This window comes from SAR324 cluster bacterium, from assembly GCA_015232315.1.
GTDB lineage: Bacteria > SAR324 > SAR324 > SAR324 > NAC60-12 > JADFZZ01.
Genome location: JADFZZ010000026.1, coordinates 1 through 57,671 on the forward strand (window position 1 = coordinate 1; position 57,671 = coordinate 57,671).

Consider the following 57,671-nt stretch of genomic DNA (forward strand, 5'->3'; position numbering starts at 1 on the left):
TCGAAAATGTTCCTCTGAATTGGTCAATTTAGAACCAGTTGATGAGCTCTCTTTGGAAAAAGCCGCCTAGCGCATAAACCGTGCCAGTGCTTTAAATTGTCAAAGAAATTTTTTTAGAAAACCCGAGTACTTGCTACAGATAAATTTATGTCATCCGGTTTGCTTCAAACCATCACTGAGGAACACCATGCATTTCATCAATCCCAAAACAGACTTTGCCTTCAAACGCATCTTTGGCGGAGAACACAGCAAGGACATCCTGATTTCCTTTCTCAATGCCCTGTTGCATCAGGATCAGCCGGTCATTGCCGATCTGGAAATCCTCAATCCCTGGCAGGCGCCCCCAATTCGCGGCGTCAAGGACACCTACCTCGACATCAAGGCCCGCACCGCCAGTGGCGACACCGTCATCATCGAAATGCAGGTGCTCAATGTCGAAGGCTTTGAAAAACGCATCCTGTACAATGCCGCCAAAGCCTATTCCCTCCAGTTGGCAACCGGTGAGGATTACAGCCTCCTCAATCCTGTCATTGCCTTCGGGAATCAACGGGCCAGCCAACGACCCTCCGTGAGTACAAATCAAGCACAACAGCCAGATAAACCCACCCTTCAGAAGTCCAAAGGTAGGTGCTATCGCTAGCTCATACCTGATTGGGTTTTTCAGGCTTGAATTGGCGATCCAGCAAATTTTCCGCCACAGGCCAGGGATGGCGGCTGTCTGTGGTCTGAATAAACCGTTTGTTCTGTGTTACCGTGACCTCAGCTTCTTTCATCAGGCTTCGCGCTTGAGTGCGTCCGCCCTTGTGACCGTCCTTCCTCAACTGGGCAGACATTCTTCGGCTCCCGTAACTTTCACGGGTTTCCTGATGAATCTCTTTAACTCTGCCATTAGCAGAGGATCGGGAACATGCATACTCCAAAGTTATTAGACCACAACAACGCTATATTTTTGGACGATCCCCTAGAAATCAGACAGCGGAAAGCTCAGGGTGACAAGTGTGAATTGATCAGGGATGCTTTCAATCTGAAACTTTCCCCGGTAGAGATCCATAAATTTTTTGACCAGGGCCAGTCCTAAGCCAAGTCCCTGTTGTTCATACTTTTTCCTACCAAACTGCATGTAGGCGCCAATGCTGGTGATCTGCTCGGATGTCATCCCTCTACCAGCGTTTCGAATTTCAATAGAAATGCCTTGTTGTGAGATGCCTGACGTAATCTGAACCTGTGTTTCAGCGATGGAAAACTTGAAGGCATTGTCGAGGATTTCATGCATCATAGCCTCCAGATCTTCATCCAGAATTTTAATAGAGATATCTTTCAGGTCCATTTGTAAATCATTGGATCGTTTGTAGTGCCGGGCGCGCTCCATGGCACAAGTCATAATGGTGGGAACAGGATTGAGCAGAGGAACATGTTGTCGGGATTGGGATGATTCCGGTCTGGCGGATTCAAGTTCCAGCGAGGCATACATCAAAAATTTTTCAACCACTTTCTGGAGTTTTTTACCTGAGTCATAAATAATTCCAGTAAGCTGTCGAATATCTTCAGGTGGCATCTGATCCTGGTTTCTCAGGAGGATTTCTGCTGATCCGTTAATGCCAAACAGTGCTGTGCGCAGTTCATGTGGCAGGGCGTATGTGATATTTTCACGCAGTTGCTCCAGTTTTTTCTCATATTTATGAACAACTTGCTCACGTTTCTCCAGGCGTATGGCGATGGCTTGCCTGAGTTCTGCCGCAGAGAAGGGTTTTTGTAAATAATCTTCAGCACCCAATTCCATGGCTTTGCGGAAATCTCGTTTTTCACCGCGACCAGTCATGAAAATGAAAGGAATCATACAAGTTTCCGGATTTTTTTTAATGGTTGTAAAAACATCATAACCGTGAATTTCCGGCATCAGTATGTCACATAAAATCAAATCAACCCGATGGTTTTTGGTAAATTGAAGTGCTTCATGGCCATCCTGAAAGCCAAGTGCCTGGTATCCTGATTTTTTTAAAAGAAGCGAAGTGGAATTCAACAGATCAAGATCATCATCGATGACCAGGATTGTGGTGCTGTCAGAAATAAGAGCGGTCTGGGAAAAAAATTTTTGAGACACCGATGCGTGGTTAGAGTCGCTGACGGTGGTTTGGGTGAAGACCTGCTGTGAGACAATGCTTTTGGGGAGATAAATCTTAAAAGTGGTTCCATTTCCTTCCGAGCTTTTAAATTCAATACGTCCCTGATGGAGATCAATTCCTTTTTTGGCGATGGAAAGCCCAAGTCCTGTGCCATGAATGGTTTTTACGTTGGTTCCACGATGGAATGGTTGAAACAGGTACAGTTGATCATTTTCTGGAATTCCAATGCCATGATCCTGAATTGTTAATAAAACATTGGAGTTTTCTTCGGAAATTTCAAAGATAATGTTCTGTCCATCCGGAGAATACTTAATGGCGTTTGAGAGCAGGTTGGACAAAATATAGTGGAGCCATTTGCGGTCCAATGAAACACTCAGAGCGGGGATTGCCGCATGAAATTTAATTTTAGGAGTGTTTTGGGGCATGAGTTCAAAAGAAGTCACCAGTTCTTTACAAAAGGAAATGATATCAAACTGGCTGGTGTTGAGTATGAGATTCTGTTCGTCAGATTGACCTAAAATTAAAATATCATCCACCAGTTGACTCATGTTTTGGGCTGAAGTCTGGATTCGCTTGAAACATTTATTCATATCCTCTTCGGACAGTTCTTTTTGGAAAGATTCCAAATACTCCCCGGTGTTGAGCATGACCATCAGCGGATTGCGGAATTCATGGGTGACCATTGAGACAAACCGGGATTTCATTTCATTGATATAACGCAGATGCTGATTCACACGGCGTAAATGAACCAAATGATTTCTGGTCGCGAGCACAGCGCCGATACGGGCTTTCAATACGAGTTCATTCAAGGGTTTTGTGATGTAGTCAGCGGCACCATTTTCAAAGCAGGTAGCCAGTACTTTGTCAGTGGTATCGGCTGTCAGCATGATGACGGGAATTTCACGAAATGTCGCATGATTCCGGAGTTCCTTCAGCAGTGTGATGCCATCCTTTCGGGGCATATTGATGTCCAGTAGAATCAAACTGAATGATTCATCCTGCAACGTCGGGATCACATAATCCGGATCGGTGACATAACCCGTCTGGTAATGGAGTTTTTGCAATATTGTTTCAACATGTCTGCATACCAGTTGCTCATCATCAACAATAAGAATATTTTCCATTTTTCCTCATCAGTTTTTAGTTTGCAGATTTAAGATGATATTATCGAGAATTTGACCAAAAAGCGTTTCGTTTCGCTCATGAGTTGCTTGATGAAGTTGAGCCAGGCTTCCACGATAAATGCTCTGATACGATTCGATCAATTGCTGAATTTGTGTGATTTTTTTGAAGAGTTTGTCTTGTCTGAAAAAATGAATTTGTTTCAATTCCTCAAAATGGTTCAATAATGATGCTTCCATTTCATAGGGAAGAGATGGCAATGATTCTTGCCGGGCGACTGTGGGCCCGGAGCGATCCGAACGAAGATATTTCACCAGAGCAGGGATCAGTTTGTGATATTCCAGGGGTTTCGTCAAATATTCAGAAACACCGGCCTGGAGTGCTTCCTGCTGTTGCTCGACAAAGGCATGCGCTGAAAGAATCACAATGGCCGTTTTCTCATGTTCCGGATTTTTCCGGATTCTTCTAATGGCTTCCAGTCCATCCATAACGGGCATGTTCAAATCCATGATGACCAGATCCGGTTTGAGTTCAAATGTTTTTTCAACTCCGAGCAATCCATTGGCCGCAATATGAATCTGAAGATGAAACGTGTCAAAAATCGCCTGAACCACAGCCTGGTTCATGGGGTTGTCTTCCACAAGGAGCACAAGGTTGTCAGGTGAAAAATGATAATAAGCAGGATCCATTGAAACCAGGTTGCTCCCTTCGGTCGAAATTTCAAGGGGCAAACTGACGGTGAATCGTGAGCCTTTGTCAGGAGTACTGTCCAATTGTATCGTCCCTTTCATCAACTGGACCAACTGGAGGGTAATGGTGAGTCCGAGTCCGGTTCCGGTCACTTCCTGCGGTTGATTATGAGCTTGAGTAAATGACTCAAAAACCTGTTGCTGTTCTTCAGGCGCAATACCGACCCCTTCATCCTCAACTTCCAGAAGCAACTGGTTTTCCCGTATGATTCCCCGGAGATAAACTGTTTTTCCGGGTGGGGTGAATTTGATCGCGTTGCTCAACAGATTCATCATGATTTGATTGATTTTGGTACGGTCGCCAACAATCAATCGAGGCAACGCAGGGTCAAGATCATAGATGAATTTGAGACTTTTCTGCCCTGCTGAAACCTTATAAATATGATACATACTCTGGATCATCAGTTTAATATCAAGGGATTCCCGGTTCAGTGTCATGCGCCCGGCCTCAATTTTTGAAAGATCCAGAATATTGTTGATCAACTCAACCAGGGTGTTGCCACTGACATGGATGTTTTGCAGATAATCCTGGAACTGTAGGGGAAGCACACTTTTCTGGTGCATCAATACCTGGGTAAAACCGATAATCGCATTCAGTGGTGTGCGGATTTCATGGCTCATGTTGGCCAGAAACCTGGTTTTTGCACGGTTGGCAGAATCAGCCTCCATTTTAGCGTCTTCCAATTCCATCTCGATCTTTTTTTGTTGTGACAGATCCCGGATAATGGATTGAATGACAGGTTTTTTATCCAGCGAGAACGTACTTGCCGAAACGGCGGCGGGAAACTCGAGTCCATTTTTTTTCCTGCAGAAGGTTTCGAACTGGAAAAATCCCTGCTTCTGCAAAATCTCATGGGCCATTTGTGAAATGAGATTGCCTGCCTCGGTAAACAGTTTATCAGAGGGCAAGTGGAGTAATTCTTCCCGGGAATATTCAAACAGGTCTAAAAACCGGTGGTTGACATCCAGTACGGTTCCTTCGATGTTGTGCAAAATGACACCATCATTGGAATTATAAAACAGGTTTTTATATTTTTCCTGATTCTCACCAATCTTTTCACGATGATAGCGCTGAAGTTCTTCCTCCACCATTTTTCGAATGTTGATTTCCTGCTGAAGTTTGGTGATTTTCTGATTGATGGAGCGTTGCAATGTTTCAAAACTCTGAGCCAGAATTCCTATTTCATCAGCACGATGATAGTCAAAGTCCTGATTATAATGTCCTTCCGCAATTCGAAGTGCTTTTTCAGTGAGCGTTCGGATGGGGGAACTGATAAACTTTGCCGAGAGAATTGCCAGAATAACTCCCAGGGTGATGGCTCCGAGTGCCATTGACAGAATTCTGATCCGGATGGTGGACATTTCATGATAGGCCTTGTCCAGCGTGAACCGGACAAGCAGAAGCGCGAACATTTGCTGATCAATGTTGATTGGACGTGAAATCACAAAGAGATTTCCGGAATAGTTATGGATCTGATTGAGAGACTCAGGAAAATGTTCTTGCTGGTCAAACACTTGACCGTCATGCTGATGATCGTTGTGGGTCATGATGTGCCAATCCTGGGTGTCAATGATCATCACTTCTGTGACATTGATTTCTTTGGCAAGGGTATCTACAAAATTATCCAGAATATCCTTGTTATAGATGACAAACGGATTCGACATGGAGAGTGCCGCGATTTCAGTGAGATTCAGGAGTGTATTTTCTGTTTGTGTCTTGATGGATTCTTCCAGCGAGGCAAGTAAATAGGTCATGATCAGCAGTGCCATACTCACAATCGGAACTGAAGAAATGATGACCAGTTTGTAGCCCAGCGGCCATTTGTTAAAATATCGCAGAATCATGTCAACGCTCTGTCTTCAGATACACCTGACGGAGATCGGGGAAACCGGAGGGGGCAGGAATGAAGTTGTGAACGAAATGGTTGCGGTATGCGTAAAACTCCTGGGCCGCATAGCCAAAAATCATGGGCGCATCCTCGAAAACAATACGCTGAATTTCCTGATAGAGACGTTTTCGAACCTCAGAATCCAGTGCGGCCTCCGCTTCAATAAACAACTGATCCACTTTGGGACTTGAATAGCCGGAATAATTGCCGCGTCCTCCTGTCTGTAGTTTTGGAATCATGATGTCCACAGGATCCAGCGTGGTATTCCCCCATGAGGTTACAAACAGATTCCATGTTGCTTCAGCACCAAGTTGTGGCGGTTTTCTTTCCTCAATTTCTTCAATCTGTGAAACCAACCCTGCCCGGGTCAGAAAAGAAGCGAGGGTAAAAGCAAATCTGGAATTCTCTCGTGGGGTCATGATTTTTATCGGAGTGCCCCTGGTGATGCCAGCCTTTCTCAGTATGGATGCCGCTTGTAGTGGATCATAGGGGTAGGGTTTCAGGTCAGGATCAAAGGAAAAAGTATCAGCCTGAAGAATGGTTGGAAGTGTCTGACCATGTCCATATAGAATTGTCTGAACCACCACATTTTTATCAATCAGATAATTCAGTGCCTGCCGGACGTTGATCTGGTCAAAAGGTGGTTTGGTCACATTGATATCAGCAAAAAAACTTCGGGTTGCTTTAATAAAGGCAACACCAATATCTGTAGAACTTCCAAGAATTGACAACGAATCGACCGGAACCTGATGAATGATGTCACATTCGCCTTTCTTCAGTTGCGCAATTTGTGAGGTGAAACCATTGACTTTTTTGAAAATCAGAAAGCGGGGCAGTAATTCAGGTGGAATGGCTGTGTCAGGAGTCTGATGATATCCAGAGTAGCGTTCCATCACCAGTTCTTGATCAGTTTGCATTTCTACAAAACGAAAAGGACCAGTGCCGATAGTTTTTTTTACCATTGGCCTCTGTGTGTCATGAGCTGGAATAATTTCCTGAAGTGACAGCATCAGCGGTAAGATTGGCCAGGGTTGTTTTGTTTTGAACCGGACAGTGTAGGGATCAACCGCCGTAACCGAAGTGATATGCTCAAACAGGCCTTTGCGGGCAGACTGTTCAGAACTTGTTTCCTCAAGGATTCGTTGAAAGGTAAAAACAACATCTTTGGCGGTAAATCGAGAGCCATCATGAAAGGTGACATCATGTTTAAGCTGGAACTCCCAGGTTGTCTGGTCCACAGCGTTCCAGTGGGCTGCCAACTGTGGCACAATTTCCATCTTCTGGTTACGGGTGGTGAGACTTTCAAACATATGTTTCAGCACCATTTGGGTTTCTCGATCCCGGTGGGCTGTAGGATCAAGAGACTGGATCGGGGAAACGCTACACCAGATCAGGGTTTGCTCACGCGGCCTGGATGCTGATTGCGCGGATGCTGATTGGATTTGAACCAATAGCAGACATAAAACAATAGTCGAAAAGCTCCATTGTTTTCGGAACATAAGACCTCCTGTGATCTTTAAATGAAAAACGCCCGGCTTGAATCAATCAGCCTTTATATTTCATTATCAACAGGGCAACTTTTCGACAATAGATATTTGATGAAAAAGTGAAAAACCTTGAGGAGAGGTCATACCGAATTATCGGGAAACACGCTGTTAAAACGGCACAAAACTTTGTACCAGGGATCCGATGATCAGATGCCAGCCATCAACCAGGACAAACAGCATCAATTTGAAGGGAAGTGAAATCATGACAGGTGGCAGCATCATCATACCCATGGCCATCAGAATGGATGATACCACCATGTCAATGACCAGAAAGGGGACGTACAAAATAAAACCTATCTGAAAGGCTGTTTTAAGTTCACTGATGACAAAGGCCGGAATCACAACCCATACGGGCACATCATCAATCGTTTTGGGACGTGAAAGTTTGGCAATTTTCACAAACAGAGCCAGATCTTTTTCCCGGGTAAAGCGTTGCATGAATCGTTTGACCGGAATCACTGAGCGTTCCAGGAATGTTTGTTGGCTCATTTGATTGTTGAGATAAGGCTTCAGCGCTGTCTGGTTGACTTCTTCCCAGACAGGCATCATGACAAACAGTGTTAAAAACAGCGCCAGTCCCAGAATAACCTGGTTGGGTGGGGTTTGCGGGGTTCCAATGGCTTGTCGGAGAAATGACAGCACAATGATAAACCGGGTGAAAGAGGTGGTCATGATGAACAGCGCGGGAGCCAGTGTCAGAATGGTGAGCAGAAAAACAATCTGCAGGGATGAGGACACTTGCTGTGGCGTTGTGGCGGAATCAATACTGATGTTGATGCCCGGTATCGGCGATTGGGCATGAATCAGACTGCCACCGGCGATAAGGAACACAAGAATGAATATCAGTCGTTGCCATTTCACAGGTTTCCTGTTCAGTTAAGCGGTTTGAGTGATTTGAGCTTTTGTGCCAGTTTTTGTGAGAAATCTGACATGGCAGATTCCTCGGAATCTTCAGTTGCTGAAACTTCAGCAACTGTTTGTCGAGACGCATTGCCGGGCGGTTCTGGTTGACTCTGCGGGGGTGCCTGCGTTTTTTTTCTGGGTTTGGGTGGTAATGATGGATTCGGCGTTGTCTGTTTTTCAGCAGATTCAATGATCTTTGATTTTTGCCGGGCCTGTTGCAGAACCGATAAAAATTCTGCCCGAGCCTGTGTTTCATTGAAGGAAATATTGCCGTCCTTGACATCCACCTGATTCAGAAACGCCTGATCTTCCTTGCTACGGACTTCTGTCAGAAAATTGATGGCATTGGGGGTGATCCCACAGGCAAAATACTGGTTATTGATTTCCAGAACAACAATTTTTTGTTTGGGCCCCACATAAAATGATGAAATAATTTTGACAGGAAAACGGCTTTGAAGCTTGGGAAGTTTTCCTGATAAAAAACGGTTGTAGCCATAGGCCAGCAGATAAATCAACATCAGAATGACCAGCAGTGCCAGAATCAGAACCAGCATGGTCGAGATCCAGTTTTCTTCCGGGCTGGTGGAAAACGATGACTCAGAGATGGGGCTGGATTCTGATGGAACCCCTTCTTCCAGGGTGAAGGTTTCAGGCAGGCGTCCGTTCATGGCTTTTTGAGCCATTTCAGATTCAAAGTTTTTATCGACAGGGGACAATGGTTGTGATTTTAACAGTGCAACCCGGTCCAGATCGATAGAAAGTGTATTTTTATCGCGGATCATCCGGTATTTGCCTTCAGGGGTAACTCGGGGAGGTATGAGAACAATTTCCATCAGCAGAGCCGCACTGCCTTGCGTGATACGAATAAATTTGATCAGGGGATTGGCCTCTGGAGTGATGAGACTCGACAAACCTGTGCGAATATCAACGTCAGACAGGCGAAGGCTGAAGAATCCTTCTTCAAAATTGAGAACAGGTTCCTGTTGCAGAATCTCCCTGAATTCAAGGGTGACACGTTCATGGTGGTTCAGCGTGGAAAACTGGACATTGAGCAGGGTGTTTTGATTGGCGGCAACCGGCAGTATTCCTGCCAGAAGATACAGTATCAGCGTGAGAGTAAAGTGGTGATAACAGCGCATGCGTTCCTTCCTTGAATTCAGGGAATTGTTACAGAGCGGCAAAACGGTCATCAGGGCTGACAATTTCAGTAATTTTTACAGCAAACTTATCGTTGATGACGACCACTTCTCCGCGGGCAACCAGTTTTTCATTCACCCGGATATCCAGCGGTTGTCCAATCAGGCTGTTCAGTTCCACAATGGAAGTTTCGTTCAGTCCGAGAAGATCCTGGATCATGATCTGGGTGCGTCCGACTTCCACCGAAATCTGTAATTCGACATCAAGAAGAAAATCAATATCCAGCGAACCATCAGGGAGTTTGGGTTTACTGACTCCTCCTCCAGTGGGCATGGCGGCTGATGGACTTGCCATGGCAGGTTCTGGTTTTTGCGCTTCTGAAATCACCATTTCACGATTGCGTTTCAGATCTTCTTCCACATCAGACCAGTCGAGGTCATCCAGATTATCAAACGATTCGAAATCTTCATCACCCATAGCAGGCCTTTGTGAGTCTATTGCTGATAGAATTCAGAGAACAAAATCCGTTTCACAGGAGCTGTATCTTCCCATGGTGCCAGATTGGGAAACAGGGAATTCAGTTTAATCTGCAAATCCCGTCGCAGAAGCTGTCGTGTGCGAGCTTCATTGAGTTGACGGGAAGTTAATTCCTGTAAATGCGATATAATCAAGTCCTTCACAATCGGAAGGCGTCCTTCCATCCATGCTTTTGCGGCCGCGTTTGTAAAGGCAAGTTGCATAGTGGTTTTCAGATAATATTTGCCGTCTTTGAGATTGATGATGAATGTTCCCAGTTCCAGATACAGCGGATTTTCCAGAGGCGGAGGACCTTCTCTGATAATTTCAGGTTCTTTTTCCGGTTCCTGGTTCAGATAATAATATGCGGCACCCGCAGCAAGGAGAAGTAGAAGCAGAATAAGTAAAAACTTTCCTTTGCCACCACCACCACCACTGCCACCTTCTTCCAATCCATCGTCATCTGCCATAGTTCCTTTTTATCCAGACAGGAATAAATTACTGGATAAAGAATTCCTGAAACAGCACTTTTTTGATTGGTTCAGGATCTTCCCACTCAGGTTTGCTGGGAAACAGGGTGCTGATTCGAGAAATCAGCCGTTGTTTCAATTCATTTCTGGCTTCTGCCATTTTGATATCTTCGGTTGACAATTCCTGAAGTTCCGAGAGCACAATATCCTTCACTTCCAGAAGGCGTCCGTTCAGATAATCACTGGCTTTCTGATCGCTCAACATGAGCTGGATGGTGGTTTTCAGATATCTTCGGCCATCCTTGAGATTGACCACAAAGGTATCAATGTTAAGAAAAATCGGGGCTGCCAGAGGCTCTGCCGAGGATGAAATTTTTTCATCCGGGACGATTTCCTCCTCACCTTTAGGCTGAAGAAAAAACCAGGCTGCCGCGGCAATCAATAATAATACAATGACAGCAACGATGATGATGATTAGTTTTTTACTGCCACCACCTCCGCCACTCTCTTCACCTTCATCTGCCATAAATTCCTTTATATTTATAAATGTTAGTCGTTTTCATTGAGAATGACTATTTCAACACGGCTGTTCGTTCGCCGCCCCTTTGGAGTTTGGTTGGACGCCTTTGGTTGAGAATCGCCCTTGCCTGTCAAGGAAAGTTTGGCTGGTGAAACACCAACGTTCAGCATTTCTTTCAAAACACTTTGAGCCCTTGCCAGAGAGAGATCCCATGAATCCCGATATTTGGAGGATCGAACTGGAGTCGTGTCGGTATGACCTTCGATACGAATCATGTGTCCTGTTTTATTCAAATATCGTGCAATCTGATGAATTGTTTGTTTGGCCGATGCACTCAACAGGGCACTGTTCCGTGCGAAAACGATATCAGCCGGTATTGTCACAATCAAGCCCTCATCCGATTGTGACAGTTCCACGTTACGGACAGAATGTTCTGACAGGAACACTTCCAGACTTTCTTTTAAAATGGAATTTGCCCGTAAAATTCGAATTTCATCGGTACTTCTGGATTCATACATGGAAAAGAACCCCGGTTCCATGGAAGAAAGTGAACTTTGCTGGGATTTGGGATTGGGATCGTTGAAAGAGTAAAGTAACACAAAAAAAGTCATCATCAATGTGATGAGGTCGCTGAACGTGACCATCCATGCGTTGGGATCCAATTCGTTCCCGGATTTTTTTTTCTTTTTTTCTTTTTTAACGGGAACCTGAACTGTTTCCTCCAGGACAGGCGCACTCCGTTCATGGTCCTGTGCCAAGAGGCCCTCCGAGTAAATGGACAGGGTTGATGATGACAATCGTGATCCGCCGATTTTTTTCCCGGCCTTCTGAAAACCGGTTGCTGGCCAGTGGACGCTGACTGCTGTATCCTGACGCGGCAAAACGAGAAGCGGGTACCATACTTTTTTTTAGAAAATATCTGAGAACCCGCATGGAGCGATCAGCGGATAATGTCCAGTTCGGGTCAAAATCAGACACTCGAAAGGGGACGTCATCGGTGTGTCCTTCAATACGGACACGGTTTTCAGACCGTTCAATGAAATTATAGATTTTATCCATAAACGGATAAGCTTTAGGCTGAATTTCTGTTGAATTTTCCTGGAAGGCAAAGCGCGTTGGAATATGAATCAATAAGGCTTCGTTTGTCACTTCATAGGAAAATTGTTCCAGGTCTCGATCCTCTTCTGAATATCCCTGGAGTTCAGATAAAAATGTTTCAACCTCAGCACTCACTTCCAGTTTTTCTTTGCTCGTTCCGCGTCCGGTTTCAAACGCTGGCCCCGTATTGTTGAGTATTCCGCCAATGGATTCGAAGGCGCGTTTGATTTCCAGTGCGATTTTAGCCTGTTTTTTATTATTTGGAGAAGACAACGCATAGAGCAAAATAAAGAAGGCCAGCAGAATCAGGGACAAGGACGTCATCATGACGGTGTTGCTGTCTCCGGTGGGTCGGAAACGGGAGTGTTCAACAGTTATGTCGAGGCCCTCAGGTATTGCCCCCGGAGCCTGAAAACGATAGACATCGTGGAATTTCATTGAGTCAATGTTCCTCTGTCTTTGGGAGAAAGATAGCTGTTCAATTTGTTTTCTACAATTCTGGGATTATCTCCGGCCGCGATTGCCATGACGCCTTCCTTGGTGACTTTTAGCGCAAGCACCTCTTCCTGACTTCTTATCTGCAACTTTCCTGAAATGGGGAGACCCACCACGTTTGCCAGCAGAGATCCGTAAAATGTCGTGATCAGCGCGATCGCCATGGACGGTCCGATGGCATCAGGATCAGCTAAATTCTGGAGCATGATGACCAGACCAACGAGTGTCCCGATCATTCCCATTGCCGGCGATAGTGCGGCCATGGTTGAAAACAGACTGGCTCCTGTTTTATGGCGTTCTTCGGTGAAGTCGATTTCATTGTTCATGATATCTTCGATGACAGAGCTTTCCAGACCATCCACAACCAGATTGATGCCTTTGATAAAGAACTGATCATCCGTTTCATTGCCCACATTCTGGAGACTGAGAATGCCTTCTCTGCGCGCTCTTCCCGCAAAATCAATAATGGTGGCGATGATGGTGGAGATTTGGGGTGGACTGGCAAAAAATGCTTTGCGCATTACTTTTCCAATGCCGAGAATCCGGTTCAGTGGAAACCAGATAAGCATGGTTCCTATGGTCCCTCCCACCACAATCAGCAGTGAGGGAATATCGACAAAGGCTGTCAGATAGGAGCCCATGGCGACAATGATCAGAACCAGCGTAATGATCAGTCCCAGAACAGATCCCAAGTCCATCGTTTCACCCGGTTTTTATGTTTTATGTTCTTGAGGCGATCCAAACTTTGGGTGCGCCTGTAAAATATAGCTGAGGATAATGCTTTTCAGCCACTCTCAACATCGCAATGTATTTGGGAACGTATTCGTAGGTTTCCTTGCGCAATGGCAATGCCCAGTAATTGTGTTGCCCTTTCTGTTTGACCAGTCGGGCAACATAGTTGGGGCCACCGTTATATCCCGCAAGCGCGAGTTCCCAGTTGTTGTCAAAACGTTTGCCAAGTTGCTTGAGATAACGGGCCGCTGAGACGGTTGATTTTTTCCAGTCTAGCCGTTCATCACGTAACCAGTTGATCTTGAGTCCGAAATCTTTGGCTGTTCCTTCTGTGAATTGCCACATTCCCTTCGCGCCTGAAGGTGAAGTGACGGATGTTCGGAAACCGGATTCCAGCAGTGGAAGATAAGCCAATTCCGGTGGTAATCCATGTTCGTAAAATATTTGATGAATGTAGGGTAAATATTTTTGACCGTTTTCCAGTGCCGCCTTAAGGTTTTTTCCATTTTTGTAACGCTGATAAAAATGATCAATGCGTTCTTCTTTGGCTGTTCCTTGATTTTGGTAGGGTGATCTTAGCGACGGACCGCATCCTTCCAGCGCAAGCAACAAAAAAAACAGGAAAAAGAGATTTTTGATGAGGGCTGGATTTGAGAGAACATTCATGACAGCTTGCTGAATGGATTAAGCATTAAAAATAGGAATAGTTTTCCAGTATCTTGCATGAAAAAATTTCCCCTGAAATTTGAGGTCTCAAGTATTCTATGGATTGATTCCGGGATAGTTCGTTCTCAAAAATTCCGAAGACGGCCGATCCACTTCCGCTAACCAATGCACCAAGCGCGCCATGCTCCAGAAGCAATTGCTTGATTTGGGCCAGATCGGGATAGGCTGGAAACAGCGTGGATTCAAATTGATTGTGCAGATTGCCAAGAAGTTCAGCCAGGGTATGGATTTGTGGAATTGTCTGAAGAGGTTTTGGGGTACATTGGCGATAGGCCTCAACTGTAGGAATTGAAAACGGAGGTTTGATAACCAGCAAGGGCAATTCAGGGTAACCGGCTAACGGTTTCAGAACTTCGCCTTTCCCATGCACTTCCGCAGGGGTTGGTTTCAAAAAAAATGGAACATCCGATCCCAGGGGTTGTGCCAGTTGGTGCAGGTCTGTGTGGTTCAATGGCTGGTCATAATACTGGTTCAGCAAAACAAGCACTCCGGCCGCATTGGCGCTACCGCCTCCCAGTCCTGCTCCTGTTGGAACTGTTTTATGCAGTTTGATTGTTCCTGACACTTTGATTCGGGTTTGCTTTTCAAACAGCCGGACGGCCTTGATGACCAGATTTTTTTCCGGATCGACTCCGGCTCTGATCCCTGTTTCTTCAAGTTGAATCGGGCCTGTTGTTTCAGGGAAAAATTCCAGGGTGTCAAACAGACTGATGGGCACCATGTGCATGAACAGATCATGATAGCCGTCAGGACGTTTATAGAGAATTTGTAGAATGGTATTAATTTTTGCGGGAGTCTTGATCCGGATCATAGGATTTCACAGAAGTTTTCGGGATTCGAGAAACGGGATCAGAATCTTTCGTGCACTTTCATAATTTTCCTGATCACAGTACAGATATTTCAGATCCGCGTTTTGACGGTATTGATCCAGCAGTGATGAAACTTTTTGAACAGGCAGATACATGGTTTTACCCATGACTGTATTCCTGATCAGCAGCGAATTGGCGTCATCGCGGGGAAGTGTAGAAAATTTGGACAGATAACGTGAGGATCTGAGAAACAGGGTTTCGATTCCCGCGTTTTTTAACTGCTGGATCATCAATTCTTCCAGGCCATCAGGGTGATAATGTTCAAATTGAAACAATCGTTTGGGTGGTTTTCGGAAAACAATGCGCGAGGCCCATTTCTTGGTTCTGACCTTCCACAACGCTGAATGAACGCTGTCATCATGGAGCATCAGGAAATTTTCCAGATCACCAGTGATTTGCAGATCAAGTTCCCGTTCCTGGAACGCCTGTTTCAGAAAGAAATCAAAGGGCAGAAGGGTTTTGTGGAAATATACCTGGAGAAACATGTGGAGTCTTGCCAGCAGAAAATCTTCATAGGCATAGCGCACATTATTTTCCATGGTCAGGACAAGTCCATGTTCTGTAGCAGTGCAATGGAGTCCCTGGATCAATCGGTCAAGATCAAATTTTCCATAACTGACTCCAGCGTAATGTGAATCTCTAAGGAGATAATCCATACGGTCCACATCAACCTCCCCACTCACGAGACGCTGAAGCAGGGGATGGATGTTGAAGGGCCGATGGCTTGAATTGGGAAAAAAATCTGAGGGACTGATGTCATGATCTATCAGTGAGCATATATCGCGGGATTCTTCCTCAGATAATAATGGCGAACTGCCTTGAGATAATGCGAACACAATAGCGATGGAAAAATCTTCATGACTGGCTCTGGTTTGCATATCCAACGGTTTGGAATACCATTTGACTGGCAAATCGAGTGTGTTTCTAAGAGGGAAAACAGGTTCTGAAGAATGCGAAAATGGCGCGTGTCCACAATCATGCAACAGGGCCGAGAACCGTAATATGGTACGAAAGTAGTGTAAAGGATCTTCAGGAAACTGATCCCGGATGCAAGATTGGGGAGAACTCACCAGGTGATCAAATACTACTCCAGCCAGATGCATGGCCCCTAAGGAATGACTGAACCGGCTATGAGTCGCGCCGGGATAGACATAACTGGCAAAACCCAACTGGGAAATATGCCTGAGTCGCTGGAAAAATGGATGATCAATGATTTGCCGTTCACGGTCACTGAACGGGATGTTTCCGTGGATGGGACAGCGGATTTTATAACGATCTAGTGGGGATTTCATGGAATTCATCACAGTGGCAAGGAACAAAAATTATCATTGAAACAGTCTGTTCAATTTTTGAGCCACTGTGCAGAATTAAGGAATCAGGAAAAGAATTCTGATAAAACTCAGGCCAGATTAGAAATCGGCTTTTTGTGCTGCCCGCAGTTCCCGCTTGATGTCTTTGTTGCGTTGTTTTTCAGCGGCTTCGCGTTTCAGCGTTTTAGCGACAGACGGTTTTACAAAATATTTTCTTTTTTTCAACTCCTTGAACAACCCTTCCCGAATCAAGGTTCGTTTGAGTTGCATCATGGCTTTGGAAACATTACCGTCTTTGACATCAATGGTTACTGGCATAGGTTTTTCCTGAAAAATGTTATTAAAATTCCGTAAAGCTGGAACGTATACCAAACTTTTTTATTGAATGCAACACCCTATTTTAGGGATTGATCAATAATGATACGTGTTTTTATTTGATTCTGTCAGGACATTTAGTCATGTATGGTGGAGACAAGGGGGATCGAACCCCTGACCTCAACACTGCCAGCGTTGCGCTCTCCCAGCTGAGCTATGTCCCCACTAAAATTGATTTTATTTTTTGGGAAGGTGATATTTTGATTTTTTAGATAGAATTTTGAATTGATGCGTATGGCGTCCCCAAGGGGATTCGAACCCCTGTTGCTGCCGTGAAAGGGCGGAGTCCTAGGCCTCTAGACGATGGGGACGGCTGCAAAAGAAGCGCATCTTATATTTCCAAAGATTTTGTTTGTCAATATATTTTTTTAATGTTTTTTTGTGAAAGAACCATGCGAATTTTAATGATAGCCCGGTTGTTTTATCCGGAAATCGGGGGGATTCAGACTTATAGTTATGAACTGGCAAAACAATTGACACGGCAAGGGCATGAGGTGTGTGTGCTATGTCCTCCCGCAGAGGGTGATCTGGAGTTTGACCGGCAGCAACCTTTCAAAATTATCAGGGGGAAATGGACCCGGATCAAGTGGATAAAAACGCTTTTTTATAGCGGGCATTATCTCAAAATCATTCATCAATGGCATCCGGATATTGCTTTTGGCACCGTGTGGGCTCCATGCGGGGTTGTTGCGTGGATTGGGAAAATGTTGGCAGGGATACCCTATATACTGGCCTTTCATGGGACAGAAATCACGTTGTGGCAAAAGCACTGGATTACCCGTCAGTTAATGCGGTTGGTGATTCAGCAAAGTCTGTTCTCCCTGGCTGTGAGCCATTTCACTGCCGCCAAAGTATTGGCTATTGGTGGGCCTCATCCTGTTCATGTGATTCCCTGCGGTGTTGATCTTCAACGTTTTAAGGGGATCTCGCAGAAGGAACAAAATTCTGGTCCCAAAGTGCTGTTGTCTCTGGGCGCTCTGGTTCCACGCAAGGGGTTCGATATGGTCATTCGTGCTTTGCCTGAGGTTCTCAGAGCAAGGCAGGATTTTGTTTATCGCCTTGCGGGGACTGGATCAGATCTAGAACGGTTGAAAGCGTTGGTTGATGAACATCAGCTCAATGATTATGTGAAATTTGCAGGCAGGATTCCCTCACAAAATATTCCCGAGGAATTTGAAAAGTGCCATTTGTTCATCATGCCGTCCCGGGACATTCAGGGGGACTTTGAGGGATTCGGTATTGTTTTTCTGGAAGCAAACGCATCAGGAAAAGTGGTGATCGCTGGAAATTCAGGAGGGATTCCTGATGTCGTCCGGCATGAAAAAACAGGTTTGCTGGTCGATCCTGAAAATCCATCCGCAATCGCTGGCGCAATTCTACGCTTATTGGAGGATGATATTCTCAGAGCCCGGATGGAAACGGAAGCCCGAAACCATGCTTTGGCATTTACCTGGGAAAAATCAGCCAGTTTATTGAATCAACTGCTTAATAAATCTACAGATTTACCCACGTGAAGGGCGATTTAGTCCATAGAAACAGCGACATTCAGCGCTGATTTTCTGCTGGCTGTCATCGACAAAAATGGATTGCGCTTCAGATGATATTCGATGTGGTCGGACTCGTCATGAGCCATGGGAAGTCGGAATGTTTGGGTGATGTAACCTGGCGCGAGAATCATGATGTCGGTCATGCCCAGTGACTGGATACTGATGTTGCCAGTGTCACCAGTATGCCATTGTTGTCTGTTTTGAAGATTGACAATAACCGCGTCTTCGACAGGATATCCATTTAAATCAGTGATTTTTAGCTGAAAGTGCGTTTCTGAACTGGCAGATGTGGAAGACAATCCCGGCAGAAACCCCTCTGTTTCATGCGTTTGTATTTTTTGCATTGCGACCCCGCCGACCAGAATGGCCAACAAAATGAAGCCACTGATTTTGACCTTCATCGGTTGCTTGTCTTTGATTAAAGATGGCGTATAACAAGTCATCCATCCAATTGAACTTTTCTTCATAACTACCTGAGTCAAATATATTTAATAAATTAAATAGCACTGATTACGTCTATAGGACAAATGATCAATGCAATAATTACACCTGTCCCCATGATTGTTGAAGTTGCCTTAAATGTTCCATTAAAACGTTGTTTCGATTATATCTGGCCCGAATCTTTAGGGATGCCAGCAAAAGGTATCAGGGTTGTGGTTCCCTTTGCTGGTCAGACCAAAAGTGGTGTGGTGGTTCAACTGAAAGAAACTTCGCAATTTCATGAAAAACTCAGGGCAGTTCAAGCCTTGATGGACGATTTTCCCTTGTTTGGGGACGCGTTTCTGGATTTATGTCAATGGGCTGCTGAATATTATTACTGTGGTTTTGGCGAAATTTTAAACAGTGCTGTTCCAGGTGGATTGAATCTCAAGTTTGATGTGATTTTCACACGAATTGTTGATCTGGCTGAATTTTCAAACATACCAATCGCCATCTATGATTTTATTGAAGCCAGGCCTTCCTGGTCCCTCAAAGAATGGCAACAGCATTTCCCAGAGAAAAAAGAAGAAAAAATTCTTGGACAATTGGTTGCGGACAAGAAAATTCACCGTGAATTTGCGCGGATTGGACATAAAATATCTGAAAAAAAGCAGAAATATGTTCGTTTACGGGGACCCGTGCTGTCAAATCCGGGAGCTTTGAGATCAACAAAAAAACAAGCGATTCTTGAACTGTTGCAGAGCCACAATGAATTGAGTGTGGCTGAATTGAAAGATCAGGTCAAAGATCCGCTGCCTGTTCTAAAGAAACTGAGTGAAGAGGGTTTGGTCGAAATCACTGAAAAACGGGTATTTCGTAATTTTATGGCGGCATCACCTGCTGATGGAAAAGAGGATTTCAAGAGTTTGTCGAACGAACAACAGCAAGTATTTTCTCAAATCAGGTCCGCAATGGATCAGGGCTGTTATCAGACTTTTTTATTACAGGGAGTAACAGGCAGTGGAAAAACAGAAGTGTACATGCATGCAGTACAACATAATCTGTCACTGGGAAAATCAAGCCTGATTCTGGTGCCTGAGATCGCTTTGACACCTCAATTGGTGAATCGTTTCAGATCAAGATTCGGGCAGGAAATCGGCTTACTGCACAGTGGTATGGATGATGGTGAGCGGTTTGATGAATGGAGTAAGATCCAACAGCAAAAGAGTCCCATCGTGATTGGCGCGCGCAGCGCTGTGTTTGCACCACTGGAAAATATCGGCCTGGTGATTGTGGATGAAGAGCATGACAGTTCCTACAAACAGGAAGAATCACCCCGTTACAATGCAAGGGATCTGGCGATTTTCAGAGGTTATAAATCTGGAGCCACTGTGATATTGGGGTCTGCGACACCTTCGTTGGAGTCGTGTTATAATGTAATGAATCAGAAGTATAAAAAGGTGGTGCTCACCTCCCGTATTCAGAATGCGATGCTTCCTGAAGTGACCTTGCTTGATCTGAAGAGCACGCCCCGGCAGAAAGGAAGTTATTTTTTTACAGTAAAACTGGTCGAAGCCCTGCGTTCCAGACTGCTTCGTCAGGAGCAGAGCATTCTGTTTTTGAATCGCAGGGGGTATGCCAATATTGTCAAATGCCAGATTTGCGAAAATGTCATGGTCTGCAGAAATTGCAGCATCAGTCTGGTTTATCATCAAATGTTGAATCAGCTAAAATGTCATCAGTGCGATTATCAGGAACCCTTTCCTTCCCAATGTGTCTGTGGTGCTCATGGAACCTTGAAAGTGCTGGGGATTGGCACAGAACAGGTCGAAACAGAAATCCATAAAATGTTTCCGCAGGCACGTGTATTGCGACTGGACCGGGACACTCTTCATGGAAAACATGCGTTGTCAGAGAAGCTGAGGCAAATTCAGGATCATGAGGTGGATATTATTATTGGCACGCAATTGATTGCCAAAGGCCACGATTTTCCGCAAATCACTCTGGTCGGGGTTGTCTGGGCTGATATTTCGCTGAATATTCCGGACTTCAGGGCCAGTGAACGAACGTTTCAATTGCTGACTCAGGTGGCCGGCAGATCTGGCCGAGCCAATAAGCCGGGAGAAGTGATCATTCAAACCTACAGTTTGCACCATCACAGCCTGCAATTTGCTAAAAATCATGATTTCGATGGATTTCTCCAGACAGAATTCAATTATAGAACAAAATTGAATTGGCCGCCATTGATGCACATGGCTTGTCTGACATTCAGCAGTACTCATGAATTACAGGCCGAAGCCTTGGCCAGGGAATTTACACGGCGAATCGAGAGGCTTCAACTCTCAATCTGTCAGACGATGGGACCGTCGGAGGCTCCGATCAAGAAAATAAAAAACAGGTACCGATGGGTGCTTGTACTCAAGGCGTCTCATACAAAAATATTACATAAGGTATTGGATCAGGCATTGAGTCAGCCTTTTCCCCTTAAAAATAATGATCGAATGTCTATTGATATTGATCCCTATAACTTGTTGTAAGCCGGGGCGATAAGCTTGCAATTTATGACTGCCCAACTCATAACAAAGCCTGTCTTCCACATTCTCTCCAAAGATTTAATTAACTTTTTTCTCAGGAATTCCATGCCACAAATTATTTCAGGAAAAGAAATTGGTGCCCAAATCCGCAGTGAATTGAAACAGGAAGTCACACGTTTGAAAGAGGAGGGGCTGGCACCATGTCTGGCTGTGGTTTTGGTGGGCGATGACCCGGCATCAGCGATTTATGTTCGTAATAAAAAACAGGCCTGTGAAGAACTGGGAATTGTGTCATTGGAACACCGTTTGCCGGGAACAACTTCCCAGATGGATCTGGAAGCATTGATTCATTCGTTGAACAAGAATCCCAATGTGCATGGAATTTTATGTCAGTTTCCTCTACCCAAACCATTGAATGACGAAAACGTGATTTTGACAATACATCCGGCTAAGGATGTGGATGGTTTGCATCCATTGAATGCTGGCTATCTTGCCATGGGTAAACCCAAATTCATTTCCTGCACACCGCTTGGTGTCTATCAACTGCTCAAACGCAGTCAGGTCAATGTTTCCGGCAAACATGCGGTCATTATTGGTCGGAGCAATCTGGTAGGGCGCCCTTTGTCCAATCTGCTCTCTCAAAAAGGATGTGATGCTACCGTAACTGTCTGTCATTCAAGAACTAAAAATCTGGCAGAACTGACAAAACAGGCGGATATCCTGATTGCCGCTATTGGTCAACCCGAGTTTGTCACCCCTGAGATGGTCGGAGAGGGGGCGGTCGTGATTGATGTGGGGATGAATCGCGTGATTGAACCCGATCTACCCAAAGGCAGTCGGTTATGTGGCGATGTTCTGTATGATGCTGTTTTCCCCAAAGTGAGCGCAATCACTCCCGTGCCTGGAGGCGTTGGGCCGATGACGATTGCCATGCTGATGTACAACACCATCAATGCGGCACGTTGGCAGAGTGGTTTACCTGCGTTTGATCTTTAGTACACGGGTCGTTGGGCCAATTCCAATTGCTTAGGAATGGCAAAAGAATAAGTTGTAAAAGTTTGCTCGTACCCTACGTCCCGTGGGGCACGTTTTCCACCAGGCGAAGCTCTGCTTCGCACCCACCGGAGGTGGTTCATGGAACGGTTACGAACGGGAAGCTCGTAACCAGAAAGTTTTCCCTGTTATTTTTTGAATGTTCCTTATGGCGTCCCAAATTACATGAATTCGGGATTAAAAAAATTCGGAATATTGATAAAGTTCGTAACCCCACATTTTACGGATCGTCCAGTAAAATTTTAATGATAAGGAGATGGTATGAACAATAATCAGAATTCTTTTATTGCAAATTTTTTTAAAATGGAGGCTGCAAGCGGTATTCTCCTGATTGTGTCAATGTTGCTGGCAATGGTATGTGCCAATACGGGTTTCGCATCCTATTACAATCTATTGCTCTCAACTCCAGTTGAAGTTCGAGTGGGTGATTTGGAGATCGCAAAACCACTGATACTTTGGATTAATGATGGCCTAATGGCTGTTTTCTTTTTTCTGGTTGGACTTGAATTAAAACGAGAACTTCTTGAAGGAGAGCTCTCAGATATACGAAATATTATCTTACCTGGAGTAGGTGCAATCGGAGGAATGCTAGTTCCAGCATTGATATATATCTATTTCAATGGGAATGACCCTGTTGCGTTAAGGGGGTGGGCAATACCAGCCGCAACGGATATTGCGTTTGCACTGGGTGTTTTAGCGTTGATTGGTTCACGGGTGCCGACGTCTCTTAAAATATTCCTCACTTCTTTAGCCATATTTGATGATATTGGCGCGATATTAATAATCGCTTTTTTTTACACTTCCAAAATATCATTCACTGCTTTGATAATCGCCGCGTGCTGTTTGCCAATATTGGCTATTTTGAACAAAAAGAATGTCATTTCAAAAAGCCCCTATATCTTGATGGGCATCATCATGTGGGCTGCAACATTAAAATCAGGCGTACACGCAACGTTAGCAGGTGTTGTTTTAGCAATGTTTATTCCGATTCGATCAAAAAACGATCCCGACATTTCACCTCTAAAAAGTCTGGAACATGATTTACATTCTGTCGTGGCATTTTTCGTTCTTCCAGTCTTTGCCTTTGCAAATGCGGGCATTAGTTTTATCGGTATCGGATTTGAAGATATCTTGCACACTGTGCCCATTGGTATTGCCCTCGGTCTATTTTTCGGGAAAATAATAGGTATCTTTGGACTTTGTTGGTTGTTAATAAAAATCAAAGTAACGCAGTTACCCAAAGAAATGACCTGGACAAATTTATTTGGAACTGCCGCACTTTGTGGGATTGGTTTTACGATGAGCTTATTTGTGGGTTCGTTAGCATTTGAAGAAACCGGTGTCGATTTATTATTTGATGAACGGTTGGGAATCATCTTGGGGTCTGTCGTTTCAGGAGTTGTAGGCTATACAATTCTTTCTATGAGTTTACCAGCAAAGGCTAAAGGCTCAACAACCTGATCTGTATCAGACTAAAGTTAGTGTTTGAAAAGCAGTTCATCTTTTTTCTCAGTGGGATGGTTTTCACTACCTTGACCTGACCTTCGAGTGGATGGATTTGCGTAATATTGAGGAATCTCATGAATAATGACTTCAAGTACCACAAATTTATTAAAAAACTCCTGAAAGCCGATAAAAAAGAGCTTCTCCGGGATTTGTTGAAAGATCTGTCGACGCATGAGATCGTCAGCGCGATTCTACAGTTGAAAGCACAGTATCAGTTTGACGTACTGGAGTTGCTACCCAAAGATAAAGCTTCAGAAGTCTTATCCCAGTTTCAGGATCATTCTCCCATTCTTCAGGATCTGGTAGCGCACATCAATGCGGAACAGTTGAGTAGCTTCATTGAGGAAATGCCCGGGGATGACGCCGCGGATTTTATGTCTATTCTGGACGATGCCAAAGCGGAAGAGGTGCTACAAAATCTGCCGGTAGCGGATCGTGAGGAAATCACCACGTTGCTCCAGTATAATGAGGAAAGCGCCGGTGGCATCATGAATCCTTATGTGATTTCGGTCCATAAGGAGCAGACTGTGGATCAGGCGATCCAGAGCATTCGGCAGTATATTCAGGAAAATGATTTTGAAACGTTTTATAATGTGTATGTGGTTGATGAGTATGAGCATTTGATTGGCATGATTGGTGTCACACAATTGTTGCTTGCAGAGCGGAATCTGTTGGTCAGTGAACTGATGGATCCCAACATAGTGGCTGTCGATGAAGATCTTGATCAGGAAGAGGTCGTCAGGGTTGCTCAGGAATATAATTTAGTGGTGGTGCCAGTGATTGACAAACATTTGCGACTCGTGGGACGAATCACCATTGATGACCTGGTGGATGTTATTTATGAAGAACATCAGGAGGATATGGCGCATGTCATTGGAACAGGCAGTGAAGAAGTACTGGAAAACTCCGTGTTTCGAACAGTCCGTGACAGATTACCGTGGTTGCTGATGAGCGTTGGTGGTGGATTCATTTCAGCGATGGTGATGAGTTTTTTTGCCAATACCGTGTCGGTTTTGCCACAGGTTGTGTATTTCTTACCGTTGATTGCGGCTCTGGGAGGAAACATTGGTATTCAATCTTCATCCATTGTTGTCCGTGGATTGGCGACTGGAGAAATTCATCCATCAGATCTCTTTTCCAGATTATGGAAAGAAATCCGGGTGGCGGTAGTGAATGGCCTGGTTTGTTCCGCACTGTTGGCAGGAATGGCATTTTACCTGACCGGGAACGTCAAACTCGGGTTGGTCAATGCGGGGACATTGATGATGATTGTCTGTGTTGCGTCAACTCTGGGGGCCTCTATTCCCATGCTGATGAAACGTTTAAATATTGATCCGGCATTGGCCACTGGACCATTTATCACGACAACGAATGATGTTCTCGGAATTTTGATTCATTTGGGGGTTGCGACGCAGTTTGCGATTTATCTGTTGAAATAAATCATCAATCTTTGGCTAAACGCTTTAAAAGTTTTATGGGCAGAAGGGCTTCAAGAATGGCTGATGCCGGTTGGATTGCGGACCATTGGGCGGATTCCATAGTAAGAATTGCCAAAGCCGCAGTTGGCAGGAGCAAATGGCCTGTGTCTGTTCCAAAACACAATAATTCCACAAACCGCTCCAGTTCCGGATTATGACCAACAATCAATGCTGTTTCGAAGGAATCAGGGGTATCATGAAGGACCTCCAGGAGGCTTTCGGGTGTGGTGTCATAAATTCTGTCATCCACTTTTTGAACAAAAGTTTCATAATACCCGGCCAAAGCACTTTTGAGTAGGGCTGTTGTCTGCAATGCCCGTTCCGCAGGTGATGATATGACAAGTTCCGGTATTTTTCTGGAAGCTACAAGGGCATTGGCTATGTGAGGAACAGATTTGATACCGCGTCGGGAGAGCGGACGCAATTTGTCTTCCAGAGAGGGATCCTCCCAGGAAGACTTTGCGTGTCGCAGGACATACAGCGTTTTCATTGTCCTGCTTGAGGCTGTTGGTTCAACGGCGCAACCTTCTGAGTTGAATCATCATTCATGGAGTCCGTAGCTTGTGTTTCTACGGGGAGTTCATCACTGGATGCGGGAGATTCAGCCTTGGGGGCTATAGCCGGGGCATCCTGTTGTTCCATCATTGGCGCATCCATTTGCTCCATTTGCTTTTCTTCTTCAGGTACCAATTCAGGAGAAGTAGCGGTTTTATCCATTTCGGCAGGAGATGGCTGAACCTGTTGCTGTACTGCGGGAATATCCTTGACCACGGATTTGGTTGACTGCTCAGACGACAGATATGCCAAGCCAAGAGAGGTCAGCATAAAAATAGTAGCCGTTCCAGTGGTGATCATTCCCACTCCCGACATGTGTCCCCGAGCATAGGTGGCCTGGCCCATGCTTCCGAATGCCGCACCAAGATCAGCTCCCCGTCCTGACTGGATCAAAACAAAGAAGATCAAAACAAGACACACGATAACATGAATAATGAGCAATAAAGTGAACATACTAAATCCAGATACTTGGTTGAAAAATAATTAAATACTCGATAGTCGTAAGTTAAAGCAATTGTAAGTTTTAAGAACTGAAAACTTACAATTCTTGAATTAATTATGATCCTGCCTGAATGATTTTGCAAAAATCAACCGGTTTTAAGCTGGCACCACCGACTAATGCGCCATCGATATCAGACTGACTCAGAAGCGTTTGGGCGTTGGCCGCGTTCACGCTTCCGCCATAGAGGATGAGCATTTTGGAAGCAATTGTTTCATTGCTCAGAGATTTGAGTTCTTTGCGAATGAGTTTGTGCATATCATTGGCTTGTTCCGGTGTTGCGGTTTTTCCTGTACCAATGGCCCAGATGGGTTCATAGGCGACCACACATTGGGCCATCATTTCGGGAGAGATTCCTTTGAGATCTTCCTGAATTTGGGCAATGACCGTGGTTTCATGTTTGCCACTTTCCCGTTGTTCCAGGCTCTCACCTACACACAGGATAGGTTTGATGCCGTGCTTGAGTAGCACCGTGAGCTTGTCATGAATAAAACTGTCACTTTCATTGAAATAGCTTCGGCGTTCTGAATGCCCGATAATGCAATAGGTGCTGTGACATTCTTTCAAAAGTTCCACTGAAATTTCACCAGTGTAGGCTCCAGATAATTCGGTATAAACGTTTTGGGCTCCAAGGCCGATTTGAGTGCCTTTGACTGCGTCTTGCGCAATGCCCAGCAATGTGAAGGGAGGGCAGATCGCCGCTTGACAAACGCCTTGCTCAACTTTGGTGTTTTCACGGATGGCATTGACCATTTCTGTGACGAGGGCAATGGAACCATTCATTTTCCAGTTTCCAACGATAAATTTTTTTTTCATAGTGGCACTCCTAAGAAAATGGGCAGGAACAACTAAAAGAGGTTTCAGAAACGTGAAGGGCATGCGCAATTTGCTACCCTGAACAAAATGGGTCTTATAATGATTCAATCAGGGATAGGCAAGTTTATAATCCCCATATTTCTCAATGAAGAACGACGCCTGAATGGATTCCGCACGAGCGAACTGGAGGACTGTTGACAGGGTAATCATAGTCAACCACATCCGGGCAGTTTTTACGTGCAAGATCACCGGAAACCGTACATGTCGGATAAGTGCGATGCGGTGTTTCAGGCCATAGCGATTGATTATCAATGCGGGTCAGCGCAAATTTCATGAAGCGCATCCAGATTTCAGCGGGAGACCGGCTTCCGCTTTCATCAGACATCGGCTGGTTATCATCGTTACCAATCCAGACGCCGGTGACAAGCTGGTTGGAAAAACCTATAAACCAGGCATCGCGTTGCTCACTGGTTGTTCCTGTTTTTCCCGCAATGAAGTTTTTGTTGTTGGGCCAGTCCGCGTTTTTGCCTGTTCCATACAAAATCACACGTTTCATAATTTGTTTCATCTGGTGTGCTGTCCATGCGGAAAACACCGGAATTGGCTGAGGTGGTTGATATTGATAGAGGACTTCTTTGTCATCCTGTTCAATACGGGTGATAAAAACTGGAGGGAGGTATTGGCCCTGATTGGCAAACACAGAGTAGCCAGATGAAATGTCAAGCAAAGTGGTTTCTGAGCAACCGAGAGCAAGGCACAATCCAACCTGATGTTGATGAACAGGGAAATTCATTTTGTTCAGCTTTTTAAGCACGGGGCCTGTGCCAATGGAATATAGAAGCTGAACAGCAATGCTGTTGATCGATTTTTCAAGAGCTTTGGACAAGGTGATCTGGTCTGCGTAATACACTTCGCCAGACTGATTCAGCATGGAACGTTCCGAGCCATAGACACGGTCATAATTCCGTGGTTCATAAACGGAAATCGTTCCATCCTCCTGCTCCCATTCATAAGAAAGCGGTTCATCGGAAAATGTGGAGTTGGGCGTAAACCCCTGTTCCAGCGCGGTCGCAAAAACAAATGGTTTGAATGAAGAACCGGGCTGGCGCTTGGCTTGTGTGGCCCGATTGAATTCTGATTCCTCAAAATCCTTGCCACCTACCAGGGCCCTGACATAACCCGTATGAGGTTCAAGACTGACAAGCGCCCCCTGCTTGAAATCATTTTTTGACTGTTTGAACGTTTGCTCAAAGACGGCTTCTGCCTGTTTTTGAAGCGCAGGATCAATGGTGGTGTAAATTTGGTATCCACCTCCTGACACTTTGGGCAGTTTGTGTTCTCGTTTGACCAGATTCAGAACCTGTTGCACAAAATAGGAACCCGTGAATTTGGGCGATTTGGGGGTGTGGATGATAACAGTTTCCTGGAGTGTCCGCTGGTATTCTTCAGGGGTGATCCATTCAAGTTCCAGAAGTTGTTTTAAAATATGAGACTGGCGCCTGGTTGCTTCGGTTAAGTCATGTAAATTGATGGATTTTGTGATCGCCATGGATTCGGGAAACTGAAGATACGTTTCCGGTTTTTTAATGATACCTGCCAACAGTGCCGCTTCTCCCAGTGTCAATTCCGCGGCGTGTTTTTGGAAGTAAGCCAGCGATGCCTGTTCAACACCGTAATTGCCATGCCCCAGATAAATGGCATTGAGATAATACTCCAGAATTTCTGATTTACTGAAGCGAATTTCCAGAGCTAGAGCAATGAAGAGTTCCTTGAATTTTCGGGTCAGCGATCGTTCAAAATTCAGAAGTGTGATTTTTGAGAGTTGCTGGGTGATGGTGCTGGCTCCCTGAAGATATTGACCTTCACGGAGATTGATCCATGTTGCGGCCAGAATTCGGAACGCATTGACTCCCCTGTGCTGTAGAAACCGGGCATCTTCAGCGGCAAGAACACTGATTTTAAGATAACGATTGATAGCGTTTTGAGAAATAATCAGGCGGTTTTGTTCACCACGGAGCGAATAGAATGGTTTGCCATACCGATCATAGATGATCGTATTTTTTTGAATATTGGCAACGGCTTTTTCAAAATTATGGATAATTCGGGGGTACCAGTAGAGGGCATACCATCCGATGCTCACCATGCTCAGAACAGGGATGCTCAAAGCAATGATGAGCCAGATTCGGAACTTCATGAAAACAGGTCTGGCTGAGTCTTAGTCATTTCGACTCAATCCCAGGATACTCAATAACGCCATAAACAGGTTCAGGATATCGAGATACAGGGCCAGAACCGCCATGATATACTGGTCGGTGCCATAATTTCGGATGATGTTGGATGTATCATAGAGGATATATCCACTGAACAGAAACACACAGACACCTGATGTCACGAAATGCATTACAGGACTGTGGAAAAAGAACATGTTCAGCAAACTGCCAACGAGCACAATCATCAATCCGGTGAACAGAAAACCGGACATAAAACTGAAATCTTTTTTGGAAGTAATGACATACACGGACAAGCCCGCAAATGTGACAGCCGTCAAGGCCAGCGCCTCAACCACGACGGTGGTCCCACTATAGCGATAAAGAACCGGGCCCAGAGTTAATCCGGAAACAGTTGTGAAGCTGAAAAGTGCCACAATATTCAATCCCGGTTTGTTCTGGGCGTAGGACGCAAAGAAAATCAACGCGATTTCCAGAATAAAAAACAGGAACATGTTGGGAGCAACAACAGGCAACATGGGACCTGTGCCTAAAAAAGCTCCGATGGTCGCTGTTCCAAGAGACGCCGCCAGTAAACTGTAAACTTTCTTGAGAAAGTCAATACGTTCACCAACCGATGCCTGGGCAACCGATTGTATCTGATACATTGCTGTTTGTTGGGAATTAAACATAACATGACTCCATTTTAGGTTATTAAATGCCTGCGAAGAATAGCTCCTGCAGAAACATTTTTGATATGTCCTTTATCACTATGAGATCAGGACTAAGGGTTCTTGAAAGTATAAGTCGCACATTTTTCAAGAAAGTTCACCTCCCATCTGCATTATAGATAAAAAGGATGTGACTTATATCTTTCTATACTCCTTATTGTTGATGACCGATCATATCACATTTTTTTAAGGATAAAAGCGGTTATATTCTTTGAAATGCCAGATATTCACGGAAAAACAAGACCACCCTGTTAGAAAAAAGTGGACCCCTGCGATAAAAAAATTGCTGGGCAGGCGTGTATTCCGCAAGCACCAGAGGCTGATTGATGATCAATTCTCCATTGTCTGAGCGTTGTGGTTGAAGGTCTTTGTTGCCAGATCGTACCGGTAAATTAAAGTCAATTCCCTGGATGTCATTGATGATGCGTGACGCAATGAGGGTCAGCGGCCATTCGTAAAAATGCTCAATAACCATGAAACCTGTCAGATAAGCCAGGTCTCGTATGTTCTCCTCACTCTGGCTGGTTAGCCATTCGGGAAAAGTATGTTTGAGGGATGGGAAGGACAGGGTTTTGATGTTGAGTACACGAATTTCGATTCGATTCTGTTTCAAAAATTTTTCAGATAAATCCTGAATGATCAGCGGGATGCTTTTCCCATTCCATATTTCCTGATAATCTGAGAATTTTTTTGAAAAATCATGCAGCACCTGCCTGCCATTGCTCAAGCGGGCAAACTTGTCTTCTGTGGCCATGGTATTGATGTTGGCGGAAATGCTGATTTGGGGTATGGATTCCTCAACAGTTTTATGAACGTCAGGCGCTGATGTGACCTGGGCTTCCCACCGGATTTCAAGCTGGGATGAGGTCTGGAAATAATGGAATACCAGCCATCCGGCAACACCCATAAGACTAAAGGCAATGCCGGGTAGCAGAATACGAAGGAAGTTCATTACCGGTTTCGGATGCGGTGGTGAATTTTAAGGGGCAGGGCATTCAGCTTGATGAATCCATTGGCGTCTCTTGGATCATAAGTGCCCTGATCGGCTTCCATGGTAGCAATGTTTTCATCATACAGACTGTAAGGCGATTTACGCCCGGTGACCATGCAATTGCCTTTATACAATTTCAGTCTGGCAGTGCCGGTGACATATTCCTGGGTTTTATGAATCATGGCATCCAGAACTTCCATTTCAGGAGTGAACCAGAATCCATTATAAACCAGTTTGGCAAAACGAGGCATCAGGGAATCTCGAAGATTGATCACATCTCGGTCCATGGTGAGGGATTCCACGGCTCGATGAGCGATATGCAGGATGGTTCCACCCGGTGTTTCGTAAACCCCGCGCGATTTCATGCCGACAAACCGTGATTCGACCATATCGACCCTGCCGATGCCATGTTTTCCACCAATCCGGTTCAGTTCCTCAAGAAGGCTGGCTGGGGACAATGTTTTGCCGTTGACGGAAACAGGGAGTCCCTTCTCAAAGTCAATGGTAAGTTCCTCAGTCTGGTCCGGAGCCTGCTGGGGCGACGTGGTGAGTTCAAACATTTCTTCCAGAGGTTCCTGCCATGGATCTTCCAGCATTCCTGATTCAAAACTGATATGCATCATGTTTTCATCAGAACTCCATGGTTTGGATTTGGTGGCTTTGACAGGAATGCCATGTTGCTGGGCATACTCAATCAATTCCTTACGCCCGGGATATACCTGAAAAAATTCGGGCATTTTCCAGGGTGCTACCACTTTGATGTCAGGTTTCAACGCATAATAAGTGAGTTCAAACCGGACCTGATCATTGCCTTTGCCGGTGGCACCATGGCCAACGCATGAGGCCTTTTCGGCAATAGCGGTTTCAATCTGCTTTTTGGCGATCAACGGGCGAGCCAGTGAGGTGCCGAGCAGGTAGGTTCCTTCATACAAGGCATTCCACTGAATGGCGGGAAATACATAGTCCTTGACGAATTCTTCCTGAACATTTTGAATGATCACCTTGGTTGCTCCGGCCTTGAGGCCTTTTTGACGGATTTCATCCAGATTTTCAACTTTTTGCCCCAGATCCAGACACAGCGCAATGACATCATATCCGCGGGCGGTAAGCCAATGAACCAGCACAGAGGTGTCCAGACCACCGGAGTATGCCAGCACCAGTTTTTCGTTTGCCATAAAGAGACTCATTAAAAAGGTTTAAAGTGCCTGTGAAACAGATTGAATAGTGGAAGTTGCTACATTTTGTCCGACAGGGGTGATTCTTGCTACATTTTTTGCGACGGGGCCTTTTTCACCCATACCAATTTCAAACTCGACCCGGTCGCTTTTATTCAGGGAACGAAAACCTTCCTGCATGATTTCTGTCTGGTGGACAAATAAATCTTCGCCCTGATCTCGTTCAATGAACCCGAAACCTTTGGTAGGATTGAACCATTTCACAGTTCCCTGATAACGTTGAGCATCGGATGTTTGTCTGATTTTCCAGAGGAGTACCGCAGTGATCGTTCCGCAAAGCAGGGTAACCGTTGTTAAGCTGACAATGAGTGTCAACAGATTTTCAATATAAAACAGTCCCAGTCCTGTCAATACAGCCCAGAGTGCGATATTGGATCCTGCAATAATTTTAAGCATCATATTGTCCTTTCTTATAAATAGGGAAGGCCTCCAGTCCAGCAGGCAGCATCAGGTTCTGATACTATTGAGAAGACAATGAACAGTTTGTGTCAGAAACATTTCTTCTGTGGATGCGAATCAGGAGTTGAAATACTGCTAAGTCCTTCCTGGCTTGATCCGGAATCCAATCCCTGACTGGCATTGTTAATCAGTTAAAACCTCGAAATGTTGATGCTGGTCCTGGAATGCTAATTTCTTCAACATAATAAATCAGACTTCTTGTTCAGCCAGCCAGCGCTCAGCGTCAATCGCGGCCATGCACCCTGTCCCTGCGGCAGAGATTGCCTGGCGGTAAACATGATCCTGAACATCACCGCACGCAAAAACACCTTCAACAGAAGTCCATGTTGTACCCGGCTTGACCTGGATATAGCCATTTTCATTCAAGGCAAGCTGGCCCTTGAATACAGCAGTGTTAGGCGTATGCCCAATCGCGACAAACAGACCCGTGAACGGATGTTCCGTGATTTCACCATTCTGTATGTTTTTTATTTTCAAACTCGTCATGCCCTTCATGTCATCGCCAATGACCTCTTCAACCACGGAATTCCAGTGGACCTTGATTTTGTCACTTTTGAGAACTCGTTGCTGCATGATTTTACTCCCCCTCAATTGATCACGGCGATGGATCAAATTTACAGAGCCGCACAGATTGGCCAGATAAAGTGCTTCTTCAAGCGCTGTATCTCCGCCACCGACAACCGCGACATGCTGTCCGCGAAAAAAGAATCCGTCACAGGTGGCGCATGCGGAAACACCTCTGTTTTTATACGTCTGTTCTGATTCAATTCCCAGCCAACGGGCTGAAGCGCCGGTGGCTACAATCAGTGCGTCGCAAGTCAGGGTTTGTTCATCCATTTTGAGTGTGAAGGGACGTTTGGACAGATCTGTTTCCAGGACGGCACCATGATAAAAGGCAGTATTGAACCTTTCAGCCTGGGCTTTGAACAGATCCATTAATTCCGGTCCTTTGATTCCCTGAGGGAAGCCTGGAAAGTTCTCAACTTCTGTGGTGGTGGTTAATTGTCCGCCGGGTTCCTGTCCGGAAACAACAGCAGGTGACAGGTTGGATCTTGCCGCATAAATCGCAGCCGTGAGACCGGCAGGGCCGGAGCCTAAAATAAGTACCTTATGATGATTCTGACTCATAAAAACTCCTTGAGTGGTTTTATTGAGATCCATGAAATAACAAACTTGCTGTCAGTTCAAAGATCCATTTTTTTCTGGAACACGCCAAACGCTCTGAATTCCGGTTTGTGTGATACCGAACCACACCGGGTAAGCCTGAAATTCTGAGGTTTTGACCGTGATTGTATCCGTGATGAGACGATGCGGTGAATCGCATGATTTGTCTCACCTTACCGGGCACCTTTCAAATCCCGATTGACAGTTTGTCATCTCGATGAAGCAGAGATCCGGTTCGCCATGCTTTAAGATCCCTCGTCGCTCGTACCTCGCTCTGTCGGTTTGACACAGGCAAACTGTTAAGTACTTTTGACTGATTTTGAAAGGTGCCACTTTCCGGATCAACTCCCCGGCAGGATTATTGTTTGAGGAAAATCCGCCAATCCATGAAAGTGGAGAAAAGTTTCTTTAGAACGGTTATTTTTTCAAGACAAAAGCCAGACAAACGTAAAGGGCGTTTAATAATGCAGGGAATTCTGTTCAGTCACTGTACCCAGACAAGGTCGGATTTCACCCATACAGCATTGTCGGACCCATCTGTTCCTTGAGTCCAATCTCCCTGACGTTTTCCAAAATAGAAACTTTCATATTTTTTCCCTGTGCGTTGCTGAGAATAATAATCTCCGGGGCCATCATACAAGGGGGTGTTATCTTGTTTAAGGGAAAAACAATAAACCTGGGTGGAAATATTTTTACTGTGGATCCAGTGGGAGTCACCATCAATATCTTTCACTTGATACCAGTCGTTCCATGTATTAAATACCCTTAGAGGTGTGAATCGTGAGAGGCTCCAGGAGGTCTTGTCATATTCAGTTCCGGGGCCTGCATACAACATGGCCTGCTCCGTGATCACACAGGCGGCTCTGGCCGAGGACAGACACGAATAGCATAGCAGAAGACAACCAGCGAATTTCCACAGGCGGCTCATCAAGAATAATCTCCAGGACAGGGGATGAGATGAAAAAAAAACAAAACACAAAAATTTTTCATTGGCAACTTCAGGGCAACACCAATTTTTATCCACGTTATGGAGAAGGCCGGGATGTTGTTACGGCGGTGTCTGCCGTTCAGGCATCGGCATTTCAAGAGATTGTTCCCCGTTATCAGCTTTCAGCTTCTGAAACCCGTGATCAGGGTGTTGGCCCTTTTTTTAATGAAATAGAATACCGTTCTCCGGCATTTAAAAAAGTGACACGCAAAGCCTTGGGAAAATTGCCAGAAAAAACATCGGAAGCCCCCACTAAAAAAAGAAAAATCCGAATCAATTTTTTTGCTTAGGCATGAGCGCGTTTTTCCGCAATGCTCTGATCAATGGGAATCCGAATGAGCATGGCGGCCCCCACTACAAAAAACAGCAGAACCAGTAAAAGTGCCATTCTGCGGGAATCCAGCAGGTCTGAGGTGAATCCAAAAAACATTCCCAGAATGGTGGCCAGTTTGCCAAACATTCCCCAAAATCCAAACATGAGCGATACTTGATCGGGTGGTGTGAGCAAGCCGACCACCGCTCTGCTGGAACTTTGAGTGGCCCCGATTCCCATCCCGGCAATCAGTGAGATGAAGAAAAAAAGTTGTTTGGGCTGAATATTCAATGATGCTGACAGCGGCTTCAGAAAGAATATACCCAGAACACCAGCCATCCACAGAAACAAGGTTCCAACCACTGTCCATTTCGGCCCCAGCCATCGTTCCAGCATGCCAAACCCCAAGGCACCCCCCATTGCGCTGAATTGAAGAATCAAAAACATGGTGGTTAAATCCGCAGTGGAAAATTCCAGCTCAATCCGGGCATAAATTCCCACAAATTTGATGACAGCATCCACACCGGCCATGTAGACGGTGAATGCCAGAAGAAAGGCAAACAGGGTCTGATTCTGCTGAACCAGGCTCCAGGATAATTTGATTTTATGCCATCCGGAATTGAATAATTTTTTAAGGTCACGTTTTTCAAAGCCTGGAGCCGCACTGGAACGTTCCTTAACCAGGATAAAGGTCGGTAGGGACGCTATCAGGAAAAAAATCCCCATGACCCCCATGGCCCACTGGTTTTGCTGAATGTATAATGCAAGATTCTGCTCTGGTGTGACCGTGATGACCGCCATTACGAGTAACAGACTGGCCAGCCCACCCATGTAGCCGATTCCCCATCCCACACCGGAAATCATGGCCATATTGTTTGTGTTCGACAAATCTGTGAGAAAGCTCGCACAAAAATTCTCGCTGATCATGAAACCGACGTTGCTCAGTGTCAAAAATAGAATTCCCCACCAGACCGCCCCCGGAGGGACAAGCATCAAGGCCATGGTTGAAAAAGAACAAAGTAGCGTGGAAATCCCCAGATATATTTTTTTTCTGCCGCTGTAATCACAAAGTACGCCGACAAATGGAGCCAGGAAGATTGTGATGAGGGTTGGAATAATGATGGCCAGAGACCAGTAGGAATCTTTCGCCGATGTTTCGGGCGGCACAATGTATTTGATAAAAAACGAGGAGTAGATCACTGTGATGACCACAGTGGTATAACTGGAATTGGCAAAGTCATACATGGCCCAGCCAAGGATTTCTTTTTTGGTGACGGGGCGGTCATCAGATTTTTTTTGTGGCATAGGACTCAGTCAGGGATTGGTGGCGGGTTGATCAGCAGACGTGCTATCCTGTTCAGTCACGGCACTGTTCCGCAATTCTTGCTCATATTGTTCCTTCATGTGCTCATCCACCAGATTTATGACAAACAGGACTATCCCGATGATCAAAAAACTGATGAGGTAATTTCTTAGGATTCGCGGCATTTTTCCTTACGGTTAGGATTATTGTTCAAGCGATGGCAATTGTTTCTGCTGTGATTTTTCGGACAATCGCATTTTCAGGTGAAAAATACCATGAGCCATTTGAGATTCATGTTCATGGATAGCCAAGTGATTGGGAATAATGAACTTATAGCTGAATTTTCCCCGTTTTCTTTTTTGCTGAAGGTAAACACAGTTTTCCACGGCAACAGCGTCAGGAAAATGTCCGGTGATCAACAGTTCAGGATGATTCAGGATGATTTCGATATCGTCTTCATGAACTCCGGGGATTTCAAGATCCAGATAAAGAAATGAATCAATCATATACATATCAAAGACGGCAACAGAATCCACTTCAATGTCAGGTGCGTCCTCCGGCGTTTGCATGTGATAGCGTGCCAGTCTGGCATCCAGATTTTTTTTCCGTTCCAACAGTTGAAAGAGTTTTAGCTCTCTGGAATCGTCTGATGACATACCTCTTGCCTGTGAAAATTATGGATAAATGATGTGCTCTGGTCAACGAATGGACGTTAAGCTAACAGAATCAAACAAGAATCTCAATAGCCACAGGGCAAGTTTTATGAACCTTCTGCTTTTATTCCCGACAGACTTTCATCTTGCGGTTCACGAAGAGTGTGGGTAACAGGTTACCATTTTTCTGATAATGACAATTAGGAGTGTTATGAATCTGGTGGATTTGTTACTGGCCGCTGAAAAAAAAGCCAGTCTGGTGCAAGACTTTGTCAAATTGATTGACGCGGAAGTGGAAGCTAAAAAAGGCTTGGGTGGGATGGCCATCAAAACCGTGTATAAACTGGCCAACAGCGTGAATGCAAATCTGGTCCCTGAGGCCTTGAATAACTTGCTACCGGAGTTTATTCAGGCCTTGAATCCTTTTTATGAAAAGTTCAAACAGACTCAGGAACAAAGTTTTACGGCCTTCATCCAAAACAAAGCCAATGAAGTGACCAACGCGTTGTTATCTGTGACTGACCAGCGTGCGGCCCGAACCCATCATAAAACGCTGAAAGCCGGCTATGAAAAACTAAGATCTACGGCTGAAACTCAGGTCAATACAGCCTTGCCCAAGGTGGCTGGGATCATCGAAAAATATATCAAATAATTATTGCATTCAGGGGTTATGGAGGCTTATCCAGAGATAGACGCGTTACATCAGGAACATGGTGCCCGGTTGATTGAAGTGGGTTCCATGCTGTTGCCTTTGCAGTATGCCGACAGCCCTGATCTGGAGATCCGCAGAATCCTGGAAAAGTCGGCGTTGATCGATCTGAGGGCTTTTGAGTTGATCCGGGTTCAGGGACCGGATGCCATGACTTTTTTGCAGGGCATGGTGACCAATGATCTGAAACAACTCAGTCCGGGCGGCTTGCAACATCAACTTCTGTGCAATAACAAAGGCAAGATTCTATATCATCTGGATGTGTTGCAGATGGCTCAGGAGGATTATATTCTTGTTTGTGATCCGGAAGAGGCAAAACTGGTGGGAAACCATCTCTATCATTTTCTGATCCGGGAGGATCTTGAAATGTCCTTGATGACGCCTCACTGGCTGCGATGTGATTTGATCGGTCCCCTGGTTTTTCAGTGGTTATCAACTCAAAATTACCACGATGACCACGGAATCTGGGAATTTCAGGGCATTCAGGTATTGACAGGCCGTGAACAGTGGGGAACTCTTCCCCGGCTTGTGTGCCTTGTGCCGGCGGAAGATTATGTGCGTTTTCTGAAAACTGTGCTGGCGGCCCACCATGATATCGGATTGGCCGGACTGGAAGCTCTTGAACAAATTCGTATTTATCAGGGCATCCCTCGGGCTGGTGTTGATTACAACCAGGAGCATTTTCCTCAGGAAGCCGGTTTAGCCGATCATGTCTCTTACAACAAAGGGTGTTATCTGGGGCAGGAACCACATGCCAGAATGCATTATCGTGGTCATCCAAACCGTTTGTTGGTGCCCATTTCATGGGAGGGCACCATGTCACTTCAGGCAGGGCATGTGTTGTATGCGGGGAATGAGGAAGCCGGGTTGGTGACCAGTGTCAGTCAGATCAGAAATGAAGCCGGCACGATGAGAGGAATGGCCATGATCAGGCAAACGCTTGTCAAGGAACAGCGCCCTCTGGCACTGATTCCAGATGGTGCTTCAGTGATCTGCATTGTGGCGGGATGAGTTGTCAGAACAGGGACATTTGCTGAACTTCTTTTTTCGGGGTTTCCTTGTTCCATTCAACTTTTACAGATTTGACACCACTGCGAGAGTCATACAGCAATTCCTGATGTTTGAGAGCATACTGATAAACATCGCGTGTGACCTCCACATCAATTTTGCAATATTCAATGATTTTATCGAGTTTCCCTTCTTTATACCACTGAAGGGCCTGTAGTCCGTCAGCGGATTTTCCAGTACCAAGGGTTGGTCGGGCAATGGCATCCAGTTTGAGACGGTGCCCCAGAATTTTACTGATTTCTGTGAGCATATCCAGATTGGGAAGTGCCATCAGTTCCGCATAGAGTTGATTTCGTTCCTGTTGGTTGGCGTGACGGGCTCCTGCGACAACTCTGTAATCAAAACCAATATGGTTGAAGCCTACAATCAGTTCCACTTTTTTGAAATGATCAATGAGATCCTGGACCTGGTTATCAAGATACACATGAAACTGTGAATCCAGAGAATCCCAGACGATGCCAACAGACATGCCCATGTCCATGATGTTGTTCCATCCGCCGACTTCATCCGCGGAATACTTACTTTCCAGATCAAAATATAGAATACGTTTCATAGTTTTATACAATCAAAGGTTAAAGACGGAATATGCAACTGACAGATTATTATAAACTTCTGCAAATTACACACGATGTATCAGCAGATGAAATTCGTAAAGCATTTCGACGTGAAGCAAAAAAATATCATCCTGATTTGTATCAGGGGCATGATCAGAATGAGATGCGACGACGGCAAAAGCATTTTGTTCTGCTCACACAGGCGTATGAAGTCCTGAGTGATCCCCGATCCAGAAAGGAATATGATTCCAAATGGCAGGTGGTTTACGGTCAGAAAACAAAAACAACACAACAAAAAACATATACAAATACAAGTCATTCTTGGGACAAATCAGGTGGAACCTCATTCCGGAAAACGGGACCGGCTCAATTCACTCCAGAGGAAGAGGAGTCGCTGGAAGATATTCTGGAGGATGTTGAAGAGCTTCTCAAAAAATTTGGTTTGACCTTGAAAGATCCGCTTGACCTCCTGGTCAACTGGGCAAAACATTTTTTTCAGATGTTTGTCGATGCATGGAATGACGATGGCTCTCCCAGGGAGAACGCGTCCTCCTCCACAAAACGGGAAACAACCGGCCATTCGATGTTTCAGGACATTGAAGAAGAACTTCAACGCATGAAACAGACTTATCAGGGGCAACAGAACAACCGTTCTCAGGGATTTCAGAACAGCGAAATTGAGCGGGAATTGAACGAACTGAAACGAAAGCATAAAAAGTGACCGCTCCCCGGGAGCATTGATTTTATCCTATCAGGAGTCAGCATGGAACAATCTTCAAAAACACAAAAAATAGTGGTGCTCATTCCTTGTCTGAATGAAGAAATTACAATTGGCAAAGTCATTCAGGATTTCAAACAGCATTTGCCTGAAGCCGAGATTGTCGTATTTGACAATAACAGCACGGATCGCACGGCAGAAATCGCTCGACAGGAAGGTGCGGTCGTCATCCGTGAAAGCAGGAGGGGCAAAGGTTTTGTGGTGGCATCCATGTTTCGCAAAGTACAGGCCGACTATTACATCATGGTGGATGGCGATGACACCTATATGGCATCGCAAGTGAGAGATCTGCTGAAACCCCTGCTGGAGGATGACGCCGATATGGTGGTGGCTACACGGCTGAATGTGTATGAGGAAAAATCATTCCGGCCCCTGCATGTGTTTGGAAACAATCTGGTACGATCACTGGTGAACTGGATTTTTGACAGCAATCTTCGTGACATCATGTCTGGCTATCGGGCAATGACTCGTGAAGTGGTGCTCAATGTGCCCGTTTTGTCCTCAGGCTTTGAGGTGGAAACCGAAATGACCATCCGGACTCTGGATTACGGATACCGGATTCAGGAAGTTCCTGTACCCTACAAGGAACGTCCGGAAGGTTCTTTTTCAAAACTTAGAACCTTTCACGATGGGTTCAGGGTCCTGTCTACCATCGGAACGATTGCCAAGGCTTACAAACCGTTTACTTTTTTTGGAGTGTTCGCTCTTATGTTTTTCGGTATGGGGATGCTGACCGGAATTGAAGTGATACTTGACTATCTGGAAGATATGTATGTCAATAAGGTTCCTACCGCGATTCTGGCATCAGGGTTCATGATCCTGGGATTTGGCAGCCTGGGAATTGGTATTATCCTGCACACTTTGAATGATCGTTTCAAGGAATTGACCCGTTTGGCACAAAAAAATGTTCATCAGGAGCGTTGAATAAAATTATTTTGAGAGTTTCAATATGGAAAACATAAGAGCAGCAAGTTTGATCACCGCGATAAAAACTCCCTATCTGCTGGATGGTGAGATTGACATAGAGGCTTACGATAGTTTGGTGGAATTTCAGATTCAGCATGGTGTGGATGGCATCATTGTCGGTGGAACCACAGGTGAAGGACACCTGATGGATTGGGAAGAACATCTGATGCTGATTTCTCACAGTGTCCACAAGTTCGGACACAAGTTGCTGATCATCGGCAACACAGGAAGCAACAACACCTATGAAGCCATAAAGGCCACTCATTTTGGTTTTGCTTCAGGGATGCATGCCTCCCTGCAGATCAATCCGTATTATGGAAAAACTTCCAGAGCCGGTTTGCTGACACATTTCCAGAAAGTGTTGGATCTGGGGCCGGCGATTGTTTACAATGTACCTGGTCGTACCGGTCAGGACCTGGTTCCGGAGGTGATGCTGAAACTGGCTGAACATGCCAATTTCGCGGGAATCAAGGAGTGTACCGGCAGTGACCGGATCAAGAGCTATGAAGATCGGGGAATTGCCTGCTGGTCTGGCAATGATGATGACAGCTTTACCAGTCGGTATGAGTCACGGTCACATGGTGTGATTTCCGTGACAAGCAATCTGGTGCCGGGTTTGATGAAACGGTTGATGAAAGAAAAAGATGAGGCTCTGAAAATTCGACTGATGCCGTTGATTTCATGGTTGTTCAGTGAACCAAATCCAATCCCGCTAAATACGGCCATGTCCATGTTGGGATGCGCCAAACCTGTGATACGTCTGCCTTATGTGCCGCTGGATCGGACCATGAGACAAAAAGGAGTCGAAATTCTTCAGTCCTTTCAGGGAGAACTTCCTGGAACGACAATCAATGTGATGGAAGATGAAGCATTTATCCTGTTGTAGACTCTCAGAAATCAACGATATAGGCTACAACGACGGACATGGTGAGCGGAACATAAAGGTAATGTGACGTGTCAACCCAGATTGAGTTGATTTCCCCGTTCACATACAGGTTCCCCCAGCGTCCTCCAGCAAAGACACTGCCTGATGTTGACAGGCGATCCTCACTGAACCGGTTCAGCTCACAACTGCTTATCATTGCTTCCAGGGCCTGTTGTTTGGGAATACTTTTTTTGACAAGCGCGATTCCGGCTTCATGACAGTCGGAATTGCTGTTTTTGACATATTCAGTGATGTAGGCATGGCCACGCATGGAAAGTAATCCCAGGCCACCGCCAATGCCCATGCTCAGATAACGGTCAGGTGTTTCATCACGGGCGCCAATGGAATAAAACAGTCGAGGCGTGAAGAACAGCATCTGTGCTGAAATGAACGTGCCCAGATCTACCTCAATTTGCTGAATGGCCTCAGCCTGAATATCTCTCAATACGAGTTGCCTGAACGCAAAAAAATCTGAATATCCAAATGAAAAATCATAGCCGAAATTACTTTCTCCAAGGAAACTGCTTTGTAATAGAATGTTATAGTTCAGAGATGGAATGAAATAGCCGGAAAACAAAGCCGCACTGTGCGTTTTTTTGTGGATGATGGCTGGTGTCGCTTTCTTCAGGGCACCACCTATGATCAAGGAGGAACCAGATAATAAATGGCTCACGGCTTTGACACAGCGAGATTCTTTTAATTTTTGATGCAGTTCCACACAGGATTGTACCTGGTCGTCTTCAATACCAAGTTTATTTTTAAGGGTGTCTTGAAGTTGCCCCAGTGTATCAGGCGTACTTTCTTGAATTTTGTCTGCGATGGAGGAAGGTTCTGCTGAAAAAGCCGGAGAACTTTGAAGAAAAAACAGTATTAAAAACAGTAGAACAGGCATAGCCGGACCTAGAAAATATTCAACAAAGAAATTAGTTCCCTTTTGTATAAAAGCCCTTGTGCAATTTTTCAAGGCTTGCCAAAATTCTCTGGAAAAATATGTGAAACCTTAAAAAGGACATGATGAAACGTTTGATCAATCCGCTCATTGATTGTGTGTTTAAGGCTATTTTGGGGGATCCCGACCACAAGGGAGTTCTGTTCATTGCGCTATCCATGTGCTGGAATTACCCAAATGGAAGAAACCGGAGAATCTACCGTTAGGGCCTGAGGATTCCTGGCTATATTTTTTTGAGGAAGCCCGGTACTGGGAGAATCTCCCTGAAGAACTTCAACCACTAGAACCTATGAAGGAAGCCATGAACGTACTGAAACGATTTGCGGAAAAAGAAGCCGATTATTGGCTGTATGAGGCTCGTCTGGAAGGCCAGCGCCTGCAAAAATTCCGGGAAATGGAAATGGAACGCGTTGAAACTGGATGGCGACAGGCTGAGAAATCATTGAACATCGCAATTCAGGAAAAACAACAGGCAGAACAGGAAAAACAACAGGCAATTCAGGAAAAACAACAGGCAGAATGGGAAAAACAACAAGCTGAGCTGGAAAAACAACAAGCCGAGCGGGAAAAACAACAGGCAGAACGGGAAGTCAATCAAATGAGGGAATTGCTCAAACAGGCGGGACTCTCACCAGACAAGCTACTGAAATCCTGAATTGAGAATTAGTTATGGAATCTAATCAGATCAACGATGAAGCAATAGAATCTCAGCATCAACAGCAACTGGGCCATGTGAATGCCATCTGGAACATATTGGTTGTGGTGAGCCTCATTTTGGTGGGCCTGACGGCAGTGTTCCATCTTGACTTTCTGCCGGGGACTCTGCTAGGTTGCGCAATCGTTGGACTTAATTTCTACTGGACCCGTCGCATTGTGACCAATGTGTTTTCCAAGGAAAACGTGAAGCGTCGCATGTTGTTGGTTTATGTGGTCAAATTTGGCTTGTCCATCACTGTCCTGTTTGTGGCAGTGGTTGTTATACAAATCTCAGCCCTCGGGTTGCTGATTGGTTTGTCCAACATTGTCATTGCGGTGATTCTTTATGCCATCGCAAGCGTATTCCGATACTAGAGTCTGTGACTCAATATTCGAGGTCCTATGGTACGAAAAGCTGGTTTAACCTCGTTGCTTCTTTTCGGTTTTGTTTCAACAGCTCTGGCTTCAGAAGGCGGCTTCACATGGTCCCATCTGCTTCTTGGCTGGCTGGAACATCCGTTGGTATCAATGGGGGTCGATCCATTACCTATTCTGGACATGCTGTTTGTTGCGGTAGCGATTATTGTATTGGCATACATTGGCGGAAAACCGTTCCGTGAAAGTGAAATGGTTGAGCCGACAGGCAAAGTTTCGTTATCCTATGTCATGGAAGTGATTGTTTCCGGTATTCTCAATCTGTTGAGCGGAATCATCAAACATGGTGTCGGGGCGAGAGCATTGCTCCCCTTGCTGGGAACCTATGCGATTTTTATTGCCTGTATGAACCTGCTGGGCCTGGTGCCCGGATTCAATCCTCCGACCGATCAGTTCAATGTGACCATTGCGCTGGGATTGATTATTTTTGTAGCGACCCATGTTCTTGGCTTCAGGATTCATGGTTCACACTACATTCAGCAGTTTCTGGGGCCCATTCCATGGCTGTCTCCGTTGATGTTGCCGATTGAACTCATCAGCCATTGTGTACGTCCAATGTCATTGGCCATTCGTTTGTTTGGAAACATGACAGGCGATCACAAGGTTGTTGCTGTCTTTACAACGATTGCGGCAATCGCATTGCCCATTCCCTTCATGGGATTGGGTATTTTAGTGTCCGTTTTGCAAGCATTTGTGTTCGTGGTGTTATCCGCGATTTATTTTGAAGGCGCGATGGGAGAAGCCCATTGATGCCAAAACTTCATTTTGAACAGGAAATAATATGAAAAAATTAGCTGTATTGATGTTGGTTATGGTTGCCGCTTCTCCTCTGTATGCCGCTGAGCACGGTGATTTGGCAACTTTTGGAATTGCGTTAGCGGCCTGTTTGTCTATTGCGATCGCTGCTCTGGGTGGTGCCTGGGGACAGGGAATGGCTGTTAAAGCGGCTCTGGAAGGAATTGCGCGAAATCCTAACGCTGCTGACAAAATCTTCACCCCAATGATTGTGGGTCTGGCGTTGATCGAGTCACTGGTTATTTACGGTCTGGTGATCGCTTTCATTCTGCAAGGTAAAATCTAATTGACCTCAGCCCCGTTTCCCAACGGGGCATTGTGCCCTCAGATTATTCAAAATATTTTTTCTTAATTCCCGTTTTTTTGAGTTTAACCCTGATCAGGGTTCCTTCATTCAGAGTGCTTGAAAGTTCAAGTGTTCCACCATGGTTTCGGATAATTCCATAACTGGTGGTCAAACCCAGTCCTGTGCCTTCGCCAACATCTTTGGTAGTAAAAAAGGGATTCATCACCAAACCAAGATGTTCCTCAGAAATGCCGATTCCTGTGTCCTGAATATCTACAACTTGCCAGGGATGATCCTCATAGACATGAATTACCAGGTTTTTGACCTCGCATGGTTTCATGGCTTCTATCGCGTTGATGGTGAGATTCATCAGTGCCTGTTCCATCAACAGATTCTGGCCTTCAATATAATCAGAGATGGGTTCAATTTTAAGATTCAGCACAATATCGTTGTTTTGTATATGGTGCGTAATCATATCCAGCATGTGCTCTACACATTGATTGATCAAAAAAGGTTGATTCTGCATGAAATTATCTTCACGGCTGTAAAGCAATAAATTGTGGGTGATTTTTGCACAGCGATCAACCAATTTTTCAATTTGTGTCAGTTGTTCAGACATTGACGTCTGTTTGGGGGCTTCTTTAAGTTGCTCAACGATGAGGGAAATCATACACAAGGGGTTATTGATTTCATGTGCGATTCCTTCTGCCATTTGCGCGATTCCACGTAATTTTGCGGTTTGTACCAGTTCAGCCTGTGCTGTTTTAAGATCAAGATTCAGTTGATGGAGAGTGTTGATGTTGTTTTGTGTCATCAGTGCAGCATTGATTCGGGCATTGAAAATCACTTCACGGACTGGTTTGTTGATAAAATCTACGGCACCGACGTTAAAGCACTGTTCCAGCAATTTTTCATCGACATCTCCTGTCAGCATGATGACAGGGATCTGTGCAAAGGTATGATGGTTTTTTAGACTTTTCAATAGATCCACCCCATTCACTTCAGGCATGTAAACATCCAGAAGAATGAGATCAGGCGTTTCCGTTTTCAGGTAATCAAACAAAAATTTACCATAAAGCGTGAATAGCGGAGTATGGCCCTTGAGTGTGAGAAGGTTTGAAACATGCTCAATGATTGCAAAGTCATCATCAACGATTAATATTTTTGCCATGAAGAATCTCGTTGACCAGTTCAGTGAGTTTTTCGTTATTTCTGGAGGAAAGGGCTTGTTCCATTTCAGAAAGTGATTTTTTCAAGGGATGATTTGTTCCCACCAGAAGTTCATTTAATTCTTGTAGTTTTTTGTGAATTTTATCTGTCATGAAATAGGGAATTTCAAGTAGATTCTGACAGATAGCCTTGATTTGTTCCAGCACTTCACTGCCAAGCGTTGTGGTTTCAGTCTGATTGGCTGGAGTCGTGTCACTGGAAAAATACTTTGAAATAATGGACAATACCTCATCAACTTTTACAGGTTTGGTCAGGTATGCGCTCATGCCTGCATTCAATGCATTGAGTTCTTGTTCCTTGAAGGATTCCGCACTGATTCCAATGATAGGAATTTGCTCACAGGTGGGCAATTGCCTGATCAGACGGGTGGCCGTGAAACCATCCATGACAGGCATGTGAATATCCATCAGAATAATATCCGGTCGGGTTTCTCGACAATAATTCAAGGCTTCCTCACCGTTAGCAGTAACAACTAACTGACATGGAATGTCTTCAAAAATTGCCTGCATCATCAACTGATTGACGGGGTTATCCTCTGCCATCAAAATATGTTTTCCATGCAAAACATTTTCTTGGGAAGGTTGGTGTGAGGGTGTCTCTTCAGGATGTTCCGACACGGCCTGCAAGGGAAGCATCACCGTAAACACACTCCCATGATCCAATGCGCTTTCCACTATAATGGAGCCTTCCAGTAGTTCGATCATGCTTTTGACAAGGGTCAGACCCAATCCTGTTCCTCCATATTTCCGGGTAATGGTGTTGTCCGCTTGTTCAAACGGATGAAAAATGGTTTTCAGGTGTTCCGTGGAAATCCCTACGCCGCTGTCTTCAATGGTCCAGCATAACATTTTGTTATGTTCAAAAGCTTTCATCTGCACCGAACCCTTACTGGTAAATTTGATCGCGTTGTCAACGAGGCTATGCAGTATATGGTTCAGGAAAGTCCGATCAGAAAGAATCATGACCGGAAGTTGCGGGTCAAAAGAATACTCAAATGTTAAGTTTTTTTCATGTGCCTGTGCTTTATATAAATGAAAAATTCCCTGAAACAACAATCGGATGTTGACAGGTTTTAGTTCGACTTTTGCTTTGCCGGATTGGAGCTGAGCCAGTTCAAGGATATTACTGATGATTTCAGCCAAATGCACACTGCTGTCCTGAATTTGCCGCAGGTACCGTTTGAAATCAGAGGTGTGTATGACAGCTCCATATTTCTTTTCCAGGAGTTGACTGAATCCCGAAATAGCATTGAGCGGAGACCTGATTTCATGGCTCATCTTTGCCAGAAACTGCATCTTTGCCTGAGATGCTTCTTCCGCACGTTTTTTTTCTTCCGCCAATAGTTTTTCAGTGATTTTCTGTTGAGTCATATCGACAGAAAATCCCAGCAGAACACTTTCCCCATCTTTAAAGGTCAGAATTTTTTTTCCTGCCAGGAACCACTTTTTCTCAGGACTCGTGAAATGTTCTTCCCTCATGATCAGTTCTTTGGCCTTCCAGACAGTCATGTCATGTTGCCGGTGCCTGATCGCGACATCCGGAGCAAAAAGTTCATCGTCCGTTTTATTGATGATCTCCGATTTTGGTCTTTGCAGAGTGTTTGCAAGGGCTTCATTGCACAGGAGGAGTTGTCCCTGAATATTTTTTATGAAAATATTGACTGGGAGATCCTCAATAATCTGTTGGAGTTTGTCATTTTCATTTGTCAGCAGGTTTTTATATTTTTGAATCGAGTTGGCCATGGATTCGATATCTCGTGCAAGATCCCCGATCTCGTCTTTTGATGTGATTGGAACACCATAAACGATTTCATTGCCAGCAATTTTTTTGGTGATGCCCTGTATAATAATGATAGGATTCAAAATTATTTTTTTGGACAGAAACAACATGCCGAGCATCAGAATCATGGTCACTAAAGCGCAAAGTACCATCATGTTGAAAATTCGTTGATTCAGCGGTTCAATCAATGCCTGTGTGTCACTGAGCAGCACCACTTTCCAATTCCATGGATCAAAATTTCCCGTGAAAATAACATGATCTGAACCCTCCAGATTGATATGTTCACGTTGGGATTGAATTGCTTCCCGAATCTCGGCAATTGCTTTCTGAACCGGCACAATAGACTTTGACGCAGGGTCTCCCTTGTATTCAAACACAAGGGAGAGTGTCGGCAGATCGAATACAAATAGATGATCGTACTTGTTCAACTCCATGCCTCGAACAAATTCAAGAATGGTTTCATGCTGATATTCCGGCAATAAATCTTTGGCTTTTTTATCAGCAAGGAAGGCGTGTTGAGCCGCCTCCAGAACATTTTGGATCAAGTGCTCCATGTGCAGATGTAAATGATCTTTTTGTGCTTGATACAGAATGGGTTTGACGGTGTCATAGCCGATGAAGCTGAAAGCACCAATGAGTATGAGTGCAGGAAAAATCACCATGATGACGATTTTTGTCTGAAGTTTCATGCGTTTCCTTGACCGCTAACGGGCAAAGGCCCGCTGGCGTCGTTTGAGGTGTGTTTCATGGACCAGATTGATGAGTTTCATCCATTCCTGCATATACTGGTATTCCAGGCCAAACTGATCTGGATGATATTTTTTGATCAGTCGCCGGTAGTGCTGTTTCACTTCTTTGGCCCGGGCTCGTTTGAACACGTTGAGGTCTTTATAAAACTCTTGTTCAGAGGGAATGTAAAACGTTTTTTCAGCAGTTTCCGGCGAACTGGTATGTTCATGCTGTTTTTCCTCGGCATGATGCGATGCTGAGTTCTGTTTGCGGAAGGAGGTGTGCTCCGCATTTTCCCGGGATGGGTGAGCCTGGTCTGGAGCTTCAAGTTCCAGAAATTCGCTGTCATCCACCGGACGGAAGGCTGAACCCAGAAACAGAAACCGTTCGGTCTCATCAATCCGGATTGAGGCAAACCACAAGGGGGGCTGGATGTCCTTCATACCAAAATCATTCGTCCGAACTCTGGGTTCCTGATAGTAATGGATCGTCTGTTTCTGTTCAAAAGAGGTCTGAGACATGGCACCGTTCACAATTGAAGTTATAATTCATGTGGTCATGTCTCATTCAAAAACAGGGCCAATGTTTATCAGATCACACGTTCGTTACCACCATCGACAGGAACCTGCGCACCAGTTGTTTTGCCGAACGTATTGCCTGCCATGGCACAAACCATCTCGGCAACATCGTGCGAGGTGACCTCTTTTTTCAGCAGATTGTTGGTTTTGTATTCTTCCACAGTCAATCCATAGTGTCGGGCACGGGCCTGAAGCACTTCAGGCGTCCAGATTCCTGTGTCAAACACGGCGTTGGGATGCACTGTGTTGATGCGGATACCGGCTGAGGCCCATTCAAGGGCGGCAATACGTGCGAGTTGGGTGAAGCCTGCTTTTGCCACGGAATAGGCGCCGGCACCGGGTCCGGGGGCCGGCACGTTCTTGGAACCGATCATCACCACCGAGGGATCCTGACCTTGCTGAAGCACTGGAAACGAAAGACTCATGATTCGTTGATGAGAGGTCAGATTGAGGAGAAGGCTTTTGTCCCACAGGGCAGGGTCCATTTTTGCCAAAGTTGAACTGGGCGGAAAGATTCCGGCATTGCACACCAGAATATCCATTCCACCAAATTGCAAAATTGTTTGATCAATGGCTTGTTGAATCACATCCTGCCGGGTGACATCACCCATGATACCCAGAAATCCGGGGTGTTTTATCATGTTTGTCACAGCAGGATTCAGGTCAATGACGGTCACACAGGCTCCTTGTTTGAGCAGATGTTCCGCACAGGCCTTGCCAATACCACTCGCACCGCCGGTAACCAGTGCGGTTTTGCCCTGAAACTGGGGTCTGGTTGTGACCTTGCCAAGTTTTGCCTGCTCGAGTTCCCAGTATTCCACTTCAAAAATATCCCGTTCCGGCAGGGCTTGCCATTGTTCCAGGCCTTCGGCCCATTGAACGGCGTCAATCGTGTGATGAACAATATCTTCAATGATGAGGGTTTCCTTGATCGTTTGACCAAAAGTAAGAATGCCTTTTCCGGGCCAGACTGCCCAGCAGGGGATGGGGGGCAGGCAACGCTGTTCGGGAGTACGGTTTCGTTCAAAATAAGCGAAATACTCCCGTTTGTAGGCTTCAACACATTGCTCCACAGAATCTTCCCTGAGTATGAGCGGGATCCGTTTTGTCCGTATCACATGGTCTGGCGTCAGGGGTCCTCTGGTCGCAAGGGCTTCAACATCATTCCGTGAGGCAAAACCGCAAGCCTCTGGAGATGTGTCACAATGCACCACTACGGGATAGCCCGCAATGTTGGACAATTGATGTCGTAATTGGGCAATAACCTGAGTTGAGACAGGCTGATCCGGATTTTTTTTAACAGGCCTGTTGAGCGCGCCATTTTTTTCAAGATAGGACTCCGCTTCAGAAACCAACTGGATCATCATGTCATAGCTCGCTTTTGCGTCATCATTGAAGGTGAATACGCCATGATTCATCAGGATGATGCCATCGAGTTGGCTCCAGTCCAGATCCCTGGTCATTTCATAAATTTTTCGCGCAAGCACAAAACCCGGCATGACATACGGCACGAGCAAAACCCTGTTGCCGTAAATTTTTCGAATATGGTCTTCGCCATGAGGAGTGTTGGTTACTGCGACTACTGCATCCGCATGGGTATGATCCACAAACTTGAAGGGAATGATCGCATGAAGAATGGCTTCCACAGAGGGATTCGGCGCATAGGGGTCCAGCATTGCCGCACGTTGAGACGTGACCATTTGTAAATCCGTCAGCGATTCCAGTTTGGCCATTTTCAGCAGTGTCTCCTGCTTGACCGGCGCGAATCCTGCGGCTTCAATCGTTGCCAGATCCCAACCACTGCCTTTGACAAACAGAACCTCTTCCGTTTCTCCAAATAAATTGGTCACCGTTGATTTAACAGAAGTATTTCCTCCTCCGTGTAGCACCAGCGCCGACTCTTTCCCCAGCAGACGGGAGGTGTAAACTCTCATTTGCAGGGCATCCTGCCCAACATTTGCGGCTTCTTCAGCATTCCATAAATTTTTCATAAGACCTCACAGTGTTGGGTTCAAGAATTAGACAAAAGTACGAATCAGATCTTCATAGGTTTCTCTGCGACGAATAAGTCGTGACGTTCCAGAACAAATCATGACTTCCGCAGGTCTGGGACGCATGTTGTATTGCGAACTCATGGAAATCCCATAGGCTCCGGCGTCGCGAAGGGCAAGAATATCACCAGACTTGCATTCCGGGATTTCCCGGGCGATTTGTCCCTGAGCACCACTGGTAAAAATATCTCCCGTTTCGCAGATATTACCGACCACCACCGTTTTGACAAGGGGGTTATTGACCGCTGAGGCATTTTCTATGCGGTGATAGGAACCATACAGCATGGGACGGATTAAATGATTGAAGCCACTGTCAACACCGACAAAACGGTATTCAGGTGTGTTTTTGATCGTGTTCACACAGGTTAGCAGGGTTCCGGAAGAGGCGATAATATAGCGTCCCGGTTCAATTTTTAATTCCAGGGTTTTACCTCTGTGCTCACAGAATTGCTGAAAACGACGGCTCATTTTTGCACCCAGTTGCTGAATATCCAGAGTTTGTTGCCCGGGTTGGTACGGAATCCCAAACCCACCACCCACATCCACAAATTCAAGGTCAGGGAGTGTCTCTGCAACCTGAAGAATCAGGTCCATCGCATCCATCATGGGTTGAGGCTCGAGAATGCCGGTGCCGATATGAGAATGGATTCCTGTCAATTTAAGATGGAATCGGGTCAGCAGTTCCATGAGTTGTGGCATTTGATCATGATAAATACCGAATTTGGATTTGGGGCCGCCGGTGATGCAGTGATCATGGTGTCCAGCGCCAATCCCCGGGTTAACACGCACAGAGATGACCGTGCCGGGAAATTTTGCGCCAAAATCAGCCACACGATCCAGTGAATCCAGATTCACCAGAACTCCCTGATTGACACACCAGAACAGTTCTTCAGGAGTGACGTTATTTCCCGTAAAAATGATTTTTTGAGGAGAAAAACCTGTGTCAAGTGCCAGTTGGACTTCCAGTGGCGAAACAGTGTCAACGCCGCATCCCGCCTCCAGGACCAACTTGAGGATTGCGGGGTTTGGATTGGCTTTCATGGCATAATGAATTCCCGGTTGAAGGTTCGGGAAATTTTTCTTGAGTTGCTCAATCTGGGTTTTGATCACAGATTCTTCATACACATAAAGAGGTGATCCATATTGCTGGATTAACTCCCGGGCAGAGATTCCTTCAAACAGTATCTGGTTATTGACGGTTTCCATGAAACTCCTGTTGGTGCGGCAACCCGCTGTTTTGAAAAGAAAGCCTGTGATTTTGATATTCCGGGATAAACGGGAAAACCACAGTTGCTGTATTTATATCATGCTGTTATTACTGAAATTTTCATGGGGAAGATAATGCAATCAGACCAAATGGCAAGTGCTTTATCCTGCGGTATACCTCACATATGGTACTGAACCTTTGAAATCAAAGGATTTGGTCACTTTGTCGTCTCGTTGCGAAGGAATGGTTAAAAAATAACAGGGAAAACTTTCTGGTTACGAACGTCCCGTTCGTAACCGTTCCATTTTTTACAACTTATTCTTTTGGCGTTACTTACTATAATTTTCCTAAATTTGAGCTAGACAAACCTTTTGGCGTTTTCTATGTAGAGAGTATATTTAACATGTAGAGAGTATATTTAACGTTTAGATATTCAACCCGGGAAGAACTATGTCTCAGAAGAAAGAATTCGCGCTCATCTTGGTGGATGATGAACGAACTGTACTGGAAAGCCTCCAGCCGGATATCCAAAAATACACAGGCAACTCGCTCCTGATTGAAACGTGTGAAAGCGCGCAGGAAGCCTGGGAGGTGATGGAAGATTTACAGAATTCTGGAATCAGTATCCTCTGTATTATTTCAGATTATTACATGCCTTCCATGAACGGCGTGGATTTTTTGATTCGTGCGAATCAGGATTCCAGATTTGGCATTACGCGCAAAATTCTGTTAAGCGGTCAGGCCAAATATGAAAATGTGATTCAGGGCATCAACCAGTCTGCCATCCATCGTTGTCTCACCAAACCATGGGATGTCAAGGAATTGTTAGCCAACGTGGAAGAGGTGGTGACCGATTATTTTTTATCATTTGCTCCAGACCAGATCATCGTTTATCAGAAACTCATCAAAACTGAAAAACTCACACACGCGTTTGTGGACTCCCGAAATGAACAGGAAGTCCTGCACCGCAAAATTGAACAGATGCAGGAAAGCTTTCTTGATCAAACCAATGCTTCCGATGAAACCCTGTTCCATCAACTATTTCAGGAAATTGAAAAATTCACTCAGGAATCCGGTGAAGCCATTGTGTTCCAATTCAAGGCAGGCACTTTGATTATTGAAGAGAATCAACCAAACGCCTACCTGTGGTTGATGACTCAGGGCGAACTGGAACTCACGAAACAAGGAGATGATGGCCGGGAACATAAAGTATCGGTGGCTCGTCGCGGTTCTTTGCTCGGTCTGATTTCCTTCATCAGTGGCGAACCGGCTTTCACACATTGCAGGGCTTTGACGGATATTGAAGTCATGCGACTCAGCAGGGATGTGCTTGAAAAAATCATGAAAAATGATCCCGTCTTTTTAACCTTATTTGCCAACACTCTGCTACGGAGTTTAACCGAACGTATTAAAAATTCGACTGAAGTCCAGCTCAGACTGGAAGAAACGCTACTGAAACTGGATGCCGCCCACATTCAATTAGTGGATGCGGAAAAAATGGCGACTCTCGGACAATTGGTGGCCGGAATTGCCCATGAATTGAATAATCCCGTAGCCGCTATTTTAAGAGGAACCGAATACCTCAAAGACAAAATCCCCCAATTGCTGAATTCCGAATCCGGAAAAGAAGTTGACGCTCTGGGAGGCGGATTGCTTCTTACCGCACTTACCATGTCACCGCTGTCTACGTCTGAGATACGAAAACGCACCAAAGACGCTCAGGAATTTTACCCTTCCATGAATATTGCGCGAAAAGCCGTACAATTGGGACTGGACACCAAAGACCAATTCAAACGGTATTTCAAAGGCTATAAAAATGATCAACTGGAAAATATTATCAGTGATCTCGACACCTACTATCAGGCTGGTAGCTTTTTACGCAACATTGAAGTGTGCAGTACCCGTATTGCGGCTCTGGTCCGTGGTCTGAAAAACTATGCCCGACTGGACACGGATACGGTTACCACCGTTGATCTGCATGAAGGCATTGAAGACACCCTGATGATATTTTCCAGCAAACTTAAAAATTTTGAAGTGATCAAGGAATATCAGACATTGCCTCCTGTCGAGTGTTATGCGTCACAACTCAACCAGGTTTGGACCAATCTGATTTCGAATTCCATTGGTGCGATGGGCGAATCAGGACGTATTACTATCCAGACCGGCATGACAGACGATGGTTCCAAAATTCGGGTGATTTTTGAAGACAATGGTCCCGGAATTCCACCAGAATTGATTGAAAAAATTTTTGAACTTAATTTTACTACCAAGCGGGGGTCTAACTTTGGTTTGGGAATGGGGTTGGCGATTTGCCGCCAGATTGTCACCCGCCACGGTGGGACCTTGACCGCTGAATCAAAGCCGGGAGAATGGACTCGTTTTACTATGACGCTGGCAACAACATTTTCACACAATTCCGTGTGATTTTTAATTCATTTAAAGGAGGAGTTTATGAATAAATTCACAATTCTGTGTGTTGATGATGAACGTGAAGTGTTGGACAGTGTGGTTCAGGATCTGGATGCGCTGAGTTCCATGTTTGATATTGAGGCCGCAAACAGTGTGAGAGAGGCCAGAGAAATTATTGAAGATCTGGAGCGGGATGATCGTCAGTTGGCATTGGCCCTGTGTGACCATATCATGCCCGAAATCAAGGGCATTGATTATCTCATTGAACTCAATCAGGAAGAATTCACCGAAAGCGCCCGTAAAGTATTGCTGACAGGGCAGGCCGGACTGGAAGACACCATTCAGGCCATCAATCGTGGAGGATTGCATTATTATGTATCAAAACCATGGACGGCCGAGTCTCTGATGAAAGTGGTTGTGGATCAACTCACCACCTTTATCATCGCCAATGAACCGCACATGATGAATTACGCAAGGGTGCTGGATCAGGCGCGTATTTTCGGAGCCGTACACAAAGTTGGCGGCGATTATTAATTTTAATTATCCTTTTATCACGATTGAATGAGGCCTTTATGAAAGTAAAACTTTTTATTTCTATCCTTATCCCACTCCTTGTATTACTCATGCCCACCAGTTGGATTCCCATTGCGGGAATCACGGTGATTGAACACCGGATGCTGGCCATCTTTTTTGCGGCGTTGTTTTTCTGGATTCTGGAACCCATTCCGATTTTCGCGACGTCTGTGGTGGTGGTGATTCTGGAACTGCTGATGATTTCTGACAAAGGTCTCATCTGGTTACGTGGCAGTGGAGAAATGTTTGGTACGCCACTGAAATACGCGGCATTACTGCAAACTTTTGCCGCACCAGTCATCATGCTGTTTTTAGGAGGGTTGTTTCTGGCCGCCGCCGCAACCAAATACAAACTGGATGTGAATCTGGCCCGGGTGATGCTCAAACCTTTTGGAAAAAACCCTTCCATGGTTCTGCTTGGATTCATGCTGATTACTGCTGTGTTTTCCATGTTCATGAGCAACACAGCTACAACCGCCTTGATGTTGGCCATCGTAGCGCCTGTCCTGCAACTATTTAAAGCCGATGATCCTGGAAAAATCGCTTTTGTGCTGAGTGTCCCTTTTGCAGCAAATGTCGGTGGCATGGGAACACCCATCGGAACACCGCCCAACGCCATTGGTATCAAATATCTGACAGGAAACATGGCCGTCACTTTTGGTGAATGGACCACTTTTGGCGTTCCGTTTGCCATCATCATGCTGTTGGCCGTATGGGGTTTGCTGATCACTTTTTCAAAACCACGTGAAAAATCCATGGAATTGGCGGTCAAAGGTAAATTCAGAACTGACTGGAAAGCTATTGTGGTGTATGTGACCTTTGCGCTCAGCATCATCCTGTGGCTCACTGGATCTGTTCACGGCTTGAACTCATACACGGTTGCCATGCTTCCGATTGGCGTATTCATCACAACCGGAATTTTGACGGTGGAGGATATGAAAAAACTGAGTTGGGATGTGCTTTGGCTGATTGCCGGAGGTATCGCGCTGGGTGATGGTCTGGAAAATACAGGTTTGAGTAAACACATTGTCGAAAGTATCCCCTTTGCGACGCTTTCGCCCTGGATGATCATGATTTCCGCCACAATGCTGGCAGTTGTGATGTCCACCTTCATTTCCAATACGGCAACGGCCAACTTGCTTCTGCCCATCATGGCGGCTTTAGCCGCGACCATTCCTTCATTGGCAGATGTGGGTGGGGCGAAAATGCTCATCATCGCCATCGCGTTTTCCTGTTCTTTCGCCATGGCCCTGCCCATCAGTACACCGCCCAATGCGCTGGCTTACGCGACGGGGATGGTGGATAATAAACAGATGGTCAAAACCGGTAGTATTGTCGGGATTCTGGGACTGCTTCTGCTTTATGTGATGGTCTTTGTCCTCAAAGCGGTTGGGTTTGTTTAATAATATAGTGTTCCAGATAATTATTTCATGGGAGCGCGGGCGTCCCGCCCGCATTTGGAGGGCAAGATGCCCTCTCTCCGACCAAATTATTTTTCTGTCGAATATTTCTCTGTTCGATAATCATCGGTGAATCATGTCTCAGTATGTTATTTTATGCGTAGAGTATGATCCTTCTTTTTTGAAGCAGATGCTGGATGAACTGCAACCGTTGACCAGCCAGTTTGTTGTTATTGGTGTTACCACAGTGGCGGACGCACGACAGAAACTGCATGAAATGCATCAGAATAATCAGAATCCATGTGTGATCGTATGTGAAAATCAAATGCCGGATATCCAGGGTTCCGTTTTTTTTGTGGAATTGATGCAAAATATTTTTACCAGGGATTCCCGTAAAATTCTTCTGGGGCAAGATACCAATGCTCATACCCTGATTGAAGCTGTCAATAGCGCCCGTCTGGATTATTTTATTCCCAAACCATGGAAAACCGGGGATTTGCTCCAAACTGTAGTGGCTCAGG

56 protein-coding genes, 2 tRNA genes and 1 pseudogene (1 of these 59 running past the window's edge) are annotated in these 57,671 nt (G+C 45.3%); 20 read left to right on the top strand and 39 right to left on the bottom strand.

What is annotated here, in order from left to right; translation table 11 throughout:
- The first annotated feature begins 187 nt into the window (after positions 1-187).
- A pseudogene (locus tag HQM11_15450) lies at positions 188-535 on the top strand (Rpn family recombination-promoting nuclease/putative transposase).
- Between the two features lie 106 nt (positions 536-641).
- Here HQM11_15450 and HQM11_15455 read toward each other — a convergent pair.
- The 18 genes from HQM11_15455 to HQM11_15540 all read right to left on the bottom strand — a co-directional run bounded on the left by HQM11_15455 (position 642) and on the right by HQM11_15540 (position 16,892).
- The gene (locus tag HQM11_15455; GenBank protein MBF0352428.1) at positions 642-920 is read right to left on the bottom strand and encodes an IS3 family transposase; all 279 of its coding nucleotides are present in this window, start codon (positions 918-920) and stop codon (positions 642-644) included.
- 41 nt (positions 921-961) lie between these two features.
- Entirely contained in the window at positions 962-3,247 is a 2,286-nt protein-coding gene (locus tag HQM11_15460) for a response regulator (GenBank protein ID MBF0352429.1), read from the bottom strand.
- Positions 3,248-3,256: 9 nt separating this feature from the next.
- The gene (locus HQM11_15465) at positions 3,257-5,839 is read right to left on the bottom strand and encodes a response regulator (GenBank protein ID MBF0352430.1); all 2,583 of its coding nucleotides are present in this window, start codon (positions 5,837-5,839) and stop codon (positions 3,257-3,259) included.
- Between the two features lies 1 nt (position 5,840).
- The gene (locus tag HQM11_15470) at positions 5,841-7,382 is read right to left on the bottom strand and encodes an ABC transporter substrate-binding protein (protein ID MBF0352431.1); all 1,542 of its coding nucleotides are present in this window, start codon (positions 7,380-7,382) and stop codon (positions 5,841-5,843) included.
- Between the two features lie 156 nt (positions 7,383-7,538).
- Positions 7,539-8,306 carry a flagellar type III secretion system pore protein FliP gene (gene fliP / locus HQM11_15475; GenBank protein ID MBF0352432.1) on the bottom strand — a complete coding sequence of 256 codons (768 nt, stop codon included), beginning with the start codon at positions 8,304-8,306 and terminating at the stop codon, positions 7,539-7,541.
- On the bottom strand, positions 8,303-9,472 hold the full coding sequence (locus HQM11_15480; GenBank protein ID MBF0352433.1) for a flagellar biosynthetic protein FliO: 1,170 nt from the start codon (positions 9,470-9,472) through the stop codon (positions 8,303-8,305). Before HQM11_15480 ends, fliP begins: the two co-directional genes overlap by 4 nt.
- Positions 9,473-9,500: 28 nt before the next feature.
- Positions 9,501-9,947 carry a flagellar motor switch protein FliN gene (gene fliN / locus HQM11_15485; GenBank protein ID MBF0352434.1) on the bottom strand — a complete coding sequence of 149 codons (447 nt, stop codon included), beginning with the start codon at positions 9,945-9,947 and terminating at the stop codon, positions 9,501-9,503.
- A 17-nt stretch (positions 9,948-9,964) separates the two neighbouring features.
- Positions 9,965-10,456: a flagellar basal body-associated FliL family protein gene (locus tag HQM11_15490; GenBank protein ID MBF0352435.1), complete on the bottom strand. Its 492-nt coding sequence runs from the start codon at positions 10,454-10,456 to the stop codon at positions 9,965-9,967.
- Positions 10,457-10,484: 28 nt separating this feature from the next.
- Positions 10,485-10,982, bottom strand: a complete 498-nt coding sequence (locus HQM11_15495) for a flagellar basal body-associated FliL family protein (protein MBF0352436.1) — start codon at positions 10,980-10,982, stop codon at positions 10,485-10,487.
- A 23-nt stretch (positions 10,983-11,005) separates the two neighbouring features.
- A complete protein-coding gene (locus HQM11_15500; GenBank protein ID MBF0352437.1) occupies positions 11,006-11,734 on the bottom strand; it encodes a flagellar motor protein MotB in 729 nt (242 codons plus the stop codon).
- Complete coding sequence (locus HQM11_15505) at positions 11,718-12,512, bottom strand: flagellar motor protein MotB (protein MBF0352438.1); 795 nt, start codon at positions 12,510-12,512, stop codon at positions 11,718-11,720. The genes HQM11_15500 and HQM11_15505 overlap by 17 nt, the downstream gene beginning before the upstream one ends.
- The gene (locus tag HQM11_15510; protein MBF0352439.1) at positions 12,509-13,267 is read right to left on the bottom strand and encodes a MotA/TolQ/ExbB proton channel family protein; all 759 of its coding nucleotides are present in this window, start codon (positions 13,265-13,267) and stop codon (positions 12,509-12,511) included. Before HQM11_15510 ends, HQM11_15505 begins: the two co-directional genes overlap by 4 nt.
- A 22-nt stretch (positions 13,268-13,289) precedes the next feature.
- Positions 13,290-13,967, bottom strand: coding sequence for a lytic transglycosylase domain-containing protein (locus tag HQM11_15515; protein ID MBF0352440.1), 678 nt, complete (start codon positions 13,965-13,967; stop codon positions 13,290-13,292).
- Between the two features lie 25 nt (positions 13,968-13,992).
- A complete protein-coding gene (gene ispE, locus HQM11_15520) occupies positions 13,993-14,838 on the bottom strand; it encodes a 4-(cytidine 5'-diphospho)-2-C-methyl-D-erythritol kinase (GenBank protein ID MBF0352441.1) in 846 nt (281 codons plus the stop codon).
- Between the two features lie 6 nt (positions 14,839-14,844).
- Positions 14,845-16,188, bottom strand: coding sequence for an HD domain-containing protein (locus tag HQM11_15525; protein MBF0352442.1), 1,344 nt, complete (start codon positions 16,186-16,188; stop codon positions 14,845-14,847).
- Positions 16,189-16,305: 117 nt separating this feature from the next.
- Complete coding sequence (rpsU, locus tag HQM11_15530; GenBank protein ID MBF0352443.1) at positions 16,306-16,524, bottom strand: 30S ribosomal protein S21; 219 nt, start codon at positions 16,522-16,524, stop codon at positions 16,306-16,308.
- Between the two features lie 145 nt (positions 16,525-16,669).
- Positions 16,670-16,745: transfer RNA gene (locus HQM11_15535), tRNA-Ala, on the bottom strand.
- Positions 16,746-16,816: 71 nt separating this feature from the next.
- Positions 16,817-16,892, bottom strand: a tRNA-Glu gene (locus HQM11_15540).
- An 81-nt stretch (positions 16,893-16,973) separates the two neighbouring features.
- Here HQM11_15540 and HQM11_15545 point away from each other — a divergent pair.
- On the top strand, positions 16,974-18,095 hold the full coding sequence (locus HQM11_15545; protein MBF0352444.1) for a glycosyltransferase family 4 protein: 1,122 nt from the start codon (positions 16,974-16,976) through the stop codon (positions 18,093-18,095).
- An 8-nt stretch (positions 18,096-18,103) separates the two neighbouring features.
- Here HQM11_15545 and HQM11_15550 read toward each other — a convergent pair whose 3' ends face one another.
- Positions 18,104-18,595 (bottom strand): hypothetical protein, encoded by a 492-nt coding sequence (locus HQM11_15550; GenBank protein ID MBF0352445.1) that lies wholly within the window; start codon positions 18,593-18,595, stop codon positions 18,104-18,106.
- 60 nt (positions 18,596-18,655) lie between these two features.
- On the opposite strand from HQM11_15550, the gene priA reads away from it, so the two are divergent.
- The 4 genes from priA (at position 18,656) to mgtE (ending at position 25,080) form a co-directional block, all read left to right on the top strand.
- A complete protein-coding gene (gene priA, locus HQM11_15555) occupies positions 18,656-21,085 on the top strand; it encodes a primosomal protein N' (protein ID MBF0352446.1) in 2,430 nt (809 codons plus the stop codon).
- A gap of 102 nt (positions 21,086-21,187) precedes the next feature.
- Positions 21,188-22,078 (top strand): bifunctional methylenetetrahydrofolate dehydrogenase/methenyltetrahydrofolate cyclohydrolase FolD, encoded by an 891-nt coding sequence (folD, locus tag HQM11_15560; protein ID MBF0352447.1) that lies wholly within the window; start codon positions 21,188-21,190, stop codon positions 22,076-22,078.
- A gap of 318 nt (positions 22,079-22,396) precedes the next feature.
- The gene (gene nhaA, locus HQM11_15565) at positions 22,397-23,596 is read left to right on the top strand and encodes a Na+/H+ antiporter NhaA (GenBank protein ID MBF0352448.1); all 1,200 of its coding nucleotides are present in this window, start codon (positions 22,397-22,399) and stop codon (positions 23,594-23,596) included.
- Positions 23,597-23,715: 119 nt separating this feature from the next.
- On the top strand, positions 23,716-25,080 hold the full coding sequence (gene mgtE, locus HQM11_15570; GenBank protein ID MBF0352449.1) for a magnesium transporter: 1,365 nt from the start codon (positions 23,716-23,718) through the stop codon (positions 25,078-25,080).
- A gap of 4 nt (positions 25,081-25,084) precedes the next feature.
- Here the strand turns inward: mgtE and HQM11_15575 are convergent, their stop codons facing one another.
- The 10 genes from HQM11_15575 to HQM11_15620 all read right to left on the bottom strand — a co-directional run bounded on the left by HQM11_15575 (position 25,085) and on the right by HQM11_15620 (position 34,704).
- Positions 25,085-25,609, bottom strand: coding sequence for a histidine phosphatase family protein (locus HQM11_15575; GenBank protein ID MBF0352450.1), 525 nt, complete (start codon positions 25,607-25,609; stop codon positions 25,085-25,087).
- On the bottom strand, positions 25,606-26,127 hold the full coding sequence (secG, locus tag HQM11_15580) for a preprotein translocase subunit SecG (protein ID MBF0352451.1): 522 nt from the start codon (positions 26,125-26,127) through the stop codon (positions 25,606-25,608). Before secG ends, HQM11_15575 begins: the two co-directional genes overlap by 4 nt.
- Before the next feature lie 103 nt (positions 26,128-26,230).
- Positions 26,231-26,989: a triose-phosphate isomerase gene (locus HQM11_15585; GenBank protein MBF0352452.1), complete on the bottom strand. Its 759-nt coding sequence runs from the start codon at positions 26,987-26,989 to the stop codon at positions 26,231-26,233.
- A 142-nt stretch (positions 26,990-27,131) separates the two neighbouring features.
- On the bottom strand, positions 27,132-29,183 hold the full coding sequence (locus tag HQM11_15590) for a PBP1A family penicillin-binding protein (GenBank protein MBF0352453.1): 2,052 nt from the start codon (positions 29,181-29,183) through the stop codon (positions 27,132-27,134).
- Between the two features lie 21 nt (positions 29,184-29,204).
- Positions 29,205-29,888: a Bax inhibitor-1/YccA family protein gene (locus HQM11_15595; GenBank protein ID MBF0352454.1), complete on the bottom strand. Its 684-nt coding sequence runs from the start codon at positions 29,886-29,888 to the stop codon at positions 29,205-29,207.
- 241 nt (positions 29,889-30,129) lie between these two features.
- Complete coding sequence (locus HQM11_15600) at positions 30,130-30,879, bottom strand: hypothetical protein (GenBank protein MBF0352455.1); 750 nt, start codon at positions 30,877-30,879, stop codon at positions 30,130-30,132.
- Complete coding sequence (locus tag HQM11_15605; GenBank protein MBF0352456.1) at positions 30,879-32,093, bottom strand: argininosuccinate synthase; 1,215 nt, start codon at positions 32,091-32,093, stop codon at positions 30,879-30,881. The genes HQM11_15600 and HQM11_15605 overlap by 1 nt, the downstream gene beginning before the upstream one ends.
- A gap of 21 nt (positions 32,094-32,114) precedes the next feature.
- On the bottom strand, positions 32,115-32,549 hold the full coding sequence (locus HQM11_15610; protein ID MBF0352457.1) for a cold shock domain-containing protein: 435 nt from the start codon (positions 32,547-32,549) through the stop codon (positions 32,115-32,117).
- Between the two features lie 252 nt (positions 32,550-32,801).
- Positions 32,802-33,740, bottom strand: a complete 939-nt coding sequence (gene trxB, locus HQM11_15615) for a thioredoxin-disulfide reductase (protein MBF0352458.1) — start codon at positions 33,738-33,740, stop codon at positions 32,802-32,804.
- A 520-nt stretch (positions 33,741-34,260) separates the two neighbouring features.
- The gene (locus tag HQM11_15620) at positions 34,261-34,704 is read right to left on the bottom strand and encodes a hypothetical protein (GenBank protein MBF0352459.1); all 444 of its coding nucleotides are present in this window, start codon (positions 34,702-34,704) and stop codon (positions 34,261-34,263) included.
- A gap of 29 nt (positions 34,705-34,733) precedes the next feature.
- Between HQM11_15620 and HQM11_15625 the strand changes: the two genes are divergently transcribed.
- On the top strand, positions 34,734-35,054 hold the full coding sequence (locus tag HQM11_15625) for a hypothetical protein (GenBank protein ID MBF0352460.1): 321 nt from the start codon (positions 34,734-34,736) through the stop codon (positions 35,052-35,054).
- On the opposite strand, the gene HQM11_15630 is transcribed toward HQM11_15625, so the two are convergent.
- Genes HQM11_15630 through HQM11_15640 form a run of 3 tightly spaced genes read right to left on the bottom strand, consistent with a single transcriptional unit; the run spans position 35,051 to position 37,036 of the window.
- Entirely contained in the window at positions 35,051-36,382 is a 1,332-nt protein-coding gene (locus tag HQM11_15630) for an MFS transporter (GenBank protein MBF0352461.1), read from the bottom strand. The genes HQM11_15625 and HQM11_15630 overlap by 4 nt on opposite strands.
- 9 nt (positions 36,383-36,391) lie before the next feature.
- Positions 36,392-36,565 carry a hypothetical protein gene (locus HQM11_15635; GenBank protein MBF0352462.1) on the bottom strand — a complete coding sequence of 58 codons (174 nt, stop codon included), beginning with the start codon at positions 36,563-36,565 and terminating at the stop codon, positions 36,392-36,394.
- Positions 36,566-36,583: 18 nt separating this feature from the next.
- Positions 36,584-37,036, bottom strand: coding sequence for an Hsp20 family protein (locus HQM11_15640; GenBank protein ID MBF0352463.1), 453 nt, complete (start codon positions 37,034-37,036; stop codon positions 36,584-36,586).
- A 208-nt stretch (positions 37,037-37,244) separates the two neighbouring features.
- Between HQM11_15640 and HQM11_15645 the strand changes: the two genes are divergently transcribed.
- On the top strand, positions 37,245-37,685 hold the full coding sequence (locus HQM11_15645; GenBank protein MBF0352464.1) for a hypothetical protein: 441 nt from the start codon (positions 37,245-37,247) through the stop codon (positions 37,683-37,685).
- An 18-nt stretch (positions 37,686-37,703) separates the two neighbouring features.
- Positions 37,704-38,753: a hypothetical protein gene (locus HQM11_15650; GenBank protein MBF0352465.1), complete on the top strand. Its 1,050-nt coding sequence runs from the start codon at positions 37,704-37,706 to the stop codon at positions 38,751-38,753.
- Positions 38,754-38,757: 4 nt separating this feature from the next.
- Here HQM11_15650 and HQM11_15655 read toward each other — a convergent pair whose 3' ends face one another.
- On the bottom strand, positions 38,758-39,363 hold the full coding sequence (locus HQM11_15655; GenBank protein ID MBF0352466.1) for a ribonuclease H-like domain-containing protein: 606 nt from the start codon (positions 39,361-39,363) through the stop codon (positions 38,758-38,760).
- A 32-nt stretch (positions 39,364-39,395) separates the two neighbouring features.
- Here HQM11_15655 and HQM11_15660 point away from each other — a divergent pair, with 32 nt between their 5' ends.
- From HQM11_15660 to dapA, 3 genes are read left to right on the top strand one after another with little or no spacing between them, the layout of a single operon-like run.
- On the top strand, positions 39,396-40,085 hold the full coding sequence (locus HQM11_15660) for a J domain-containing protein (GenBank protein MBF0352467.1): 690 nt from the start codon (positions 39,396-39,398) through the stop codon (positions 40,083-40,085).
- A 42-nt stretch (positions 40,086-40,127) separates the two neighbouring features.
- Positions 40,128-41,066 carry a glycosyltransferase gene (locus HQM11_15665; GenBank protein ID MBF0352468.1) on the top strand — a complete coding sequence of 313 codons (939 nt, stop codon included), beginning with the start codon at positions 40,128-40,130 and terminating at the stop codon, positions 41,064-41,066.
- A gap of 25 nt (positions 41,067-41,091) precedes the next feature.
- Positions 41,092-41,994, top strand: coding sequence for a 4-hydroxy-tetrahydrodipicolinate synthase (gene dapA, locus HQM11_15670; GenBank protein MBF0352469.1), 903 nt, complete (start codon positions 41,092-41,094; stop codon positions 41,992-41,994).
- Positions 41,995-41,998: 4 nt separating this feature from the next.
- Here the strand turns inward: dapA and HQM11_15675 are convergent, their stop codons facing one another.
- A complete protein-coding gene (locus HQM11_15675) occupies positions 41,999-42,925 on the bottom strand; it encodes a hypothetical protein (GenBank protein MBF0352470.1) in 927 nt (308 codons plus the stop codon).
- A 358-nt stretch (positions 42,926-43,283) separates the two neighbouring features.
- On the opposite strand from HQM11_15675, the gene HQM11_15680 reads away from it, so the two are divergent.
- Genes HQM11_15680 through atpE form a run of 4 tightly spaced genes read left to right on the top strand, consistent with a single transcriptional unit; the run spans position 43,284 to position 45,194 of the window.
- Positions 43,284-43,637 (top strand): hypothetical protein, encoded by a 354-nt coding sequence (locus HQM11_15680; GenBank protein MBF0352471.1) that lies wholly within the window; start codon positions 43,284-43,286, stop codon positions 43,635-43,637.
- 14 nt (positions 43,638-43,651) lie between these two features.
- A complete protein-coding gene (locus tag HQM11_15685; GenBank protein ID MBF0352472.1) occupies positions 43,652-44,053 on the top strand; it encodes an ATP synthase subunit I in 402 nt (133 codons plus the stop codon).
- A gap of 27 nt (positions 44,054-44,080) precedes the next feature.
- A complete protein-coding gene (gene atpB, locus HQM11_15690; GenBank protein ID MBF0352473.1) occupies positions 44,081-44,863 on the top strand; it encodes a F0F1 ATP synthase subunit A in 783 nt (260 codons plus the stop codon).
- A gap of 31 nt (positions 44,864-44,894) precedes the next feature.
- Complete coding sequence (gene atpE, locus HQM11_15695; GenBank protein ID MBF0352474.1) at positions 44,895-45,194, top strand: ATP synthase F0 subunit C; 300 nt, start codon at positions 44,895-44,897, stop codon at positions 45,192-45,194.
- A gap of 43 nt (positions 45,195-45,237) precedes the next feature.
- Here atpE and HQM11_15700 read toward each other — a convergent pair whose 3' ends face one another.
- The 5 genes from HQM11_15700 to lysA all read right to left on the bottom strand — a co-directional run bounded on the left by HQM11_15700 (position 45,238) and on the right by lysA (position 52,767).
- Complete coding sequence (locus tag HQM11_15700) at positions 45,238-46,365, bottom strand: hybrid sensor histidine kinase/response regulator (GenBank protein ID MBF0352475.1); 1,128 nt, start codon at positions 46,363-46,365, stop codon at positions 45,238-45,240.
- Positions 46,343-48,892: a response regulator gene (locus tag HQM11_15705; GenBank protein ID MBF0352476.1), complete on the bottom strand. Its 2,550-nt coding sequence runs from the start codon at positions 48,890-48,892 to the stop codon at positions 46,343-46,345. Before HQM11_15705 ends, HQM11_15700 begins: the two co-directional genes overlap by 23 nt.
- Before the next feature lie 15 nt (positions 48,893-48,907).
- Complete coding sequence (locus HQM11_15710; protein MBF0352477.1) at positions 48,908-49,453, bottom strand: DnaJ domain-containing protein; 546 nt, start codon at positions 49,451-49,453, stop codon at positions 48,908-48,910.
- A gap of 68 nt (positions 49,454-49,521) precedes the next feature.
- Positions 49,522-51,501 (bottom strand): bifunctional aldolase/short-chain dehydrogenase, encoded by a 1,980-nt coding sequence (locus HQM11_15715; GenBank protein MBF0352478.1) that lies wholly within the window; start codon positions 51,499-51,501, stop codon positions 49,522-49,524.
- Between the two features lie 27 nt (positions 51,502-51,528).
- Positions 51,529-52,767, bottom strand: a complete 1,239-nt coding sequence (gene lysA, locus HQM11_15720; protein MBF0352479.1) for a diaminopimelate decarboxylase — start codon at positions 52,765-52,767, stop codon at positions 51,529-51,531.
- Between the two features lie 451 nt (positions 52,768-53,218).
- Here lysA and HQM11_15725 point away from each other — a divergent pair, with 451 nt between their 5' ends.
- The 4 genes from HQM11_15725 to HQM11_15740 all read left to right on the top strand — a co-directional run.
- Positions 53,219-55,192: a cyclic nucleotide-binding domain-containing protein gene (locus HQM11_15725; protein ID MBF0352480.1), complete on the top strand. Its 1,974-nt coding sequence runs from the start codon at positions 53,219-53,221 to the stop codon at positions 55,190-55,192.
- A 27-nt stretch (positions 55,193-55,219) separates the two neighbouring features.
- Entirely contained in the window at positions 55,220-55,711 is a 492-nt protein-coding gene (locus tag HQM11_15730) for a response regulator (GenBank protein ID MBF0352481.1), read from the top strand.
- A gap of 38 nt (positions 55,712-55,749) precedes the next feature.
- Complete coding sequence (locus HQM11_15735; GenBank protein ID MBF0352482.1) at positions 55,750-57,153, top strand: SLC13/DASS family transporter; 1,404 nt, start codon at positions 55,750-55,752, stop codon at positions 57,151-57,153.
- 133 nt (positions 57,154-57,286) lie between these two features.
- Positions 57,287-57,671, top strand: partial view of a cyclic nucleotide-binding domain-containing protein gene (locus HQM11_15740; GenBank protein ID MBF0352483.1) — the beginning only. The gene runs 1,559 nt beyond the window's last position; only the first 385 of its 1,944 coding nucleotides appear in the window; the start codon lies at positions 57,287-57,289; the stop codon falls past the right edge of the window.

Bases quoted from the DNA above. Each gene is read 5' to 3' on its own strand.
- HQM11_15675 (MBF0352470.1), bottom strand. From the start codon at position 42,925: ATGCCTGTTCTACTGTTTTTAATACTGTTTTTTCTTCAAAGTTCTCCG.
- HQM11_15460 (MBF0352429.1), bottom strand. From the start codon at position 3,247: ATGGAAAATATTCTTATTGTTGATGATGAGCAACTGGTATGCAGACAT.
- HQM11_15550 (MBF0352445.1), bottom strand. From the start codon at position 18,595: ATGAAGAAAAGTTCAATTGGATGGATGACTTGTTATACGCCATCTTTA.
- HQM11_15465 (MBF0352430.1), bottom strand. From the start codon at position 5,839: ATGATTCTGCGATATTTTAACAAATGGCCGCTGGGCTACAAACTGGTC.
- HQM11_15505 (MBF0352438.1), bottom strand. From the start codon at position 12,512: ATGAAATTCCACGATGTCTATCGTTTTCAGGCTCCGGGGGCAATACCT.
- atpB (MBF0352473.1), top strand. From the start codon at position 44,081: ATGGTACGAAAAGCTGGTTTAACCTCGTTGCTTCTTTTCGGTTTTGTT.
- mgtE (MBF0352449.1), top strand. From the start codon at position 23,716: ATGAATAATGACTTCAAGTACCACAAATTTATTAAAAAACTCCTGAAA.
- HQM11_15730 (MBF0352481.1), top strand. From the start codon at position 55,220: ATGAATAAATTCACAATTCTGTGTGTTGATGATGAACGTGAAGTGTTG.
- trxB (MBF0352458.1), bottom strand. From the start codon at position 33,740: ATGAGTCAGAATCATCATAAGGTACTTATTTTAGGCTCCGGCCCTGCC.
- HQM11_15645 (MBF0352464.1), top strand. From the start codon at position 37,245: ATGAATCTGGTGGATTTGTTACTGGCCGCTGAAAAAAAAGCCAGTCTG.
- HQM11_15725 (MBF0352480.1), top strand. From the start codon at position 53,219: ATGTCTCAGAAGAAAGAATTCGCGCTCATCTTGGTGGATGATGAACGA.
- HQM11_15735 (MBF0352482.1), top strand. From the start codon at position 55,750: ATGAAAGTAAAACTTTTTATTTCTATCCTTATCCCACTCCTTGTATTA.
- HQM11_15515 (MBF0352440.1), bottom strand. From the start codon at position 13,967: ATGAATGTTCTCTCAAATCCAGCCCTCATCAAAAATCTCTTTTTCCTG.
- HQM11_15660 (MBF0352467.1), top strand. From the start codon at position 39,396: ATGCAACTGACAGATTATTATAAACTTCTGCAAATTACACACGATGTA.
- HQM11_15610 (MBF0352457.1), bottom strand. From the start codon at position 32,549: ATGCTTAAAATTATTGCAGGATCCAATATCGCACTCTGGGCTGTATTG.
- HQM11_15575 (MBF0352450.1), bottom strand. From the start codon at position 25,609: ATGAAAACGCTGTATGTCCTGCGACACGCAAAGTCTTCCTGGGAGGAT.
- HQM11_15635 (MBF0352462.1), bottom strand. From the start codon at position 36,565: ATGCCGCGAATCCTAAGAAATTACCTCATCAGTTTTTTGATCATCGGG.
- atpE (MBF0352474.1), top strand. From the start codon at position 44,895: ATGAAAAAATTAGCTGTATTGATGTTGGTTATGGTTGCCGCTTCTCCT.
- rpsU (MBF0352443.1), bottom strand. From the start codon at position 16,524: ATGCCAGTAACCATTGATGTCAAAGACGGTAATGTTTCCAAAGCCATG.
- folD (MBF0352447.1), top strand. From the start codon at position 21,188: ATGCCACAAATTATTTCAGGAAAAGAAATTGGTGCCCAAATCCGCAGT.
- priA (MBF0352446.1), top strand. From the start codon at position 18,656: ATGATCAATGCAATAATTACACCTGTCCCCATGATTGTTGAAGTTGCC.
- HQM11_15715 (MBF0352478.1), bottom strand. From the start codon at position 51,501: ATGAAAAATTTATGGAATGCTGAAGAAGCCGCAAATGTTGGGCAGGAT.
- HQM11_15590 (MBF0352453.1), bottom strand. From the start codon at position 29,183: ATGAAGTTCCGAATCTGGCTCATCATTGCTTTGAGCATCCCTGTTCTG.
- HQM11_15490 (MBF0352435.1), bottom strand. From the start codon at position 10,456: ATGGCAGATGACGATGGATTGGAAGAAGGTGGCAGTGGTGGTGGTGGT.
- HQM11_15480 (MBF0352433.1), bottom strand. From the start codon at position 9,472: ATGCGCTGTTATCACCACTTTACTCTCACGCTGATACTGTATCTTCTG.
- HQM11_15650 (MBF0352465.1), top strand. From the start codon at position 37,704: ATGGAGGCTTATCCAGAGATAGACGCGTTACATCAGGAACATGGTGCC.
- HQM11_15700 (MBF0352475.1), bottom strand. From the start codon at position 46,365: ATGGCAAAAATATTAATCGTTGATGATGACTTTGCAATCATTGAGCAT.
- HQM11_15680 (MBF0352471.1), top strand. From the start codon at position 43,284: ATGAACGTACTGAAACGATTTGCGGAAAAAGAAGCCGATTATTGGCTG.
- HQM11_15510 (MBF0352439.1), bottom strand. From the start codon at position 13,267: ATGGACTTGGGATCTGTTCTGGGACTGATCATTACGCTGGTTCTGATC.
- dapA (MBF0352469.1), top strand. From the start codon at position 41,092: ATGGAAAACATAAGAGCAGCAAGTTTGATCACCGCGATAAAAACTCCC.
- fliN (MBF0352434.1), bottom strand. From the start codon at position 9,947: ATGGGTGATGAAGATTTCGAATCGTTTGATAATCTGGATGACCTCGAC.
- HQM11_15545 (MBF0352444.1), top strand. From the start codon at position 16,974: ATGCGAATTTTAATGATAGCCCGGTTGTTTTATCCGGAAATCGGGGGG.
- HQM11_15595 (MBF0352454.1), bottom strand. From the start codon at position 29,888: ATGTTTAATTCCCAACAAACAGCAATGTATCAGATACAATCGGTTGCC.
- HQM11_15495 (MBF0352436.1), bottom strand. From the start codon at position 10,982: ATGGCAGATGAAGGTGAAGAGAGTGGCGGAGGTGGTGGCAGTAAAAAA.
- HQM11_15665 (MBF0352468.1), top strand. From the start codon at position 40,128: ATGGAACAATCTTCAAAAACACAAAAAATAGTGGTGCTCATTCCTTGT.
- nhaA (MBF0352448.1), top strand. From the start codon at position 22,397: ATGAACAATAATCAGAATTCTTTTATTGCAAATTTTTTTAAAATGGAG.
- HQM11_15585 (MBF0352452.1), bottom strand. From the start codon at position 26,989: ATGAAAAAAAAATTTATCGTTGGAAACTGGAAAATGAATGGTTCCATT.
- HQM11_15640 (MBF0352463.1), bottom strand. From the start codon at position 37,036: ATGTCATCAGACGATTCCAGAGAGCTAAAACTCTTTCAACTGTTGGAA.
- HQM11_15620 (MBF0352459.1), bottom strand. From the start codon at position 34,704: ATGAGCCGCCTGTGGAAATTCGCTGGTTGTCTTCTGCTATGCTATTCG.
- ispE (MBF0352441.1), bottom strand. From the start codon at position 14,838: ATGATCCGGATCAAGACTCCCGCAAAAATTAATACCATTCTACAAATT.
- HQM11_15630 (MBF0352461.1), bottom strand. From the start codon at position 36,382: ATGCCACAAAAAAAATCTGATGACCGCCCCGTCACCAAAAAAGAAATC.
- lysA (MBF0352479.1), bottom strand. From the start codon at position 52,767: ATGGAAACCGTCAATAACCAGATACTGTTTGAAGGAATCTCTGCCCGG.
- HQM11_15605 (MBF0352456.1), bottom strand. From the start codon at position 32,093: ATGGCAAACGAAAAACTGGTGCTGGCATACTCCGGTGGTCTGGACACC.
- HQM11_15625 (MBF0352460.1), top strand. From the start codon at position 34,734: ATGAAAAAAAAACAAAACACAAAAATTTTTCATTGGCAACTTCAGGGC.
- secG (MBF0352451.1), bottom strand. From the start codon at position 26,127: ATGTTCACTTTATTGCTCATTATTCATGTTATCGTGTGTCTTGTTTTG.
- HQM11_15685 (MBF0352472.1), top strand. From the start codon at position 43,652: ATGGAATCTAATCAGATCAACGATGAAGCAATAGAATCTCAGCATCAA.
- HQM11_15525 (MBF0352442.1), bottom strand. From the start codon at position 16,188: ATGAAATCCCCACTAGATCGTTATAAAATCCGCTGTCCCATCCACGGA.
- HQM11_15655 (MBF0352466.1), bottom strand. From the start codon at position 39,363: ATGAAACGTATTCTATATTTTGATCTGGAAAGTAAGTATTCCGCGGAT.
- HQM11_15710 (MBF0352477.1), bottom strand. From the start codon at position 49,453: ATGTCTCAGACCTCTTTTGAACAGAAACAGACGATCCATTACTATCAG.
- HQM11_15705 (MBF0352476.1), bottom strand. From the start codon at position 48,892: ATGAAACTTCAGACAAAAATCGTCATCATGGTGATTTTTCCTGCACTC.
- HQM11_15470 (MBF0352431.1), bottom strand. From the start codon at position 7,382: ATGTTCCGAAAACAATGGAGCTTTTCGACTATTGTTTTATGTCTGCTA.
- HQM11_15600 (MBF0352455.1), bottom strand. From the start codon at position 30,879: ATGAACTTCCTTCGTATTCTGCTACCCGGCATTGCCTTTAGTCTTATG.